Genomic DNA, 40,584 nt, shown 5'->3' with positions numbered 1-40,584 from the left:
CCCTCCGCTGCGCTCCAGGATCCGGTGGGGCCGGCCGCGTTGCGGCGCGGCGGGCGCGCGGTGCGCGCCTCGGGCTGAGGAGGTTTCAGGTGCGACTGGTTGGGTCTCCAGTATGGGAGTTGGGGAGTCCTTCGGACTCTGGGGCGGGTCCGCTGCGCTCCCCCGCCTGACGGTCCTTCGACTGCGCCTCCAGAGCCTTGGGGCCCGCTGGCGCGGGCGGGGCTGGTTACGGGGGTGGGGGTCGCTCGTTCGTGTCGGGTTCTAGTATAGCGCGTGCATCAGGTTGATGCAGCATGTACCGTTGGCGGAAATACGAGACACCCCCCAACCAACCGGGGCGAGGCTTCAAGCCGGGGAGACAACTTGAATTCGCTAAGTGTCGAAATGCGCCTCAAGGCGCGGGAGGAAATCCAACGTGAGGTTACCGGATTGACGGTGGGGCAGATCCACGAGCGGTATGTGGCTGCGGGTGGCCTGGAAAGCCGTGAGGGCCAACCGGGCCCGCTCAGCACAGAGGACCGGCTGACGGCGGTCCGTCGGAACGAGCTGCGGCGCATCTGGACCTTGATGGGCGGCACGAGCTGGGATGTCTACTCCCGCGAGGACGACGCTCAGGCCGACCGCTGGCACCAGTCCCTGCGGGAGCGTCAGGAAGGGGCGAGCGGTGGGGCGGTGGAGTCCGACTCCGGGCTGATCCGCTATCGGATCGTGGCGCAGCGGGCCGACCCTGCACACCCCGGGGCCTCAACCGTGACGAACTACACCTACGCGCATTCCGTTGAGGAGGCCGTGACGAAGGTACGCCACGCGAAGGAGAAGCCGGGCGGCCTGTACGGGGACCAGGGCCTGTACCGCGTGGTGGAGGCCGTCGAGGAAAGCCCGCAGAGCGAGGCCCGCCAACTACAGGGCGCCCGCGGGCGGTTCCTCACTGCGGTCATGGACGCCGCTGTTGCCGCCCTGCATGACGATCCGGCATCTGCGCGCCCGGAGCTGGTCGACGTCCTGTCCGAGTTCTTCTTCGACACCGTCTTCACTCGCGCCATCGTCTCCCCCGACAGCGAAGCCGACGGCAGCTCTCACCTGCACGATAGGGACGGCGCGGTCCTGTCCCGCCTGCTCCTGACTCACCTCGCCCACCACGGCCTGGACCTGGTGGAGGCGAGCACCCGCGCCGACGACCAGCACACGGACGTAGGCCGGCCTTCCGTTCGTGGCTCGGAGACCGGGGAGGAGAGCGAGGCGCCGGCGGAGCTTGTCGAGCGCGTCCTCGCCGTGTGCGAGCAGCACTACGCGGCCGTGACCGGCACCAGCTCCGGCCAGTGGGACCAGGAGTCGTCCCGGGAGCTCGTGGACATCGCCCTGCGGACCGTGCATCTGGCGGACCGCCAGGCGTACCCGCAGGCGCTGGAGGAGTACCTGGTCGCGAACCGGGCCCGGCTGGAGCAGCTGTGGCGCGTCTACGGACCCGCTGGCGTCTTCCCGCCGGGTGTCTACCACCTGGTCGAACTGCCCGGATCGTTCGTGCTCTGTGAGCGGCTCAAGACCGCCCCGATGTGGCTCGAAGCGATCTGGGCCAGGGAATGCGACTCGGAAACCCCCCTCGAAAGGCTTCGGGAAGCCTGGCTGTACGGCACTAACAAGGACGGCGGGCGATGAGCAGGATTCCTCTCAAGAAACACCAGATCGACCAGAAGTCGAGTTTCCGTAAGTGGATCGGATTCCCTGCAAGGTCATCCGTGCCCCCCGAGGGTGCCCGTGGCACGATCGTGTCAGCGACCGGCTCCGGCAAAACGATCATGGCTGCCGCGAGCGCCCTGGAGTGCTTCCCCGAAGGCCGGATCCTCGTGACCGTGCCGACCCTGGACCTGCTCGTGCAGACCGCCCAGGCGTGGCGGGCCGTCGGTCACCTCTCCCCCATGGTCGCGGTGTGCTCGCTGGAGAACGACCCGGTGCTGAACGCGCTGGGGGTGCGCACCACCACCAACCCGATCCAGCTCGCCCTGTGGGCCGCCCGCGGGCCGGTCATCGTGTTCGCCACGTACGCCTCTCTCGTGGACCGCGAGGACTTCGAGGACCCTTCGGGCCAGGGCAGCGTTCGCGGGCCGCTGGAGGCCGCTCTGGCGGGCGGAGACCGGCTCTACGGGCAGCGCATGGACGGTTTTTCGCTCGCCATCGTCGATGAGGCGCACGGAACCGCCGGTGATCTTGGGAGGCCGTGGGCCGCGATCCACGACAACGCGCGGATCCCCGCCGACTTCCGGCTCTACCTGACCGCGACCCCGCGCATCCTGGCTTCGCCCCGGCCGCAGCGCGGGAAGGACGGCCAGGAGTTGGAGATCGCATCGATGGGCCAGGACTCGCAGACCTACGGGCCGTGGCTGGCCGAACTCGGGCTGAGCGAGGCGATCGAGCGGGAGATCCTCGCCCCGTTCGAGATCGACGTCCTCGAGATCCGCGACCCCTCCCCCGTCCTCGGGCTGTCGGAGGAGGCACTGCGGGGCCGGCGCCTCGCGCTGCTGCAGACCGCCCTCCTGGAACACGCCGCCGCGTACAACCTGCGTACGGTCATGACGTTCCACCAGAAGGTGGAAGAGGCCGCGGCGTTCGCGGAGGCTCTACCGAAGACCGCTGCCGAGCTGTACGTCACCGAGACCGATGACGAGACCATGGTCAAGGCGGAGAAGTCGTTGCCCGCGTCGTCGATCGACGCGGAGTTCTACGGCCTGGAGGCCGGCCGCCACGTACCCCCGGACCGGGTGTGGGCGGCATGGCTGTGCGGCGACCACACCGTCGCCGAACGACGCGAGAAGATCCGCCAGTTCGCCAACGGCATCGACGCCAACAACCGGCGCGTACACAGGGCGTTCCTCGCGAGCGTTCGCGTTCTCGGGGAGGGCGTGGACATCACGGGCGAGCGTGGGGTGGAGGCGATCTGCTTCGCGGACACCCGCGGCTCGCAGGTGGAGATCGTGCAGAACATCGGACGCGCGCTGAGGTTGAACTGTGACGGCTCCACCAAGGTGGCCAGGATCATCGTGCCGATCTTCCTGGAGCCGAACGAGGACCCGAACAACATGGTCGCCAGCGCCAGTTTTCGCCCCCTTGTAGCCGTTTTGCAAGGGCTCCGCAGTCATGATGAACGACTCGTTGAGCAGCTCGCCTCCCGCGCCCTCACCAGCGGCAAGCGCAAGGTCCACGTCCAGCGCGACGAAAACGGCCAGATCATCGGCGCCGACGGCGCAGGTGACGGCGAGGACCAGGAGCACGACGACACCCAGGCCGCCGCCGAATCCGCTCTGCTCCACTTCAGCACTCCCCGGGACACCGCCACGATCGCCGCATTCCTGCGCACCCGCGTCTACCGGCCGGACAGCCTCGTCTGGCTGGAGGGCTACCAGGCCCTGCTCCGCTGGCGGGCCGAGCACGAGATCACCGGCCTCTACGCCGTTCCCTACGACACAGAGACCCCAGTCGGGGTCACGAAAGATTTTCCCCTTGGGCGCTGGGTCCACCAGCAGCGGAAGGCGCTGCGGGCCGGGGAGCTCGAGGAGCGGCGCAAGGAGCTGCTGGACGCCGAAGAGGCCGGGATGGTGTGGGAGCCGGGCGAGGAGGCGTGGGAGAACAAGCTCGCCGCGCTGCGCTCGTTCCACCGGGCCACCGGGCACCTCGCCCCCCGCCAGGACCAGGTGTGGGGAGAGGGCGAGGCGATGGTGCCCGTCGGGCAGCATGCGGCCAATCTCCGCCGCAAGGGCGGCCTCGGGAAGGACCCCGAGCGTGCGACGGTGCGGGCGGCACAGCTGGCGGCGATCGACCCGGACTGGGACTGTCCGTGGCCGCTCGACTGGCAGCGCCACTATCGCGTCCTCGCGGACCTGGTCGACGCCGACGGCGTCCTGCCGGCGATTCAGCCGGGTGTCCTGTTCGAGGGCGACGACCTGGGCAAGTGGCTCGCGCGGCAACGCGAGGCGAGCACCTGGGCGCAGTTGTCCACCGAGCAGCAGGAACGCCTCTCCCAGCTGGGCGTCACACCGCTTGAGGCTCCGTCTCCCGCCCCGGCGGCCACGCGTGCGACGAAGGGCCCGAGCAAGGCACAGCAGGCGTTCCAGCGGGGCGTACAGGCCCTCGCGCAATGGGTGGAACGGGAAGGCGCAGACCGTCCGGTGCCGCGCGGGGCCAGCGAAGAGATCGCGGTCGACGGCGAGGCGGAGCCGGTGACCGTGAAGCTGGGCGTATGGGTCTCGAACACCCGTGCCAGGCGGGACAAGCTCAGCTCAAAGCAGTTGGACGCTCTGCGGGATCTAGGTATCGAGTGGGCGTAGTGCCCTGGACGGGCGGTGCTCCCTCGTTACGGGCACCGTGTTCTGCCCGCTCACTTACGATCCACAGCATGAATGACGGTCCCGCTTACCTGTCGGTGAAGGTCAATTTCGACAACAGCGACTACGACAATGTGTGTGACACCTTCGGCGGTGGCTTCGAGCGTCTCCCTGCCTGGCGGGCGCTGGGAGACCTGCTCGCTCACCGGCCGGGATGGCATTTCGACGTCGTCAACCGCGGCGAAGCCCTGTGGTGTCTCGGTGTCCTGGGCGAATGCCGCCTGGCCATCCACGTGAGGGAAGACCTGCGCTTCCACTGCTACGACCACGACAAGGACTCGGACACCATCGCGGCGGACTCGACCGAGGTGGAATCCTGGCTCCAAGGCCGGGAGGAGACCGCCCAACAGCCGAGTGACACCCTCCTGGAGATGGCGAGCTCGAACTCCTGGGACTTGCTGAAGCGCTACACGTTCCGGCTCCGGGTGAGCTGGTCGGACGGCTATTACGCCGCGTCCGTCGCCGCCCTTGCAGAGGCAAGCTTCGGACCTACCATCCCCGAGGCCGTCAACGGCGCCGCAGAGATGATCTGTCACCTCTTCAAAGCGCCAGCGGAACTCGCGTCGGCCCTGACGCTGGCCGCCGAGCTCGATGAGACCGCGGTACGGCACATGCGAACCGAACGCTGACTTCCTGTCGCAGCGTCGCCGGGACGACCGTCTCGGGGACGGTCGAGGCATCCGTCGACGTACGGAAGACCGTCAGGCCCACACCTTGTGTTCCTCAGTGAAGTACGGCCAGGGCTGGCAGCGGCTTTCAGTCTTCTCCAGCAGCCGGTCGATGCCCTCTGCCCAGGTCTGCAGGTCGGTGAGCTCCAGCAGCAAGCGCTCGATCTCGGCACACGCCACTTGCAGCCGACGGCCGTGCCCGTTGATCTCCAAGAGGGACTGCGACGATTCGATCTCGGCGCCTTCGGGCAGGACCCACCGGACGTCCAGCCCAGCCCTTCGGAGTTCTTCGACGAAGTTGTCGGAGGACAGCGTCACGGTGAAGACGAGCACATCGGCGATGAGTCCGGCGCACTGCGCGGGCTGCAGCGGATAGATGCCCCACGGCGCGGTGAGGTAGTTGCGGGCAGCGCTGTCCCCGCTGCCGTAGCAGACGCGCTGTCCGGTCAGCCGGGTGCGGCGCAGCAGCGCTGCGTACTGCGCTTCAAACTGTCGTGTGGCTTCCAGGGACCCCCATTTGTTGCCAGCGGCGGAAATGTCGAGGGCGAGCAGGCCGCGCTGTCCAGGCACCCGCATCGTTTTCAGCCCGTCGCGGTGGGCGTGGGCGAAAGCGTCAGCGAGAGCAGAGAGGTGGGTGGCGTAAGGCACGCCCGTGTCGATGAGTCGGGCATTCTCATGCCCAGGGAGCGGACCACCCTCGTGGAGCGCTTCGGCTGCCATCCGGGTGCGATGGAATTGCGCTCCCTCCCGCCGGTTCGGGTTGGTCTTCAACTCGTACAGCAGGATGTCCTGCTCGTCGTTCTGGTCGGGCTTGCCGAAAACGGTGACGTCGCCAATGCGCAGGCAGTCGGTGAGGTCGTGCAGCATCGCGAACTGCCGATGCTCATTCCACTGCTGGTCCGCGAACTGGATCTCGTGGACAGTGCCGTCCTTGCTGAGGGTCATCGGCCCCGGTGACTCGTTGCGACGCAGGGCGAGTATGTGGCGGCGGTCGTAGTGGAAGGCCCGCCAGGCCATGGCATCACCGATCGAGCGCAGTTGTCGGCCTACGCGCTCCAAGACGTCCAGTTCCAGCCGCCAGTCGTCCAGGTCGTGTGGATCGCCGATCACGAGATCCGGGGCATCAGGCGGAAGCTTCTGCCCTCTCCTAAGCCTCTTGATCACCCGTGATCGCTCCGCCCGCGCGTCGTTCGCGGCAAGGGTGGCGTGCAGCAAGTCCTGCTGGAACGCTACATAGTCCTCCGGGGTCCGGCATTCGCGCAGATCGCGAATGAACGCGATCAGCCGCTCACCCGTCTCGCGGTGGAAGGGGTGCTTGATCAGCACGTCCAGACGGTCGGACGGCATGTCGGTCAGCATCGGAGGCACGTGGACATTCTCTTCGTTCGCTGGTTCCCTCTTCCACCGAATTGCCCGGACCGCCGACATCGATCGTCAACAGGCGTCGGCATCCGGCTCGTCGGCGACCAGCGGCAAGTTCGGCCGGGACCACCACGGCGTCCCCAAGGGCCACGCAGTCGAGGTCCGGTGGCGTGGCCGCGCGTTCTGCTCAGCCTCCCGCCGGCAGTTCCGGGAGTACGACCCCGAGGTAAGTGGCGAGAACGCTGCTCAGTGCTCCGCTGACGACCGGCGAGGCCAGGATGGCCACCGCCTGGGTACGCCACCGCTGGAGGCGGCTCGGATCAGGGTTGGTGCTGGTGGCTTCCTCTTCGATGCGCGTCGCCAGCTGAGTCACCTCAGCAGCATCGTCTTCGGGCAGGCCCAGAATGGGTACGGCTTGGCGGAGTGCGCGGGCGGCCATGACGACCTGGGCGAGGTCGACGCCACTGTGCGTGGTCGCGTTCAGTGTGAAGTCGCGGCTGTTCGCGGCGATGTTGCCGGTGTTCTGCCCGATGTGGAACGTGGTGTTCCCGCCGGTGTTGCGGCGTTCGTACGCGCCGATGTCGCCCTGGTAGTTGTCCACGCAGTCTTCTCCTTCGGCGGTGATCTCGGCTTGCACGGGCCCGTCTGAGCTCGCGTTCCGGTCTCCTTTGATCAGACCCTTAGCGCTGAGATAGGCGGAGGCCCGGTCGATGTCCCTGTCGGTGAGGCGTTCGCCCTCGAAGAGGGACAGCGGGTCGTGCAGCACGTCCGCGACAGCAGGCAGCAGGATGTCGTCGTGTTTGCGGTGCCACAGCCAGACCAGCAGGCCCTTGCGTGCGGCGGCGGCCCGCGCGGCCGGGTCGGCGCGCCGGCGCCTGCGCTCCTCCATCCACTCAAGGCCGCGCGGGGTCAGGTTGGCTTCGGGGCCGTCGTGGGTCGTGTGACGGTCGTCCAGGAGCCGTTGGCCCTTGCAGAACTGCAGGAGTTGGTACGTCTGGTTCTCGGTGAGGCTGTGCGACTGCCCGAACTCGGTGATCGGCACCCCGCCCAGTGGATCAGCTCTCGTGCGGTCGTAGACCCATTCCACGAGCGGTTCGTGCAGGGCGGAGAAGTCGGCGGACACAGGGTGCTCCCTTGCTCGGTACGACGGGCTTGCTGATGCTCATGGCTTTTCGATGAAGGGCAGTCCGACGGCGGCGAGTTTTGTCTGCAGATTGATGTCCCTGGTGGCCACATAGACGGCAGAGCCAGGGTGTCGGGACTGCAGCAGCAGGGTGGAGGCCACAAAGCGGTCGTCGGGCACATCGAGGTCGAGCCAGTTCGGCAACCCGTCGCCCTTGGGTTCGATGTGCTCGAAGATGGCGTGCACATCGCCAGCCACTCGTACGCCGCGCAGGACGTCGCCGTTGGTTCGCAGCCCTTTCAAGCGGCGGTCGGCCTTCTTCGCCGCATCGCGGATGTCGGGGTTGCGACCGGCGAGCTTGTGCTCATCCAGCTCCCGTAGAACAACGGGCAGCAGGTGGACCATGTACCGATTCCCGAGCAGCGGCGTGTAGATCGCCACGTCGGGGTCATCGAGGAGCATGTTCGTGTCGACCGCTACACGCACCGCCCAGGCGTCATCCGGCAGGAGCTCGCCCAGCTTCCGGAGCGTGGCCACGGCCGCCTTGACCTTGTCGACGGCCTTGTCAATGCTGGCCGGCACGGTGGTGTCCCGGGGGCGTACAAGCCAGCGCTGCAGGAGGGCAAGAGTCCCGTCGAGGCGCTTGGTGACCTCCGGCGTCGGATGCGGGAACAGCAGCCGGAACAACGGTTCCCATTCCCGTACGCGCCCCAGCAGTTCCATCCTTCGCGTCTCGAGCTCGGGGCCGCTGGGTACCCAGCCCCACTTCGCGGCACCGGCATACAAGATGCCTCTGGATGGGCGGTTCGGGTCGACGTTCCGGATCTGCGAGTCCGCAAGGACCTCCAGGAAATCCGCTTCGATCAGGTCCAGATCTGACCGAAGGCGTTCCAGGTACGTCGGCGGGGCTTGTGTGGCGGCCATCTGCCGATGATGCCGCACACCTCTGACAACCCATTCCCGTTCCGCCCGGGACCTCTTTACTACTTCCCCCCACGAGCCCACCGCTGTGTCGCGGGCTACCACGGGGCTCGCCAATGCACACGGTCGGGACGCCCCGAACTCCCGGCTGCGTCTGCATCACGCCCACGGCCGGGAGTTCGGTGTGCACCGAGCACCAGGTAAGACGCCCCACAGCATCACTGGGGGCGTCTTACCGCACACGCGTCAGGAGGTGAGTGCGAACCAGTCGTTGGCAGGCGGCCACCTCCGCGGCCGCATCACATCCCGGATCCGCAGGACGTCGGCGCACCGGCCCTCGATCGCGTCCACGGCCTCCGGCGGCGTGTGATCGGTGAGCCGCAGGACGCGGATCCGGGCGAATGCCCTGCGTTTCGCCGGGTTGTTGTCGTGCCTGTCCAGCCGTCCGAGCAGGCCGTCCGCACGGTTGGCCTGCCCCAGCCAGCGGAGACGGTGCTCCGTGTCTGAGATCAGGTAGATCGCGGTGGTGATGTCCAGTTCCTCGTACCGCCACCGCTCGGCCCAACGCACGGGCCGGAAGAGAACCTCGTCGAGGTACCGGCCGGCTGCTCGGGGCAGTGCGCCCAGGCGGCCGTCGGTCAGGACCGGGCCGGTCGGCAAGGCGCCACTCACAGGGCGTCACCCTCCTCCGTGAACTCTTCCTCGAACTCCGCCAGGTCGTCGTCCTCGTCGGAGTCGCTGGCCTCCGTGAGGAACTTCTCCGACGCGGACTCCTCGATGGTCGGGTTGCCGTACTGCATGTCGATGATGGCCGACTTCAGCATGCCCACGTCGGAGTGCACCACGGACAGAGCGCGGAGAAGAGCGGCGATTTCCTGCTCCACGGCTCCGTGCAGAGGCCGCTGACCGGCCTCCTGAGCGTCGGACAGAAGGGAACGCGCTGTTTTGAGCACCTCGACCAGGGCCGTGGGCAGATCGCCGGTGACGGCGTCGTAGAAGCGGCCACGGGTGTCGTTGAAGATCTCCAGGGGAGTGGGGTCTGGAGGCTGCGGGGTCGTCCCATCGGTGCTGCTGCCCCGGAGCGTGAACGTCGGCGGGCGCTTGGTCTGGGCCTTCGGGAAGACCGTGTCGAACCAGGACTTGTCCGCCTTGGTGTCTTCGATGGGAAGGCCTTCGGGGTCCACCTGCCGGGGTGTCGTGTTCTTGGCCGTTGCCCTGGCGAGCTCGTTCATCAGCCCGATCGTCCGGCGGGGCTGGCTAAGCATGGCCTTGCGGGCGTTGATCGTGCTCCGGCGGATCTTCTTGTCGGCGACGGTTTCGCCGTCCTCGAGCTCCCCGCTGCCGCTCTGTGCGCCGATCGACCCACGGTCCGCCTCGATGATCTTGCACTCGGCGAGCCAGTGAATGCCGCGGGTCGTCAGGAAGCGGTCAAGCGCGTCGAGGTCGAGCGGCTGATCGGCGGTACTGACGGCGCCGATCACCTTGTCCCACGCGGGTTCCTCGGCGAGGTGCCCCCGGAACTTGATGAAGGTGCTGCTCAGCAGGCCGTCCAGGACACGAGGATTCCAGCGGAAGCTGTATCCCTCACCGATCACCGAGGAGACCATGCGCAGGCGGTGCCAGACGTGGTCCTTGCTCGTGGCGTAGCGGGCCGGCTCGCCCAGCACCCGGCGCAGGGCCCTGGCCCGGGCGGGGTCCTTGGGGAAGACGACGGCGTACAGGGCGCGGTCGCGCCGGTCGCGGGCAGTGACGATGCCTTCGCCGGGACGGTGCTCGGGATCGGGGCCCTCCCCGGCGAGCCAGGCACGCTCCTCCTCGCTGATCCATCCGCGCTGCTTCGCATCCCGCAGAACGGCACGCAGGTCGGAGGCCGCCTTCTCGACCAGGGTGTAGCCCAGGGGCGGGCGCCGGTGGTCGGCCCGATTCGGGTCGAAGACGACGTTGTGGAAGTCCTCCGGGGCGGAGGTCCCCACGATGATCTGCATCCTGACCGTGGCGACCATGGCGGCCTGCTTCGCCTGGCCATGGAGGGAGTGCCGCTCGTCGTCGAAGGCGACGCGCAGCCTCTCCGCGAACGCCGGCACCCACACCGCGGGGTCGGCCACCTTCGCGGGAACGCCGTCGACACCGTCGAGTCCGAGGAGACCGCGATCGATGCCGAAGATGATGTCCTTCGGCACCAGGCCGTGAAGCGCGAGGCGGGCCCGGCTCCGGTTCGCGCCCTTGACGGCGGTCGCGTCGAGAACCCGGCGCACCTGGGCAGTGATGCCACCGTCCAGTTCCTTGACCGGTTCCCGGACCTGACGCAGCAGCAGGGCGTGCAGGGTGGTCTCGTTCTGCCCGTAGACCTGCATGTCGTCGATTAGCTTGTAGCCGCGGTCCCCATCAGCCTGGTCGAGGGCATCGGTCATGGTGCCGATCAGCCCGCTCAGCGTCTGGCTGTCCACCGGGGCCGCGGTCGTCAGGAATGCCGCTGGCAGCGCGCCCTCGTGTCGGCCGGTGACCAGACGCGGAAGCATGCGGGCCGGGTCAGAGTTGTGGCGCGCGGGAGAGTGGAAGAAGCGGCGGATGCGCTCGTTGTACTCGCCGGGAGTGCCGGCGAACCCATGGACGGTGACCTCCATGATGTCGAGGCCGGTGCTCGGGTCGCGGTTGATCACTCCGGGCTTGATCCGGTACTCGGCACCGTCTTCGCCGCGCTGCCTGAGGAGGTAGTCCTTGGGGTGGACGATGTAGGGGGCGAGACCGTCGGTGATTTCCAGAGGGAGCCCGGTGGTCTCGTGCAGCGCGACGGAGAAGGTGCGCGTCCACGTGACCTTGTCGGCGCCCGGGAATGGATTGCTCTGGGGGTGGTCCTCGTCGGACTCGTAGTCCTCGATGATGTCAGGATTCATGGCTGCCTCCCGAGATGGGGGTACGCGGCTGCCTGGGCCGGCTGGTCCGGGCAGAGCACGAAGGCGCCCGGACACCCGCACTTTCTCGGGGGTCATCAGTCTCAGCTGCCGCACGCATACGCGATATGAGCGCTGAACCCGTCCGCTCGTCGGCCCTCTGCCGCGACGCGGTGGTCATTCACGATCCGAAGATCGTGTCGCGATCCGGGGATCGCGTGACCAGACGGTCATTGCGGGCGCCCCCGACCCGGATGGGCCACTGGGGGTTCAGGAAGACTCACGGCATGGAGCCGAATGCTGTCGTCCAGAGTACCGGGGGCCACCGACAACGCCGCCCTCTTTCGGTGACGCCGCTTTGTGAAGGCGCCGTAACTACTGCAGCAAGTCGCCGCTGCGTGAGCAAGCTACAGGCCGAAGGCCCGGGGCTCGCCTCGTCACGGCCGTTCTCTACAGGTCGAACTCGAGGTGTTCAATGCCGGTGAGGCGGACCTCCTCCAGCTGGCCTGCGCGGCGGCCGCTGTCCTGGAAGTACACCTCCTTGAGGGCTTCGGCGGCGATCTGCTGGAGCTGCTGGTCGGTGGCGCCCTGCTCCTGGGCGTCGAAGAGGCGGGCGGCGTACTGGGGAGGCAGCGCGACCGTCAGGTGCCGCAGCCGGTCTTCGTCCGTCGTCCCGATCGGCGCGGTGTAGCCGATCCGGGCGCGGGTGTCGATGACGATGCCGCCGGTGGTCGCCGCCTTCTGCCGCGCCTGGGCGCGGATCTGCGGCTGCCACCGCTTCTTCACCTCCCGCTCCAGGCGGGCTGCGAGGTCCGGGCGGGGCTTCTTGATCTGGTCCTTCACGTACCGCTCGACCGTGCGCTGCGAGATCCGCAGCATCTGGGCGACCGCCTTGGTGCCCTTGAGCTGCCTGACCAGGTACCGCATCTGCGCGGGCGCGCTCTTGGGCACCGGGCGGGTGAACGCCTTCTGCACCGCGGCGTCCAGGCCGTCCCCGAACATGCTCATCGCCGTCTACTCCCCGGTGTCCTGAGCGGTAACGGTGCCGTCCTTGATGTACCGGGCGAGGTTGAGCTCCGGAGCGTTGAACTGCTCGCGCACCCCCTCGCCCCACAGCACGCTCTGGGTGCCCTCGTGCTTCACCAGCCCGGGGTTCACGCCGAGCTTGAAGCCGCCCGGCAGCGGCTTGCCGTCCCGGTAGGGCAGGAAGTCCAGCGGTGACGGCCCGTCGGAGGCGTAGACGGCGCAGTCCGAGAGGACCGCGACCGGGTACTGCCCGGTGAAGGCGGCGTGCTTGACGATCTTTCGGTGCATGTTGATCCGTGTGCGGGAGATGACGGCGGCGCGGATGTCCGGGCGCCAGGTGGGCCGAGCAAGGGCCCGCCACGGCTGCCCGGGCTTCCAGCCCTCCCCGCGCGGGCGCTCGCGCAGCTTGCCGATGCCGCCCTTCACGGTCGCCTTGATCGCGGACACCACGATCGCCAGCTGAGGGTCACGCTGCCGGTAGCCGTCCATCGCCTTCAGGAACTCCTCCGGCGACAGGTCGGCGCCCACCCCAAGATCGGCCATCGTGGCGAGGTACGCGTCGCGCAGCCGGTTGTACCAGCCGTCCAGGTAGCGGCCGTTGTCATGGCGGACGTACGCCTCGACCGGCGTGACGTCGTAGCCGAGCTCGACCGCGTACGCGACGGTGGGCGTGGCGTACCACGCCGGGCCCTCGGGCCTTTCACCCTTCGGTGTGAACGGGCTGGGCAGTAGCGAGCCGTCCAGGTCCACCCACGTGTCCTTGGCGACCTTCACCCTCGACAGGTCGATATGGGACAGATCGACCAGCCACGCGCCGGGCAGTTTCGCGTCGAAGACGGGGGTCTTGACGTGCGTCGGCGCGCCCAGGCCGACCGTGAGGCCGTTCGCGCCGGCGGCGAAGGCCATGTTCACGTCGATGCCCACCAGGTGTGGGCGAAGGCATTCGGCGTCAGTGAGCGGGCGCGCCCAGTCGTACGCCTCCTCCACCAGCACCTCTGCCGGAGTGCGGTGGTGGAAACGCGGCAGGTCTGCGAGCAGCGGGTGACCGTCGGGGGCCTCGCACGGTGCGCAGTCCACCAGGTCCTTGCCCAGCGAGCCGGGGTTGTGCTCGGAGTGACGCTTCCCCGTCTCATCGGGTTCGGAGGCGCGGGTCGGCGGGTGCAGGGCGGTCATCAGCTCCAGGCCTGTGACGGCAGTGGAGCCGCGCGGCGTCATCACCCGGGACGCATATGTGCCCAGCAGCCGGGCCAGGTCCGCCGGTGGCAGCTGCCCCGTGTTGGCCCAGTGCCGGGAGTCGAGCGCGTCCCACGACGGAATGCACAACTGCACGCACGCCCGCTCCGAACCCTGCGCGGGGCGGTAGATCCTCGCCCACGGCCCGAACCCGCGCTTCGTCAGCTTCCATTCCGCGCGGGCCAGTTGCTTGATGACCTTGTGGCCCTCCGGGATCCGCCCGGCCAGGCGCTCCTCTTGTGTGAGCGTGACCGGCAGACCGTAATGCTCCAGCGCAGCCTCCGTGAGTACAAGCAGCGGATCGCCGTCCTTGCCCGGCCCGGACAACTTCGGCTGACCGAGCCGCCCCTCGCTCAGCGTCCACTCCGCCAAGGCCGCAATCGACTTCGCCGGTACGTCCAGGACCAAGCCGCCGATGCAGTAGGCCAGCACCTGACCATCTGCGTCGACGTCGACGACCGCGAGCGGCCCGTTCTCGAACCGTGCATCGACACCACCGGCTGGGCTGCCGACGGGGGCGGCGTTACGCGCGGGCGGCCGCCGCGACGTCGGCCTGGTCGTGGCCACCGGATGCGGCACAGCGGCGGGGCGCAACGCGGTGTCCTCGGAAACAGGCTCCGGGATCCGGTCTGCGGTTAGTTTGGTGCGGGCTTTGGCCGGTTCAGCGACCGATGGCGCAGGAACGGCCGGGACGGCAGGCGTCTTGGGGACCGCCGTGTCCTGAGAGGGCACCGGGGCGTTGGCGGGGTAGAGCTGGGCGAGCTGCTTGAGCATGCGGGCGTAGGCATCGCGCTCCGGCGGCCTCGGCTCGGTCTTGCCGGCCTCCCAGCCGCTGACCGTCGCGCGCCGCACCTGCAGTGCGGCGGCCACCTCGTCCAGCGTCAGACCGTGCGCCTGGCGCAGCCGTTTGCGTTCCGCCGGGGGCGGCAACGGGGAGCGGGACGAGACCAGCGCGTCAACCGCGTCGAACAGCTCGGACATACAGAACCTCCTGCCCCAGACCCTAGCGTGAAGCGCACCTTTCGCGTACCAAACACGTACGGATAGCGTAAATGGCGGTTGAGAGTTCTCGGTTGCTTCGGGAACTGCATTCTCGGGCTTGGGTTGCTGCTGGCTCTTTAGCCGAGGGCCTTCGGTGGTGTCTTGGCTATGCCTGAACTGGCCGGGGAGAGCGGCTTGGTGTGAGAGATCTGGGAGCAGACGGCCGCCGTGCACCAGCCATCGCGGGGGCAGAACGCTCGGGGGCGGGCATGGGTGAGATCGTCAAAGGGCTCGAGCGGGCGTTGCTGACCCGTCCCGTGCCTACGAGGGATGCCGCTGTGCGTTTCCTGCTCAGGGCGGAGAAGGGCTCCACGAAGAACGTGGCTGTCCTCCTGGGGATCTCCCAGCGCACGGTACAGAGGTGGGTCACCACCCGGCCGGGAATGCGCCGCCGTCCCAGTGCTGTGCATGCAGGGCTGATCGATGAGGCCGTCAGGGCACGGTGGCAGCCCCTGGTGCGCGCCCGCCGACGGGCCCGGGCCGAGGCCGACGGGTTTGTCTTCCACACCAGGGCGCGGTTCGGTTTCGCCGCTCCGGCAGGCTCGTCGGACGATCCGCGGGTACGGCTGATCACTCAGTACCTGTCGGGAGAAGTGGCCCGCGAGCTGTTCGCTGCCCGGGACGCCGGCGGGGGTGAGCAGCAGCAGATGGTGATCCTCGCCCGCGCTTTGGGGCATGCCTACTTCCGGGACGGCGGCCTGCGCGCTCACGGTCTCGGGATCGCCTTCACCGACGTGGAGTTCGCCGATTTTTCCATCGACTGACCGTGCACGCGGGTTCGGACTCAGCGCGAGGACGGGGACTGGTGCCGTGTCAGCATCGCGTCGTAGCACCGTGCTTCCTTACGTTCGCGCCAGTCCCACTGGATACGGTCGGCAGGGCCGGTGCGCTGGCTGGCGGGCGGCTGCGGCGGGCAAAGCCTCGCTGCCTCCGCCACACGCAACAGGTGGGTGCGGTCGTGGGGGCCGGCCAGCAGGTGCTGGTCCTGGGCGGTTGCGAGCCGGGCGAAGCAGACGGCCGCCTTCAGGAAGACGCGCGCCCACGGCGGCACGCGGTGGGTGGCGCAGCCGTCGGTGTAGCGGGTGCGGTCGTGCAGGGCCAGGGTGGCCGCGGCGTCGTCGTAGTCGCCAGGGCGGGCGGTGGCGAGCTGCTGGAAGGAGACGCCGGTGAAGATCGCGGCGGCGAGAGCGGCGGCCAGGCGGGGATGAGCGGTCACGGCGGCCAGGCGCCGGGCAGCTTCCCGGGCTGTCTGCCCGGTGAGGGGTGCGGGTGGCGGGCGGTGCCGGAAGACGATCGGCGGCGGCGTGCACGGGGCGGTACACGGGGCGGGGCTGTCGTAGGAGACGAGGCGGTCCAGCACGGGCAGGGTGAGCCACCGGTTGGCCGGCCGGGCGGGCGCGTCAGCAAGCGGGGATACGGCGGCCGGTGTGCCGTAGTAGTGGCGGCGGGCGGCCTGGAAGTCGTCGGTGACGCAGTAGTCGGCCGTCTGCAGGGCCTGGTGCAGGGCGGCGGGCAGGTGGGGGCGGTGGCAGACCAGGGTCAGGTGGATGCCGGTGAGGGTGCGCAGTTGCAGGAGGCGCATCGTGCGGCGGGCGGTGAGGCGGTGGGCGCGCAGGACGGTCAGCCGGGTGACGGGTAGGGCCGTGATCCAGGCGGTGGCGGCTTCCCAGGCGGGCTGACGGCCGGCGGGAAAGCCGCCCGGGAGCAGGGGCGGTTTGCCCAGGGCGGCGAGAAGGTCGTGGGCGAGGCCGGTCTCGCTGGTGGTGCCCGGGCCCGGGTGGAGGGTGATCCGGCCGGACGGCACGTGGTGGGCGGCCAGGGCGGTGTGCGTGTGGAGCGCGTCGTCATGACGGTCGGTGACCACGGTGACGGGCGGTGGCGTGGCGGTCATGCGAGGCGGCTGAAGGCCCAGCGCAGCAGTTCCCGGTCGGCCCGGGGCCGGCCGGTGCGGGCTAGCCCGGTACGGGTGTGGGCGGTCAGCTGGGCCCAGGCGCGAAAATTTCCATGGGCGGCGTGGCTGTCGGCGAAAGCGATGTCGTCGGGGTCGGCGTCGGCCCACACCGGATGGAACAGGGGGATGACCTGCTGGACTTCGTCGGGGGTGAGGCGGGTGAAGTGCTGCCAGATGAAGATGCGGGAGGAGAGCATCGGTTCGCGGCGCAGCACGGTGTGGCAGCCCTCGCCGCCGACGAAGATGATCGCGAGCTGGGTTGAGGGTTCGTCCCACAGGTAGCGGAAGTACTCGAACGCCTCTCCGTTGAGCCACTGGGCCTCGTCGACGAGGAAGGTGCGGGGGTGTTCGGCCAGCGCGGTTTTCAGCAGGCGGTCGAACTCGCTGGGGTGGCGGGGCGGTTCGCCGGGCAGGTCGAGGGCGGTGAACAGCTCGTAGCGCACGGCCCGGGCGGTGGGGCGGGCGCGGAAGGTGACCCGTCGGACGTCCTCGCCCGGTTCGAGTTCGCGCAGGCAGGTGTTGACCGCGAGGGTCTTGCCGTGGCCGGCGCCGCCGTGGATGCACATCATGGCGCGGGCGGCGACGGTGTCGGTGATGTTCTCCCGCGCGGTGAGCAGGGCCCGGGTGGTGACGACGGCCGCGTCGGGCAGGTCTACGTACTGGTAGGCGTCCTCGGTCATCAGGCGTCTCCTGCGGGTCGGGAGCCGGGCTCCGGCGCAACGTCCGCCGACGGGTCGGCTGGATCGGGGGCGGGCGGGGGCGGCGCTGTGCCGGCCGCCAGGGCGGGCGGGGTGCGCCAGTGCGCCGGAGGCGGGGCGGGCGGGATCAGGTCGGGCAGTGCCAGCCGTGCGACATCGGTGTAGTCGGCGGCGGCGAGTTCACGCTCGGCCTGGGCGGCCGTGACGGCTCCCAGCCGCTGGGCGGGCTCCGCACGGGTGGTGGGGGCGAATCGCTGGCGGCGCAGGCGTTCGGCGGCCTTCGCATCGGCGCGCAGGCGCCGGGCGCGCTCCGCGCGTGCCTCGCGCAGCGCCTGCAGTTGCTCGGGGGTGGCCGCGTCCGCGAGGTGCGCCGGGCCGAGGTGACGGCCACGGGCGTCGCAGACCTCGATCTCGTGGTCGTGGTGCGGCATGTAGCGCACGCGGACCTGGCGGCCGGCCTGGCCGGTCATCCACGCGGCGGTGTAGGTGCGGCCGCGCCAGCTCACGCCGTGGCTGGTCAGTTTCCGGGGCCGGCCGTCGTCCTCGAGGGTGAAGGCCCACAGGTCGGCGGCGGGGATGTCGGTGACAGGGGTCGGATCGGCCTGCCACGCCTCCAGCGGCGTACGGCCCGACAGGGCTTTCGGGCGGTGCGCGGTGTTCCACCAGTTCGTCCACGCCAGGACCTCCGTGGTGAAGTCCTGGAACGACAGGGCGGACACCGCCCCCGCGGTGCGTCCGCGCCGCTCCGAGCGCGGCCCGGTGGGAGCGGCGGTGTAGCCGGGCAGGGCGGCGAACAGCATCCGGTCCGCAGCCCGGTTGAGGCTCTCCACCGTTCCTTTCAGATGCGGGCTGTAGGCGGGCAGGTCCTTGACCGTCACGCCCATCGCGCCGAGCGCGGTGGTGACGGCGGCCGACAGGAAGTCCTTGCCCCGGTCCATCCTCACCAGCTCCGGCACTCCCCCGGCCGGGCCGTAGGGCTCGTCCCGCACCACGGCGGCGCGCAAGGCGGCCAGTACCGACGCGCGGGAGGGATGGCCCGGAGTAACAGCGGTACCGGTGATGACCTTGGTGGCGGTGTCGATGAACCAGGTGATCCACGGACGCACCAGGTCGCCGTCGGCGTCGACCAGCAGCGGGGCCTGGACGTGGTCGGTCTCCCAGGCGTGGTTGCGCCATGCCGCCGGCCGCTTGCCGAACACGTCATGGGCGCGTGCCGCCTCCGGTCCGACGGCGAGACCGGCGCGCTCCCCCGCCGTCAGATCGCGGCGCAGCGCGCGCAGGAACGTCGACAGGGACGGGACCGGATCCAGCAGCGGCACCTGCGACAGGGCTGCCCCGCCCGGAACAGCCACCAGGTCCGGCGGGACGGGCCCAGCAGTGCCGGACGGCTGCGCGCGTACGCCCCCGGCCTCGGCCGCGGCGCGCTCCATGAGCTGGCGGTGGACTGCGGAGGCGTTGCCGTGCCAGTACGCCAGCAGCACCCGGATCTCCGCGGTGATCTCGAACCTGCTCGTGTGGCGGGCTCCGGGGTGCGCAGCCGCCGCCGGGCTCTGGGATGCCTCGGCCAGCCATCGCCACACCGTGCGCTCCGATGCCCCCAGGCACTCCCCCGCCAGCCGCACGTGCTGCCGCGAAAGACCGCCCCGGGCCCGCAGCGCCAGCAGGCGGCGCACCGCAGGCGCCCGCAGCGCAATCAGCGACTGCTTTCCGAGCACGCCGGCCGGATCCCCCGGCGGCGGCCACTGACCTCCCGCGTCAACGCCGTGGCCGCCGTTGGTGTCCTGCGGTCCGTTGTCCGTCATCGCGCCGTCTCTCCTCCTCGCCGAACGGGATGAGGCTCTCTGCCATCGGAACCGGTGCGTCCCGGGCGCGTGAGAGGGGCAGTCATGAGTACGGGCCGAGCCGGGCGCAGGCCTGGTCGATCGCGTCCCGATCCACACCCGCACCGGGGTCGCGGCCCCGGGCTGCGCAGACATGTGAGGTGATCTTCGCCCAGGTACGGAAGTTGCCGCGGGCGGTCTGCTCATCCGTCCGCCCCAGGTCGACCGGATCCGCGTCCTCCCACACCGGGTGGAACAGACCCAGCGTCTGCGGCACGTCCTCCGTGTCGAGGCGGCTGACCTGGTGCCAGGTCAGAACCCGGGAACGCATCGCCGCGGCCCGGGCCAGCGCCCGCTCGCTGCCCGCCCCGCAGAGCACCAGGGCAGCCGCACAGCCCGGCGAGTCCCACAGCTGCCGCAGGTAGTCCAGCACCGGCGGCGACAGACGCTGCGCGTCGTCGAGGAACAGCACACCCGGCTCAGCCAGCGCCTCCGCCAGCGCCTGGTCAGCCGGTCCGGCACGGTGGGTCAGCGACCCCGACGGCAGCCCCAGTGCCTCGCACAACGCGGCCCGCACCTGCGGCAGCCCGGGCCTGACTCCCACCACCGCCCGCCACACCGGCACCCGGGCAGGCAGCAGGTGCAGAGCCTGCTCGACCGCGACCGTCTTCCCCAGCCCCGTGTCCCCGTATACGCAGCCGATCCCCCGCGCGGCGACCGTGTGTCCCACCGCCTCCACCACCCCGGCCACCTGCCGCGTGGACACCAGCCGCGCTCCCGGCGCGTACAGGCGCACCCCACCCGACACCCGGGTACGCGAAGCGGTCTTCACCGCGCCGGGCCGCTGTTCACCGCCCGTGCCGGACGGCTCGGCATCCGGACCGTCCACGACCGGCGGACCGTTCGCACCCTCTGCGAAGCCGAGTTCGGCCAGCGCCCGGTCGTACCGGCTCGGCTCCACCCGGCCCGACGCCGCGCGGGCGGCCTGAAGCACCCGGCCCGCCCTCAGCTCGTCCTTGATCGCACGGTGCAGCGTCGCCAACGACGGCACCACCTCGACACCCCACCGCTGAAGCACGCCCTCGTCCTGCGCCCGGAGCATCCTGCGGCGCAGCTCGGCGACGTTTCCGCCCACCTGCGTGAGCACCTCCCACAAGGCGTCACCTACCACGAACCCGCCCTGCCGAGGCCGCGCTTCCATCCGCCCCTCGCGTCCCTCGGCCAGCCACCGCCACACCGTCCGCTCCGTCACCCCCGCCAAACCGGCCGCGATCCGCACGTGCAACGACGACAGACCGTCCTCACCCCGGTCCACCGCCAGCAGCCGCCGCACCACCACGGCCCGCTCCACCCGCCCGGCCACCGCCAAAACAGCCGGACCCGGCACCGCCGCCTCCCCCACCGGGGCCTGAGAAACCGTCACACGGTCAACCCCACCCGCCCCGGCCACCCATCCACACAAAAACCGGCAAACCCAACACAGCCGGACCGCGATCTGCTAGCCACACCGTGACAGCCACCTGGTCACCCCACGACAGCAACCAGTTCCACGCCCCCGCCCCGTGGACTGCCGTCAGCAGCCCACCCCGCCGACATCGCCCTGTACTGCCCCTGGCCCACCTACGAAGGCACCTGCACGCCAGCAGTAGCGGCAACTGCCATCCCGGCTCAGCGAACCCCACGCCCGACCGGCCAAACGGCACCTGCGACAAGAAGACGTGCCAACGCCTCTTCCCCAGTCACAGGTGAGGCGCCGGCAGTCAGCGACGCGCCCGGTGCAAGCGCCGGTCCAGTACTGGCCTATGACGTCCGGGCCGACTCTCCAAGATGTGCTCGCATGTTCGGGCTCCCGCCGCGAACTCGGCACCGGTACGTGCCGTCATCGCCCGGAAGAACGCCCGACCATCCGGCGACTGACTGCTGGTCGTCCAGCGATACCCAGGACCGTCCAGAAGCGCCCTGTCGACGAGCCGGGTGCCGAGACCTTGCCGCTGTACTTCCGGGGAGAGCGAGATCTTCGAAATGACGCCCCGCTCGCACTGATGACAGACCTTCCACACGAGCCGCGCATTGGATATCCCGTCACGGCCATAGACGCGAACATCCTGGAAACCAGCAGGCCGCGTCGCGGCGTGCAGCAGGAAGAACCACTCGGTCCTCGGACGGCGAAGAAGCATCCACCGCCAGCGAAACTCATCCAGCCCGTCAGGTGTCCTCACCGGAGCCCCCTCGCCAGTCCACTGCCGAATCCGAGTCTGGCGGGCATCCCTGCGGTTGTCCTTCAAACCACAGGAACAGCCACCCCACGCTGCCTGCAGGTTGAACTGGGAATGGGGGATCTCGTAACCAGCCGGCACGGACGACCCGCTCTGGCGAAGCAATCGGAACGGTCACGAGTTCCAGGGCAATGGAGTGCGTCAGATGCTCACAGCGCCAAGCAGCATGCCAGCCCGGTCGTTGTCGATCGTTTCAACCGAAGCGGTAAGCACCGTTCCCGGCCTGGGCGGCTGCGGAGTCGGAGACATCACCTCGGGGGCGGGTACGGGGGCGCCGAACAGGTCGTAGAGGTCAGGCATTTCTGTTCCTTTTCACCCGTGTTTTTCGTGCCGTGCTCGTTGAGTGCGATGCCCCCCAGCACGATGAAAAATGCAAGCGCGGCAGCGACTGCCAGAGTAACCGCGTCGCGGAACACCGTCAGAAACGTCCTGATCGTCTCCTCCCCGATGCTCACCGTTCCGACGTATGCCTCTGCAAGGCTTGCTCGCATCGGCCTGGTGCCTTGAGCGGCGAGCCGCGTATCGGTGCGGCCCAGGACAGCCCGCGCCGAAAGGATCGACGCGGCGCCGGCGACTGAGAGGACTGCCATCGCGCACGAGGTAGCCCACAGTGCGATGAGAGACCAGTGGAGGTCCAGCACGTCTGCGAGTTTCCCCATGACAGCTGCGATGAGCGCAAGAGCGACTGTGGCGAGGGCACCCGCTCGGTTACGGATACGGTCGAGGTCAGCCATCTGCCGATCAATCTGGCGACGGCCTTCCTCCATCAGAAGTCCAAGTTCCTCATCGCTCAGGGGTAGCACGTCCCTGGTATAGGGCTCGGGTTCAGCGAACGTGGGCATGGTGTGCCCGGGATGGAGCAGGGCTACGCAGTAGACGAGGTAGAGACGGGCTTCGGCGAATCGTCCGCTGATGACAGGCATTCAGGCTCCTCGCAGCCAGTCGGCCAAAGAGTCAGCGATCTGCGACGTCATGCTGTCGGGCAGGAAGAGCCACTGTCCACCGGGATTGAGGTCCACGAAAGCAGGTCCGGCGTCCTCAACGATCCAGTCCTGACAGGTGAAACCGGTCTGAAGGTGTTCGGCCAGGCATACGGCGTCTCGTTCGACGCTGTCCCAGCGGGCGGAGGGCACGAAGGACCCGTGGGCGCGGGCGGCCTGGCGCCAGTCCAGGGGCAACCCGCCGGCATCAAGTTCGGCAGTCCAGGCGCGTCCGCCGACGGTGACGATCCGCAGATGCGCTCGAGCGGTAAGCAACTTCTGCGCGAGGAAGGGAGCGCCCAGCAGGTCCACGCCAGCCAGATCACGAGCGGTCACCGCCTGCGTGTGCACGACCTGGTCGCGGCCGTCATCCGTCATGAAGTTGCCGGGACCGAGCGGCTTGATGACGAAGGGCTCACCGAGCTCAGCCGCCAGGTAGGCCGGGTCCGCGCAAATGAAGGTCTCCGGGACGCGCAGCCCAGCCCTCTGAGCAGCCCTGTACTGCACGATCTTGTTCTCGGCGGCGAACAATGCGTCCACTCCGCACACCCACGAGATACGGGCATCACGCAGCAGGGCAGCCAGCACTGTCATACGAGCGGCAAGTCGAGCCGCGGCCCTGCTGCCCAGGACGGTACCCGTATCCCATCCGGCGGGGGCCAAGCGCCTGATCCAACCCCGAGCCGCCACTTCCGGCGATAGACAGACCTGCTCACCGGCCAGGTCGACGAACGTGCCTTCCTCCGGGCTCAGGCGGTAGAACGCAGAGGGCAGCGTAGCCGCGTCGATGACCACGGTGCCTTCCTTCGGGAGCCGCGCGAGGACGGTGCTGACATGCTGATCTGTCGCGTCACCGATCAGAAACACCCTGGCAGGGTCACAGTCCTGGGAGAGCGCCATCGAACCTGCTCCAGCAGCACTTGGCGCCACAGGGTGAAATTCCATACACGGATCGTAGAAGAACAAAGAAGGGACGAACTGCCGTCACCTCACCGAACGGGGAGGAGCAGTGCGGCAGAGCCCACACAAGCGGGGCGCTCCCTCGGTTCGACGGGCTTGCTGGTCATCAGGGCTTTTCGATGAACAGCACTCGAGTCCAAGTCTCGCGGGCGCCCCCACCGTTGTCCTTCAAACCATAGGAACAGCCACCCTCACGACAGCCGACCCACCCCACACCAGTTGAAAAACAGCAGCCATTTGGTCACCCCGTGACAGCGGACCTGCCCGCAACTACCCCCATAACCAGGCACCCAGCACCCCCTCCCGCTGACACCCACCCAATGCCACCACCGCGCCCGCTCACACGCCCCTCGTTCTCCGCCCGATCTCCCGCCTTAAGACGCACCCAGTCCCGGGGAAAAAGCGGTCACACCAGCTGGCTACCCGGCCCCGAAGCAGCGTCGCAGATCTGCGGCGTACGTTCCGGTAACGTCCGCCGTGCCTGCCCGAGGCGAGCAAGCGCCGCAGGTCAGTGGTGAGTAAGGAGTGCAGGATGGCTGCGAGGCTGCCCGCGGAGGAAATCCGTCTCAGTGCGCTTGTCAGCCGGCGCAGTGAACTACCCCTCACCCCGCCCCTCTCTGCCCCCGATGCGCTGCCCTTCGGCGAGCTGTCCCCGCCTGTATTCGAACGCGTGGTCTGCGAGGTCATGTGGCTTGTCGATGGGATGAACGACATCCGCGGCTACGGCCGATCCGGACAGGACCAGGGCGGACTCGATCTCATTGGTAGGCGGAAAGGGAAGACGCACGTCTACCAAGTGCGCAGGATCGCCTCCCTGTCCGCGCCCGCGCTCCGTGCGGCAGTCACCGACTTCACCGGCCCATCCCGTACCACGACCCCCGAAGAGGGGTGGTCCGAGCGTCGGTTTGAGACGGTGCGTTTCGTCCTGGCAGCGGGGTGCATCGTCGATGACACGGCCGTGGAAGACGAACTCGTCGCCCTGCAGGAGCAGTACCAGGACGACATGGACATCGATCTGTACGACGCACGCGCCCTTTCGCGATTCCTGCGAGAACGCCCGTCCATTGTCGCTGGCGTCTTCGGTCCAGAGTGGGCCAAGGCATTCTGCGGGGTAGAGACGCCACCGGTGCCGTCCCTGCCGCATGGCTACGCGCTGTTGAACGACCCCCTCGAGCACCTGGGCCTGGCGGACGCCCTGCACCGCGCTCAGCAGCTCGCGGAGAGGGAACCTGGGCCAGCTGCCGAGCTCTTCGGCGAATTGGCGGATGTACTTGAACAGGCCTCGTTTACCGGGCATGCCCGCCAGCTACGCACTCGGCAGCGCGACCTGTTGGCATCCGCAGGACAGGCCGACGCAGCATTCACCGTCGCGGCTAAGTTGATGCTTGACCGGTACGAGTCCGGCGATCGTATGTTTGTGGATGAGCACCTGAAACGTCTGGCTCGCGACGCCGGCGGCACGGCATCCGACATCTACGTGGTCTTGAAGGCGCTGGCGGACTGGTTCGAGTACGGCTACGACCTTCCGCCGGTGACCTCCGCGCTCGAGACTGTGGTGCAGGCGTGCGATCCCCTGGCAGCCCGCTTGGTGCTGGCAGTCATCGAGCAGATCGTGGTCGACGAACACCCCGACGATCATCCGGCGAGGCTTTCTGACCTGGCTTTTGAGGTTGTCCCCTCCCAGACAGGGCTTTTGCGGATTCGGCTGGAGTGCTGTCTGGCAGACCTGGCCGTCCGCGCCGGACATGGCCCGGAAGAGTCTTATGCCGACCTCGACCGGCGCGCTCTGAGTGGCCGCATACCGGAACGGTTCGCGGTCCTGGTGCACATGCGCCGCGGACGCGCCCTCGCTCTGGCCGACCTCGGAAGCGAAGCCGTCGAGGCCTACCGGCGCGCTGTACTGGCCGCTACCCGAGAGGGCCTGGGAGGCGATGCCCGGCACGCCCTACGGTCCATTTCCTTCCTGGCCGACCAGTACAACGTCGGATTCAGGGAATCGTCCCAGGCCATGCTCTCGGCCCGCACGGTCGGCGCCAAGGGCGCGCGACTCATCGACCTCTCCTTCAACCCGGCCGTCAGCGCGCTGGAAGCCCTGGTCGACGACAGACTGCCGGACGCCTCACGAGCCGCGCACCAGTGGCTGTGGCAGGACCGGATCTCCGGTGCGTTGACCGACGAGAACCTCGCCCACCAGCGCTATGGCGAAGTCTTCAACCGCGCCGGAGAAACGAAACACGCCGTGCGTCACTTCGTCCTTGCCGGCCACAGAAAGGACGCACTCTCCGCCACCGAATCGGTCCCCGAGTTTCTCGACGTATGCGACCTCTTGGAGGTGCCTGCACGGTGGGTATGCAGCGCAGCCGCAGCGGTGATCGGCCAGCAAGCGGATCTCATTCCTGATGATGCTGTCACAGGCATCGCTGCCCGCCTGACGGACATCGTCATCACGGGCCTGCAGTCGGAGCTGGCGGGCCTTCATCCGGTCATGCAGGCTCTCGGAGCGCTGGGAGCGCTCGATGAGCGACTGCCAGCGGCGTCAGCGCAACTCGTGCTGCCCTTGTTGATTGAATGTATTCCCAGAGAGCCGAACACCTCCCGGCACATCGATGAACAGATGCTGGCTTTCCTCGGTGCCTGCATCAAGGCCGAACTGCCTGTAACGGACCGAGCCATCCGAGCCTTGATGGACACGTGGAAGCTCGATGTAAACGGCGCTGAGAGTCTGCTTGCCAGCCTCCATGCCCACGTGCCGTCGGCCGTGCCAGCGGTACGCGAACGGGCGCAGCAGGGACACCGCGGGGCCACCGCCGTCCTGGCCGACTGGCGGGTGGACGACCCCACTGTCGCTGAGACCGCGCGGGAACTGGCCGACACCGTGCTGGCCGAACCGGTCGGGACCGTCCGCCCCTTCTATGCCATGGGAACCGTCGCGCGGCAGTGCGCGGCCTTCCTCATAGCATGCGACGGCCAGAGCACCGTGGGCGCAGGTGAGCCGATCAGGCTCTTGCGTGAACGCGTCGCAGCACACCTGCTGTTGTGGGCCGAAGACCGCAACGACACAGCCGACCGGCGCTCCGAGGCCGTACGCGCACTGTCCATCCTCGCTGCAAACCTGCCGGCGCCTGTGCGAGACGACATGTTCGAACGGCTCATGGGTCTGTACCCAAATCCTGGAGAACACCCGGCCGACGCCTTCGACCGACGCACCCAGCACCCTCTGAGCCGATACAAGATCAATACTCAAGGAGACCTGCGTCTGCCCGCAGAGATCCTGTACGCGTCCGCCGTCTTCGCCACCACCACCGAGCAAGCCGTGCGCGTCCAACAGCGCCTGCTCCCGCACCTGAGCCATGCCGACCAAGAACGAGGCCACGGCTGGCTACAGGCACAGACCATGCTCGCACTCGACCGGTTGGCCCCCGTGCCGACGTCTCTGACGGTCAACCACCCCGCAAAGTTCGTGCGGCAGACGGCCGTAATCTGCTGGGGCCGCGCCGATCACCGGGATCCGTCTTTGGCACGCGTCTTCGCCGAGGACTCCAACACCAGCGTCCGCCACAATCTGGCCCGTATCCTCGCTGAACTCCCCCCAGGCGAACGCCTCAAGTACGAAGCCATCACCGAACGACTCCGCACCGACAACAGCGCACGCGTCCGCCAAGCCACCGCCCAGATCCCATGAGCCGGACGCTGGTTGCCACAGAGCTGGGCACGACAGAAGACACCTGTCCAGTCACACAGTGCGCATACTGCTGGCTGGTCTCTGACCGGATCTGAAGGCTGAGGCAACGACGGCAGAGGACACGTCGTCGGCACCTGCCAGTGTCACCTCAATCTATACGTTGCAAACATGGCCACGACGCATCGAAGCAGCTCAGGAACATGCCGATCACTTCTAGAGTCGGTAAAACGGACGAGGCCCACGGCACCGCAGGTGATCTTGGGAGGCCGTGGGCGGCGATCCACGACAACGCCCGTATCCCGGCGGCCTTCCGGCTCTACCTCACCGCCACCCCGCGCATCCTCGCCGCGGCCCGGCCGCAGAAGGGCGCGGACGGCCACGAGCTGGAAGTCGCGTCGATGGGCCAGGACTCGGAAACCTACGGGCCGTGGCTGGCCGAGCTCGGGCTCTCGGAGGCGATCGAGCGGGAGATCCTCGCCCCGTTCGAGATCGACGTGCTGGAGATCCGCGACCCCTCCCCCGTGCTCGGGCTCTCGGAAGAGGCGCTGCGGGGCCGGCGCCTGGCCCTGCTGCAGACCGCCCTCCTGGAGCACGCGGCGGCGTACAACCTGCGTACGGTCATGACCTTCCACCAGAAGGTGGAGGAAGCCGAGGCCTTCGCGGCGAAGCTGCCGGAGACCGCAGCCGAGCTGTACGTCACGGACGCCGATGACGAAACCATGGTCAAGGCGGAGAAGGAACTGCCCGCGTCGTCGATCGACGCGGAGTTCTACGGGCTGGAGGCCGACCGCCACGTGCCGCCGGACCGGGTGTGGTCGGCGTGGCTGTGCGGCGACCACCTGGTGGCCGAACGCCGGGAAGTGCTGCGGCAGTTCGCCAACGGCATCGACGCCAACAACCGACGCGTACACCGGGCGTTCCTCGCCTCCGTGCGAGTCCTCGGGGAAGGCGTCGACATCACCGGCGAGCGGGGCGTGGAGGCGATCTGCTTCGCCGACACCCGCGGCTCCCAGGTGGAGATTGTCCAGAACATCGGCCGCGCGCTCCGCCTGAACCGCGACGGCTCCACCAAGGTCGCACGGATCATCGTGCCGATCTTCTTGGAGCCCGGCGAGGACCCGACCGACATGGTCGCCAGCGCCAGCTTCCGCCCCCTTGTAGCCGTCCTCCAAGGTCTCCGCAGTCATGACGAACGACTCGTCGAGCAGCTCGCCTCCCGCGCCCTCACCAGCGGGAAGCGCAAGGTACACATCCAGCGCGATGAAGAAGGGCGGATCGTCGGGGCCGCCGGCGAAGTGGGCGAGGACCAGGAGCAGGACGACACCGACGCCGCTGCCGAGTCGGCCCTGCTCCACTTCTCCTCTCCCAGGGACGCGGCGACCATCGCGGCCTTCCTACGCACCCGCGTCTACCGGCCGGAATCCCTGGTATGGCTGGAGGGCTACCGAGCGCTGCTCCGGTGGCGGGCGGAGAACGAGATCACCGGCCTGTACGCCGTCCCGTACGACACCGAGACGACGGTGGGCGTGACCAAGAACTTCCCGCTGGGGAGGTGGGTGCACCAGCAGAGGAAAGCCCTGCGGGCCGGAGAACTGGAGGAACGGCGCAAAGAGCTGCTGGACGCGCCGCAGGCCGGGATGGTGTGGGAGCCCGGCGAGGAAGCCTGGGAGAGCAAGCTCGCCGCGCTGCGGTCCTACCGGCGGGCCACCGGGCACCTGGCCCCGCGTCAGGACGCCCTCTGGGGCGAGGGCGACGCGATGGTGCCGGTCGGGCAGCACATGGCCAACCTCCGCCGGAAGGGCGGCCTCGGTAAGGACGCTGAGCGGGCAGAGGAGCGTGCGGAGCAGCTGACGGCGGTCGACCCGGACTGGGACTGTCCCTGGCCGCTGGACTGGCAGCGGCACTACCGCGTGCTCGCCGACCTGGTCGACGCCGACGGCAGCCTGCCCGACATCGCACCCGGCGTACTGATGGACGGCGACGACATCGGCAAGTGGCTTCAGCGGCAGAAGCAGCCGGGCACCTGGGCGCAGCTGTCGACCGAGCAGCAGGAGCGGCTGACCAGGCTGGGTGTGCAGCCGCTTGAGGCTCCGTCACCCGCTCCGGCGGCCAAGCGCGCGGCGAAGGGGCCGAGCAAGGCACAGCAAGCGTTCCAGCGGGGCCTCGCGGCCCTCGCGCAGTGGGTCGAGCGGGAAGGCGCAGGCCGGCCGGTACCACGCGGCCACAGTGAGCACATCACGGTCGACGGCGAGGCCGAGCCGATGTTCGTGAAGCTGGGCGTGTGGGTCTCCAACACCAAGTCGAGGCGGGACAAACTCACTGCCGAACAGCGGGCCGCCCTCGCTGAGTTGGGGGTGGAGTGGGTGTAACAGCCAGCCCAGGGCGTTGGGCGTCAGTACAGCGCGATGGCGTCCACGACGATGGCCGGGCCCGTGATGTAGGCGTCGACGTCTTCGTCCGGCAGGACGATGCCCTGATTGGACATCACCTGGCGTAGTTCGACAAGGGCGTCGTTCATACGCGTCATCATTGTGCGCCTCAGCATCCACTCCCATCCTGAGAGGAGCCAGTCTTCCGCGCTCAGGAACCCGTCCGGGGAGTCATCGATCAGTCTCGACACGGTGCCGAGCACACGGATCTCGCCTTCGACCCGGTTGGTCGATGCGACGTCGATGAAGTGGTCCGGAGTGACGTTGACGTACACCTTCTGGGGGAGCCCCGAGCCTTCGAGCTCCAGCAGGATGGGGATGGGCGGGAGCTCGTTGCGGAGGTAGACCTCTTCAATCTGTTCCAGCAGGCGGGGATCGGTGGCACTGAGCGTGTCGGGTAGGTTCTCCAAGCTTCCGCCCTCGAGGAACCGGCGCAAGATAAAGAACATCTTGCCGAACAGGCTCGCGGCCGTGATCCTGGTCGTTCCCTCGACCTCTACCAGAGCGTCCCGGGTCAACACCGTGGTGGCATCCGGGCGGCTGATGACCGCATCCTTGCCGATCAGTCCGTCGATCACCTTGCTGACGGTGGCCTTCTCGCGAGGTTCGAGGCTGTAGGTCGCCTGGCGCTGCACATCGCTCCCGCCCGACGCGTCGACTCCAGCGGCTCCTAGATTGAATTTGCCGCCGCCCGAGCGCCGCTTAGTCGTCGTCTCCACGATCTCCTCACGCTGTGGCACGTCGATCTCGTGGTATTCCGCCTGCGCCAGCAGCGTGTCCGTGTCGAGATAAAGAGGTGATCGCAAAGCCATCCCATGAGTCTCTCACCGCCCACTGACACCAACAGGCGATAGACCCGCAGCGCAGTAAGCGCGCGCCGACCTGCCGACGACGTTGTCCGCCGGTGCTGCCCTCCCCCTTAGCCGTCGCCACCCGACGGTCGTTCAGTCCTGAAGAGGGTCACGCTATGCCCGGCCGGCGGCACCGCCTGGGGCATTCCCGGGCGCCGCCGACCCGCTCTGTCGGCGGCCGGGCGCGACGGCGTGGAGAAGGCCACGTGGTGGACGCACCAAGCCGCCCCGGTCAGATGCAGGTGACCTGGACGTCTGTCAGCAGAGGCGGCTGTGGTGCACGATGCGCGCGTGGACTTCCTGCCCAACCTCAAAATCGATACCAGGCTGAACGTATGGACTCTGGCCGCAGTCCTCACCGCCCTGTACACGCTGTCCGGACTCGTGCGGGGTTGGTGGCACGCCAGCCTGGGCAAGCGTCGGCGTCTGATCAAGGCGTACCGGAAACTCGCAACCTACGTACGGCACGACTACGTCGAGGGACTGTTCGGCGAGCCCGCATGGGAGCACAAGCAAAGCGTCAAGGCGTATGGCGCCGATGAGCGCGACGAGGCAGTCCTTCGCGAGGTTGAGCTGACGGTGCGGGCCTGGCCGTTGGGCATGCTGGGGTACTTGGTGACCTGGTGCAACGAGGACGGCGAGGTGCTGATGCACTCCCTGACCACCCGCAGCCGGCTGTTCCGCCCCCGGGTCGCGGTCGGGCCGTACCGGATCACGCTCGGCAGGACCCGGCTCACCGCTCTGCCCGCTACCGCACCCGAGGACTTCGGGCCCTGGCCAGCAGTCGGGGCACGACGGTTCAGCTACGCCGAGCAGCACTACTTCGGTAATCCGGGCGGCTATCTGCACTGGGTGGTCGGGGTCAGCGATGTGGGGTCGCCAGCCGCCGCGCCGGTCGGCTGCGATGAGTGGGAGGAGCCGCAGCTGACGGAGTACCGGGCGCAGGCCCGGATCAACTCAGTGCTCATCGTCGGCGCCACGATCGACCTCGACAGCGTCCTGCCGTACGGCATCGCACCCGACCACGACCGCGTCCGGCTCCTGGAACTACGCCATCCCTTCCGCGTCGCCCTCGCGCAACGCAGATGGGAAGCCCGGCGGTTCCTGCGGCGCTCGCGCACACAGCCCACGGGCGCCCCTCTGCCCGGTCGGAATCGCACCGCCGGCGCAGGGTCGGAGCCCGAGTCGGGCGGGCCGTAGCCCCACCACACGGTCCGGCGGCGCGTCAATGTGGTCGACGGGGCTCACTGTTCGGGGTCTACAGCTCGAAGTCGAGGTGTTCGATGTCGGTGAAGCGGACCTCTTCCAGACTGCCGGCACGGCGGCCACCGTCCTGGAAGTACACCTCCTTGAGCGCTTCGGCAGCGATCTCCCGCAACTGCTGGTCGCTGGCACCCTGTTCCTGGGCGTCGAAGAGGCGGGCGGCGTACTGCGGCGGCAGCGCGACCGTCAGGTGGCGGAGCCGGCCCTCGTCCGTTGTACCGATCGGCGCGGTGTAGCCGATCCGGGCCCGGGTGTCGATGACGATGCCGCCGGTCCTCGCCGCCCTCTGCCGCGCCTTCGCCCGGATCTGCGGCTGCCACCGCTTCTTCACCTCGCTCTCCAGCCGGGCGGCGAGGTCCGGGCGCGGCTTCTTGATCTGGTCCTTCACGTACCGCTCGACCGTGCGCTGGGACACTCGCAGCATCTGGGCGACGGCCTTGGTGCCCTTGAGCTGCTTGACCAGGTACCGCATCTGCGCACCGGCCGACTTCGGAACCGGGCGGGTGAACGCCCTCTGCACCGCGGCGTCCAGGCCGTTGCCGAACATGCTCATCGCGGTCTACCTACTCCCCGGTGTCCTGGTCGGTGACGGTGCCGTCCTTGATGTACCGGGCGAGGTTGAGCTCAGGGGCGTTGAACTGCTCGCGGACGCCCTCGCCCCACAGCACGCTCTGGGTGCCCTCCCACTTCACCAGGCCCGGGTTCACGCCGAGCTTGAAGCCGCCGGGCAGCGGCTTGCCGTCCCGGTAGGGCAGGAAGTCCAGCGGGGACGGTCCGTCGGAGGCGTAGACGGCGCAGTCCGAGAGGACCGCGACCGGGTACTGCCCGGTGAAGGCGGCGTGCTTGACGATCTTGCGGTGCATGTTGATCCGCGTGCGGGAGATGACGGCGGCGCGGATGTCGGGGCGCCACGTCGGCCGGGCAAGGGCCCGCCACGGCTGCCCGGGCTTCCAGCCCTCCCCGCGCGGGCGCTCGCGCAGCTTGCCCAGCCCACCCTTCACGGTCGCCTTGATCGCGGACACCACGACCGCCAGTTCGGGGTCGCGCTGCCGGTAGCCGTCCATCGCCTTCAGGAACTCCTCCGGCGAGAGGTCGGCACCCACCCCGAGGTCGGCCATCGTGGCGATGTACGCGTCGCGCAGCCGGTTGTACCAGCCGTCCAGGTAACGCCCGTTGTCGTAGCGCACCCACGCCTCGATCGGGCGCACCTCGTAGCCGAGCTCCACCGCGTAGGCCACGGTCGGCGTGGCGTACCACGCCGGCCCCGTCGGGCGCTCGCCCTTCGGCGTGAACGGGCTCGGCAGCAGACTGCCGTCCAGGTCCACCCACTTGTCCTTGCCGACCTTCACCCTCGACAGGTCCACATGGCTGAGGTCAACCAGCCAGGAGCCGGGCAGCTTCGGATCGAACACCGGCGCCTTGACGTGCGTCGGCGCACCGAGGCCGACGACCAGGCCGTTCGCGCCGGCGGCGAAGGCCATGTTCACGTCGATGCCCACCAGATGGGGGCGAAGGCATTCGGCGTCGGTGAGCGGGCGCGCCCAGTCGTACGCCTCCTCCACCAGGACCTCCGCCGGGGTGCGGTGGTGGAAGCGCGGCAGGTCCGCCAGGACCGGGTGCCCGTCGGGGGCCTCGCACGGCGCGCAGTCCACCGGATCCTTCCCCAGCGAGCCTGGGTTGTGCTCGGAGTGCCGCTTACCGTCGGCATCCGGCTCGGAGGCGCGGGTCGGCGGGTGCAGTGCGGTCATCAGCTCCAGGCCCGTGACGGCGGTGGAGCCGCGCGGCGTCATCACCCGGGCCGCATAGGTGACCAGGAGCCGGGCGAGGTCGGCTGGCGGAAGCTGGGCGGCGTCGGCCCAGTGGCGGGTGTCGAGCGCGTTCCACGACGGGATGCACAGCTGGACGCAGGCCCGCTCCGAGCCGGTCGCGGGACGGTAGATTCGCGCCCACGGCCCGAAGCCCCTCTTGGTCAGCTTCCAGTCCGCGCGGGTCAGTTGCTTGATGACCTTGTGGCCCTCCGGGATCCGCCCGGCGATCCGCTCCTCATCCGTGAGGGCGACAGGCAGGCCGTAGCGCTCCAGCGCGGCCTCGGTCAGCACGAGCAGCGGGTCGGCGTCCTTGCCCGGCCCGGACAGCTTCGGCTGCCCGAGCCTGGCCTCCTTGAGGGTCCATTCCACCAGGGAGGGGATGGACTTGGCGGGCACGTCCAGGACCAGGCCGCCGACGCAGTACGCGAACACTTGGCCATCGGCGTCGACGTCGACGACCGCGAGTGGCCCGTTCTCGAACCGCGGATCGGCACCGCCCGCCGGGGCGGCATTCCTCGCGCCCGGCCGGCGCGGCGTCGGCTTGGTCGTGGCCGCCGGAGGCGGTACAGCGGCGGGGCGGGGCGCGGTGTTCTGGGAAGCAGGCTCCGCAGTCGGGGCTGTGGGTCTGGTGCGGTCTTTGGCCGGTTCAGCTACCGATGGCGCAGGAGCGGCAGGGGCACGTGTCTCGGGACCCGCCGTGTCTTCAGGGGGCACCAGAGCGTTGGCAGGGTAGAGCTGGGCGAGCTGCTTCAGCATGCGGGCGTATGCATCGCGCTCCGGCGGCCGCGGCTCCGTCTTACCGGCCTCCCAGCCGCTGACCGTCGCGCGCCGCACCTGCAGTGCGGTGGCCACCTCGTCCAGCGTCAGGCCGTGCGCCTGGCGCAGCCGCTTGCGTTCCGCCGGCGCCGGCAGCGGGGAGCGGGACCCGACCAGCGCGTCGACCGCATCGAACAGCTCGGACATGAGCACCTCCTGCCCCGCAACCCTAGCGTGAAGCGCACATATCGCGTACCAAGTACGTACGGATAGCGTAAATGATGGTTGGGACTCCACGGTTGACCATCGGAAGGATGTCCCCGGGCCTGGGTTGCTGCAGGTCCTGTAGCCGAGGATCCGCAGTGGTGTCTTGGCTATGCCTGAACTGGCCGGAGGGCGCGGCTTGTTGTGAGAGATCTGGGAGAGGCAGACGGCCGCCGAGCAGCAGCCATCTCGGTGGCAAAACGCTCAGAGAGGGGGGCGGCATGGGCGAGATCGTCAAGGGGCTTGAGCGAGCGTTGCTGACCCGTCCCATGCCCACTGGTGACGCCGCTGTCCGTTTCCTGCTCAGGACGGCGAAGGGCTCCACGAAGAACGTGGCCGTCCTCCTGGGAGTCTCCCAGCGCACGGTGCAGCGGTGGGTCACCACCCGGCCGGGTATGCGCCGCCGTCCCGGTGCTGTGCATGCGGGGTTGATCTATGAGGCCGTCAAGGCACGGTGGCAGCCCCGGGTGCGTGCCCGCCAGCGGGCCCGGGCCGAGGCCGATGGCTTTGTCCTCCATACCAGGGCGCGGTTCGGATTCGCCGCTCCGGCGGGATCGTCGGACGACCCGCGGGTACGGCTGATCACCCAGTACCTGTCGGGAGAAGTAGCCCGCGAGCTGTTCGCAGCCCGGGATACCGGTGCGGGCGAACAGCAGCAGATGGTGATCCTCGCCCGAGCTTTGGGGCATGCCTACTTCCGGGACGGAGGCCGGCGTGCTCACGGTCTCGGGATCGCCTTCACCGACGTGGAGTTCGCCGAGTTCTCCATCGGCTGACCACGCCCCGGCCCCTGTACCGCGCGGCGCCGCCTCCCTTGCTGGCTCGGGGTTGTCGGGGTCCGGGATCAGGGCGAGGGCGGGGTCTGGCCCCGTGTCAGCATCGCGTCGTAGCGCTGTGCTTCCTAGCGTTCGCGCCAGTCCCACTGGACGCGGCCAACAGGGCCGGTGCGCTGGCCAGCAGGCGGCTGGGGCGGTCGGAGCCTGGCAGTCTCCGCCACACGCAGCAGATGCATGCGGTCGTGAGGACCGGCCAGCAGATACTCCTCCTCGCCGGGCGCGAGCCGGGCGAAGCAGACGGCGGCCTTCAGGAAGACGTGTGCCCATGGCGGTACGCGGTAGGTGGCGCAGCCGTCGGTGTAGCGGGCGCGGTCATGCAGGGCCACGGTGGCCGCGGCGTCGTCGTAGTCGCCGGGGCGTGCGGTGGCAAGCTGCTGGAAGGAGGCGCCGGTGAAGAGCGCGGCGGCGAGGGCGGCGGCCAGGCGGGGGTGGGCGGTCACGGTGGAGAGGCGTCGGGCGGCTTCCCGGGATGTCTGCTGGGTGAGCGGTGCGGGTGGCGGGCGGTGCCGGAAGGTGATCGGCGGCGGTGTGCACGGGGCAGCGCAGGCGGTGGGGCTGTCGTAGGAGACGAGGCGGTCCAGTGCGGGCAGGGTGAGCCACCGGTCTGCCGGCCGGGCGGACTCGTCAGCAGGCTGGGGTACGGGAGCGGTCGTGCCGTAGTAATGGCGCCGGGCGGCCTGGAAGTCGGCGGTGACGGCGTAGTCGGCCGCCTGCAGGGCCTGGTGCAAGGCGGCGGGCAGACGCGGGCGGTGGCAGACCAGGGTCAGGTGGATGCCGGTGAGGGCGCGCAGCTGCAGGAGACGCATCGTGCGGCGGGCGGTGAGGCGGTGGGCGCGCAGAACGGTCAGCCGGTTCACGGGAAGGGCCGTGAACCAGGCGGTGGCGGCTTCCCACGCGGGCTGACGGCCAGCGGGAAAGCCACCCGGGAGCAGGGGTGGTTTGCCCAGGGCGGCGAGAAGGTCGTGGGCGAGGCCGGTCTCGCTGGAGGTGCCCGGGCCGGGGTGCAGGGTGATCCGGCCGGACGGCAAGTGGTGGGCGGCCAGGGCGGTGTGCGTGTGGATCGCATCGTCGCCTGGGTCGATGACCACGGTGACGGGCGGCGGTGGCAAGGTGATCACGCAAGGCGGCTGAAGGCCCAGCGCAGCAGCTCCTGATCCACGCGGGGGCGACCGGTGCGGGCCAGGGCGGTGCGAGTGTGGGCGGTCAGCTGGGCCCAGGCACGAAAGTTGCCGTGCGCGGCGTGCTGGTCGGCGAAGGTGATGTCGTCGGGATCGGCGTCGGCCCAGATCGGGTGGAACAAAGGGATGGCCTCGAGGACCTCACTGGGGGTGAGGCGGGTGAAGTGCTGCCAGATGAAGATGCGGGAGGAGAGCATCGGTTCGCGGCGCAGCACGGTGTGGCAGCCCTCCCCGCCGACGAAGATGACCGCCAGCTGGGTTGAGGGTTCGTCCCACAGATAGCGGAAGTACTCGAACGCCTCCCCGTTGAGCCACTGGGCCTCGTCCACGAGGAAGGTGCGGGGGCGTTCAGCCAGGGCGGTCTTCAGCAGCCGGTCGAATTCGCTGGGGTGGCGCGGCGGTTCACCGGCCAGGTCGAGCGCGGTGAACAGCTCGTAGCGCACCGCGCGGGCGGTCGGGCGGGCACGGAAGGTGATTTTGCGGACGTCCTCGTGCGGTTCGAGTCCGCGCAGGCAGATGTTGACGGCGAGCGTCTTGCCGAAGCCGGCGCCGCCGTGGATGCACATCATGGCCCGCGCGGCGACCGTGTCGGAGATGTTCTCCCGGGCGGTGAGCAGGGCACGGGTGGTGACCACGGACGCATCGGGCAGATCGACGTACTGGTAGGTGGCCGCGGTCACAAGGCATCTCCGTCTTCAGCGGTCTGTGCGGCCGGGCCGGGCGGGCCGTCGGAGGCAGGTTCGGACGGGACAGGCCGGCCGGCCGCGGTCCGGGGGGCAAGGGAAGGCGGAGTGCGCCAGTCGGCCGGGGGCGCGGCGGGCGGGATGAGGTCCGGCAGCGCCAGCTTCGAGGCGTCGGTGTGCTCGACGGCGGCCAGTTCGCGCCCGGCTTGAGCGGAGGTGAGGGCTCCCAGCCGCTGGGCCGGCCCGGCCGTGGTGGCCGGGGCGAAGCGCTGTCGGCGCAGCGTCTCGGCGGCTTTCACCTCGGCGCGCAGACGTCGGGCACGCTCCGCACGGGCGGTGCGCAGGGCCTGGAGTTGTTCGGGGGTGGCCGCGTCCGCAAGGTGCGCGGGCCCGAGATACCCGCCACTCGCGTCACAGATGTCGATCTCGTGATCGTGGTGCGGCATATAGCGCACCGTGACAGTACGGCCGGCCTGGCCGGTCATCCAGGCGGCGATGTAGGTGCGCCCGCGCCACCGCACACCGTGGCTGGTCAGCTTCCGCGGGCGGCCGTCGTCCTCCAGGGTGAACGTCCACAGTTCGGCGGCGGGCACGTCCGTGACGGGAGTCGGATCGGCCTGCCATGCCTCAAGCGGCGTACGGCCGGACAGCGCCTGCGGCCTGTGCTCGGTGTTCCACCAGTGTGTCCAGGCCAGCACTTCCGCGGTGAAGTCCGGAAACGACATGGCACCGGACGTCTCCGGCTTGCGGCCCGCGCCTTTGCTTCGCCGGCCGGAGCGGGGCTTGGTGAGGGTGAGGGTGTAACCGGGCATGGCCGCGAACAGCATCCGGTCGACGGCCCGGTTGAGGTTTTCCACCGTGCCCTTGAGATGAGGGCTGTAGGCGGGCAGGTCCTTCACCGTCACGCCCATCGTGCCGAACGCCGTGGTGACGGTCCTCGACAGGAAGTCCTTGCCCCGGTCCACCCGCACCTGCTCCGGTGTCCCTCCCGCGGGGCCGTAGGGATCTTCACGCAGAACAGCGGCGCGCAGCGCGACCAGCACGGAAGCGCGGGAAGGGACGCCAGGGGTGACGGCGGTGCCGGTGATGACTTTGGTGGCGGTGTCGATGAACCACGTCACCCACGGGCGCACCAGGTCGCCGTCGGCATCGACCAGCAGCGGCGCCTGGACATGATCGGTCTCCCACACGTGATTGCGCCAGGAGGCCGCCCGTCTGCCGAAGACGTCGTGCGCGCGTGCCGCGTCCGGTCCCGCGGCAAGACCGGCCCGTTCCCCCGCGGTGAGATCGCGACGCACCGCGCGCAGGAACGTCGACAGCGAAGGCACCGGGTCCAGCAACGGCACCGCGGCCGGCGGGGCGCCCGCGGGAGAAGCCGCGGATTCAGTCGTGGTCGTCGGCTGACCGTCATGGCCGCCGGTCTCGGCCCGGGCCACCAACTGGCGGTGGACCGCGGAAGCGTTGCCGTGCCAGTACGCCAGCAGCACCCGGATCTCCCTGGTGATCTCGAACCGGTCACCGCTGCGTTCCCCGGGGCGGATCGCGGCCCGGGGCGAGAGGGAGGCCTCAGCCAGCCACCGCCACACCGTCCGCTCCGACACGCCCAGGCACTCCCCGGCCAGGCGCACATGCTCCCGCGACAGCCGCCGCTCGGCGCGCAGCGCCAGCAGACGGCGCACCGCCGGGGCCCGCAACGCCGTCAAGGACTCCTCCCCCAGAACACCGGCCGGATCCTTTGGCGGCGCCAGCGGCTGTCCGTCCACCCCATGCCCCTTCGTTCTCATCCGCTTCCGCGGAGCCCGCCTTCGTTCACCCCGTCGGAACAGGTGAAGGCCCGTACATAAGCCCTTCGAGCAGCCCGGACCGTTACGGATAGGGCCCAAGACGCGCGCAGGCCTGCTCGATCAGCTCCCGGTCCACATGCCTTGCGGGGGCGCGCTCGCGGGCCGCGTAGACATGCGACGTGATCTTCGCCCAGGTACGGAAATTGCCGCGTGCCATCTGCTCGTCCACCCGCGCAACGTCGTCCGCATCCGCCTGCGCCCACACCGGATGGAACAGGCTCAGCGTCTGCGGCACCCCAGACTCATCCAGCCGGCCGACCTGATGCCAGGTCAGCACCCGCGAGCGCAGCGCCGAAGCGCGGGCAAGAGCCCGTTCGCTTCCGGCCCCGCACAGCACCAGCGCCGCCGCACAGCCCGGCGCGTCCCACAACTGCCGCAGATAGTCCAGCAACGGCGGCGTCAGACGCTGGGCGTCATCGAGAAACAGCACACCCGGCTCGGCCAGTGCCCGCATCAGATCCTGGCTGGCCGGCCCGGCCCGATGCGGCAGCGCCCCCGACTGCAGCCCGAACGCCTCGCACAGCGAGGCCCGCAGCTGCGGCAGACCGGGCGCCACCCCGGCCACCGCCCGCCACACCGGTACCCGGCCGGGCAGAAGATGCAACGCCTGCTCGACAGCGACCGTCTTCCCCAGGCCCGTGTCCCCGTACACACAGCACATCCCGCGGGCCGCGACCGTATGCCCCACCGCCTCCACCACACCGGCCACCTGCCGGGTCGACACCAGCCGGGCCCCCGGCACATACAACCGCACACCACCGCCCCGCACCCCCGCATCCGCGCCGCCCTCCGCCACCGGCACGTCGGCAGGCGGGCCGTCGACAACAAGCGGACCACCCTCACCGTCCACGAGTCCCAAATCCGCCAGTGCCCGGTCATACCGGCTCGGCTGCAGCCCTGCCCGGGCCCCTGCCGGACGGGCCACCTCAAGAACCCGGCCCGCCCCCAGATCCCGCTTGATCACCCGATGCAGTGTCGGCAGCGAGGGCACACACTCCGCACCCCACTGCTCCAACACCCCCTCTTCCTGGGTCCGGAGCATCCTGCGCCGCAACTCCGCGACGTTCCCGCCCGCCTGAGCCAGGACCTCCCACAACGCGTCACTCAGCGAAAACCCGTCCTGCCGCGGCCGCGCCTCGACATCGCCCCGGCGTCCATCGGCCAGCCACCGCCACACCGTCCGCTCCGACACCCCCGCCAGCTCCGCCGCGATCCGCACATGCAGCGCCGACAGCGTCCCCTCCCCATCCACCGCAAGAAGCCGCCGCACCACCACACCCCGCGCCAACGGCGCACCCCCGGCCGACACAACACCAGCCGATCCCGCCTCGGCCCCACCCGCCGGACCCCCCTGAACCGTCATACGGCCCAGCCCACCCGACCCCGCCAGCCCCTCACATAGGAACAGCGAAAGCCATGACAGCCAGCAACCAACCTGCTAGCCACACCACAACAGCCGCTTGGTCACCCCATGACAGCAACCAAAAACCAGCCCCACGCCCACTACCAGGACATCCACACCGCAATTCCGCTGACGCCTACCCGCTGCAACCCCACCGCCCAATCACACGGCCCGACACCTTCTTGTTGGCGTCCAGTCCCGTCGTGGTCTTCGGGACACCCGCGGCCGCGCGGACGGACTGGGTGTCGATGATCACGAGGGA

28 protein-coding genes and 1 pseudogene are annotated in these 40,584 nt (G+C 69.3%); 8 read left to right on the top strand and 21 right to left on the bottom strand.

Going from position 1 to position 40,584, the window contains the following annotated elements; translation table 11 throughout:
• The first annotated feature begins 435 nt into the window (after positions 1 to 435).
• The 3 genes from ABZ281_RS01525 to ABZ281_RS01515 all read left to right on the top strand — a co-directional run bounded on the left by ABZ281_RS01525 (position 436) and on the right by ABZ281_RS01515 (position 5,005).
• Positions 436 to 1,656: a hypothetical protein gene (locus tag ABZ281_RS01525; RefSeq protein ID WP_356650956.1), complete on the top strand. Its 1,221-nt coding sequence runs from the start codon at positions 436 to 438 to the stop codon at positions 1,654 to 1,656.
• The gene (locus ABZ281_RS01520) at positions 1,653 to 4,319 is read left to right on the top strand and encodes a Helicase associated domain protein (protein WP_356650954.1); all 2,667 of its coding nucleotides are present in this window, start codon (positions 1,653 to 1,655) and stop codon (positions 4,317 to 4,319) included. The genes ABZ281_RS01525 and ABZ281_RS01520 overlap by 4 nt, the downstream gene beginning before the upstream one ends.
• A 68-nt stretch (positions 4,320 to 4,387) precedes the next feature.
• Positions 4,388 to 5,005: a hypothetical protein gene (locus tag ABZ281_RS01515; protein WP_215209591.1), complete on the top strand. Its 618-nt coding sequence runs from the start codon at positions 4,388 to 4,390 to the stop codon at positions 5,003 to 5,005.
• Positions 5,006 to 5,077: 72 nt separating this feature from the next.
• On the opposite strand, the gene ABZ281_RS01510 is transcribed toward ABZ281_RS01515, so the two are convergent.
• From ABZ281_RS01510 to ABZ281_RS01480, 7 genes are all read right to left on the bottom strand, one after another.
• On the bottom strand, positions 5,078 to 6,403 hold the full coding sequence (locus tag ABZ281_RS01510; protein WP_356650952.1) for a hypothetical protein: 1,326 nt from the start codon (positions 6,401 to 6,403) through the stop codon (positions 5,078 to 5,080).
• 190 nt (positions 6,404 to 6,593) lie between these two features.
• Complete coding sequence (locus tag ABZ281_RS01505; protein WP_356650950.1) at positions 6,594 to 7,529, bottom strand: hypothetical protein; 936 nt, start codon at positions 7,527 to 7,529, stop codon at positions 6,594 to 6,596.
• A 39-nt stretch (positions 7,530 to 7,568) separates the two neighbouring features.
• On the bottom strand, positions 7,569 to 8,453 hold the full coding sequence (locus ABZ281_RS01500; RefSeq protein WP_215209382.1) for a PIN domain-containing protein: 885 nt from the start codon (positions 8,451 to 8,453) through the stop codon (positions 7,569 to 7,571).
• A 243-nt stretch (positions 8,454 to 8,696) separates the two neighbouring features.
• Positions 8,697 to 9,122, bottom strand: a complete 426-nt coding sequence (locus tag ABZ281_RS01495) for a hypothetical protein (RefSeq protein WP_215209381.1) — start codon at positions 9,120 to 9,122, stop codon at positions 8,697 to 8,699.
• Positions 9,119 to 11,344, bottom strand: coding sequence for a hypothetical protein (locus ABZ281_RS01490; protein ID WP_356650947.1), 2,226 nt, complete (start codon positions 11,342 to 11,344; stop codon positions 9,119 to 9,121). The genes ABZ281_RS01495 and ABZ281_RS01490 overlap by 4 nt, the downstream gene beginning before the upstream one ends.
• Positions 11,345 to 11,791: 447 nt before the next feature.
• The gene (locus ABZ281_RS01485) at positions 11,792 to 12,349 is read right to left on the bottom strand and encodes an XRE family transcriptional regulator (RefSeq protein WP_215209379.1); all 558 of its coding nucleotides are present in this window, start codon (positions 12,347 to 12,349) and stop codon (positions 11,792 to 11,794) included.
• A gap of 6 nt (positions 12,350 to 12,355) precedes the next feature.
• A complete protein-coding gene (locus tag ABZ281_RS01480) occupies positions 12,356 to 14,581 on the bottom strand; it encodes a helix-turn-helix domain-containing protein (protein ID WP_356650945.1) in 2,226 nt (741 codons plus the stop codon).
• A 338-nt stretch (positions 14,582 to 14,919) separates the two neighbouring features.
• On the opposite strand from ABZ281_RS01480, the gene ABZ281_RS01475 reads away from it, so the two are divergent.
• Positions 14,920 to 15,405 carry an XRE family transcriptional regulator gene (locus ABZ281_RS01475; protein WP_308309805.1) on the top strand — a complete coding sequence of 162 codons (486 nt, stop codon included), beginning with the start codon at positions 14,920 to 14,922 and terminating at the stop codon, positions 15,403 to 15,405.
• A 20-nt stretch (positions 15,406 to 15,425) separates the two neighbouring features.
• Here ABZ281_RS01475 and ABZ281_RS01470 read toward each other — a convergent pair whose 3' ends face one another.
• The 6 genes from ABZ281_RS01470 to ABZ281_RS01445 form a co-directional block, all read right to left on the bottom strand.
• On the bottom strand, positions 15,426 to 16,532 hold the full coding sequence (locus ABZ281_RS01470; protein ID WP_356650942.1) for a hypothetical protein: 1,107 nt from the start codon (positions 16,530 to 16,532) through the stop codon (positions 15,426 to 15,428).
• The gene (locus ABZ281_RS01465; RefSeq protein ID WP_356650940.1) at positions 16,529 to 17,272 is read right to left on the bottom strand and encodes an ATP-binding protein; all 744 of its coding nucleotides are present in this window, start codon (positions 17,270 to 17,272) and stop codon (positions 16,529 to 16,531) included. Before ABZ281_RS01465 ends, ABZ281_RS01470 begins: the two co-directional genes overlap by 4 nt.
• Positions 17,272 to 19,092 carry a transposase family protein gene (locus ABZ281_RS01460; RefSeq protein WP_334448580.1) on the bottom strand — a complete coding sequence of 607 codons (1,821 nt, stop codon included), beginning with the start codon at positions 19,090 to 19,092 and terminating at the stop codon, positions 17,272 to 17,274. The genes ABZ281_RS01465 and ABZ281_RS01460 overlap by 1 nt, the downstream gene beginning before the upstream one ends.
• An 82-nt stretch (positions 19,093 to 19,174) precedes the next feature.
• Entirely contained in the window at positions 19,175 to 20,533 is a 1,359-nt protein-coding gene (locus ABZ281_RS01455; RefSeq protein ID WP_356650938.1) for an ATP-binding protein, read from the bottom strand.
• 1,101 nt (positions 20,534 to 21,634) lie between these two features.
• On the bottom strand, positions 21,635 to 22,309 hold the full coding sequence (locus ABZ281_RS01450) for a hypothetical protein (protein ID WP_356650936.1): 675 nt from the start codon (positions 22,307 to 22,309) through the stop codon (positions 21,635 to 21,637).
• A complete protein-coding gene (locus ABZ281_RS01445; RefSeq protein ID WP_356650934.1) occupies positions 22,310 to 23,266 on the bottom strand; it encodes a hypothetical protein in 957 nt (318 codons plus the stop codon).
• Between the two features lie 592 nt (positions 23,267 to 23,858).
• Between ABZ281_RS01445 and ABZ281_RS01440 the strand changes: the two genes are divergently transcribed.
• Positions 23,859 to 27,008 carry a hypothetical protein gene (locus ABZ281_RS01440; protein ID WP_356650932.1) on the top strand — a complete coding sequence of 1,050 codons (3,150 nt, stop codon included), beginning with the start codon at positions 23,859 to 23,861 and terminating at the stop codon, positions 27,006 to 27,008.
• 200 nt (positions 27,009 to 27,208) lie between these two features.
• Positions 27,209 to 29,377, top strand: coding sequence for a Helicase associated domain protein (locus ABZ281_RS01435; protein WP_356650930.1), 2,169 nt, complete (start codon positions 27,209 to 27,211; stop codon positions 29,375 to 29,377).
• Between the two features lie 23 nt (positions 29,378 to 29,400).
• Here ABZ281_RS01435 and ABZ281_RS01430 read toward each other — a convergent pair whose 3' ends face one another.
• Positions 29,401 to 30,249 (bottom strand): hypothetical protein, encoded by an 849-nt coding sequence (locus ABZ281_RS01430; RefSeq protein ID WP_356650928.1) that lies wholly within the window; start codon positions 30,247 to 30,249, stop codon positions 29,401 to 29,403.
• 330 nt (positions 30,250 to 30,579) lie between these two features.
• Between ABZ281_RS01430 and ABZ281_RS01425 the strand changes: the two genes are divergently transcribed.
• The gene (locus ABZ281_RS01425) at positions 30,580 to 31,488 is read left to right on the top strand and encodes an ETEC_3214 domain-containing protein (protein WP_356650926.1); all 909 of its coding nucleotides are present in this window, start codon (positions 30,580 to 30,582) and stop codon (positions 31,486 to 31,488) included.
• Between the two features lie 58 nt (positions 31,489 to 31,546).
• Here the strand turns inward: ABZ281_RS01425 and ABZ281_RS01420 are convergent, their stop codons facing one another.
• Both ABZ281_RS01420 and ABZ281_RS01415 read right to left on the bottom strand, forming a co-directional pair.
• The gene (locus ABZ281_RS01420) at positions 31,547 to 32,104 is read right to left on the bottom strand and encodes an XRE family transcriptional regulator (RefSeq protein ID WP_356650924.1); all 558 of its coding nucleotides are present in this window, start codon (positions 32,102 to 32,104) and stop codon (positions 31,547 to 31,549) included.
• Positions 32,105 to 32,114: 10 nt separating this feature from the next.
• Positions 32,115 to 34,322, bottom strand: a complete 2,208-nt coding sequence (locus tag ABZ281_RS01415; RefSeq protein WP_356650922.1) for a helix-turn-helix transcriptional regulator — start codon at positions 34,320 to 34,322, stop codon at positions 32,115 to 32,117.
• A gap of 278 nt (positions 34,323 to 34,600) precedes the next feature.
• Here ABZ281_RS01415 and ABZ281_RS01410 point away from each other — a divergent pair, with 278 nt between their 5' ends.
• Complete coding sequence (locus ABZ281_RS01410) at positions 34,601 to 35,155, top strand: XRE family transcriptional regulator (RefSeq protein ID WP_356650920.1); 555 nt, start codon at positions 34,601 to 34,603, stop codon at positions 35,153 to 35,155.
• Between the two features lie 125 nt (positions 35,156 to 35,280).
• Here the strand turns inward: ABZ281_RS01410 and ABZ281_RS01405 are convergent, their stop codons facing one another.
• The 5 genes and pseudogenes from ABZ281_RS01405 to ABZ281_RS01385 form a co-directional block, all read right to left on the bottom strand.
• A complete protein-coding gene (locus ABZ281_RS01405; RefSeq protein WP_356650918.1) occupies positions 35,281 to 36,333 on the bottom strand; it encodes a hypothetical protein in 1,053 nt (350 codons plus the stop codon).
• Positions 36,330 to 37,073 (bottom strand): ATP-binding protein, encoded by a 744-nt coding sequence (locus ABZ281_RS01400; RefSeq protein ID WP_356650916.1) that lies wholly within the window; start codon positions 37,071 to 37,073, stop codon positions 36,330 to 36,332. The genes ABZ281_RS01405 and ABZ281_RS01400 overlap by 4 nt, the downstream gene beginning before the upstream one ends.
• Positions 37,070 to 38,779 (bottom strand): Mu transposase C-terminal domain-containing protein, encoded by a 1,710-nt coding sequence (locus ABZ281_RS01395; protein ID WP_356650914.1) that lies wholly within the window; start codon positions 38,777 to 38,779, stop codon positions 37,070 to 37,072. Before ABZ281_RS01395 ends, ABZ281_RS01400 begins: the two co-directional genes overlap by 4 nt.
• A gap of 163 nt (positions 38,780 to 38,942) precedes the next feature.
• Entirely contained in the window at positions 38,943 to 40,208 is a 1,266-nt protein-coding gene (locus ABZ281_RS01390) for an ATP-binding protein (protein WP_356650912.1), read from the bottom strand.
• A gap of 280 nt (positions 40,209 to 40,488) precedes the next feature.
• Positions 40,489 to 40,584 (bottom strand): annotated as a pseudogene (locus ABZ281_RS01385) (IS5/IS1182 family transposase); the annotation flags it as partial.

This window comes from Streptomyces sp. NPDC006265, assembly GCF_040613555.1.
Taxonomy (GTDB): Bacteria; Actinomycetota; Actinomycetes; order Streptomycetales; family Streptomycetaceae; genus Streptomyces.
The sequence above is the reverse complement of the archived record's forward strand: the minus strand, read 5'-3'. Positions and strand labels throughout refer to the sequence as shown.

What these genes read in the sequence shown, in the direction of transcription:
- ABZ281_RS01410 (WP_356650920.1), top strand. Translation starts at nt 34,601, where the DNA reads ATGGGCGAGATCGTCAAGGGGCTTGAGCGAGCGTTGCTGACCCGTCCC.
- ABZ281_RS01490 (WP_356650947.1), bottom strand. Translation starts at nt 11,344, where the DNA reads ATGAATCCTGACATCATCGAGGACTACGAGTCCGACGAGGACCACCCC.
- ABZ281_RS01500 (WP_215209382.1), bottom strand. Translation starts at nt 8,453, where the DNA reads ATGGCCGCCACACAAGCCCCGCCGACGTACCTGGAACGCCTTCGGTCA.
- ABZ281_RS01430 (WP_356650928.1), bottom strand. Translation starts at nt 30,249, where the DNA reads ATGGCTTTGCGATCACCTCTTTATCTCGACACGGACACGCTGCTGGCG.
- ABZ281_RS01460 (WP_334448580.1), bottom strand. Translation starts at nt 19,092, where the DNA reads ATGACGGACAACGGACCGCAGGACACCAACGGCGGCCACGGCGTTGAC.
- ABZ281_RS01420 (WP_356650924.1), bottom strand. Translation starts at nt 32,104, where the DNA reads ATGAGCATGTTCGGCAACGGCCTGGACGCCGCGGTGCAGAGGGCGTTC.
- ABZ281_RS01415 (WP_356650922.1), bottom strand. Translation starts at nt 34,322, where the DNA reads ATGTCCGAGCTGTTCGATGCGGTCGACGCGCTGGTCGGGTCCCGCTCC.
- ABZ281_RS01450 (WP_356650936.1), bottom strand. Translation starts at nt 22,309, where the DNA reads ATGCCTGTCATCAGCGGACGATTCGCCGAAGCCCGTCTCTACCTCGTC.
- ABZ281_RS01470 (WP_356650942.1), bottom strand. Translation starts at nt 16,532, where the DNA reads ATGACCGCCACGCCACCGCCCGTCACCGTGGTCACCGACCGTCATGAC.
- ABZ281_RS01435 (WP_356650930.1), top strand. Translation starts at nt 27,209, where the DNA reads ATGCCGATCACTTCTAGAGTCGGTAAAACGGACGAGGCCCACGGCACC.
- ABZ281_RS01515 (WP_215209591.1), top strand. Translation starts at nt 4,388, where the DNA reads ATGAATGACGGTCCCGCTTACCTGTCGGTGAAGGTCAATTTCGACAAC.
- ABZ281_RS01520 (WP_356650954.1), top strand. Translation starts at nt 1,653, where the DNA reads ATGAGCAGGATTCCTCTCAAGAAACACCAGATCGACCAGAAGTCGAGT.
- ABZ281_RS01440 (WP_356650932.1), top strand. Translation starts at nt 23,859, where the DNA reads ATGGCTGCGAGGCTGCCCGCGGAGGAAATCCGTCTCAGTGCGCTTGTC.
- ABZ281_RS01465 (WP_356650940.1), bottom strand. Translation starts at nt 17,272, where the DNA reads ATGACCGAGGACGCCTACCAGTACGTAGACCTGCCCGACGCGGCCGTC.
- ABZ281_RS01485 (WP_215209379.1), bottom strand. Translation starts at nt 12,349, where the DNA reads ATGAGCATGTTCGGGGACGGCCTGGACGCCGCGGTGCAGAAGGCGTTC.
- ABZ281_RS01480 (WP_356650945.1), bottom strand. Translation starts at nt 14,581, where the DNA reads ATGTCCGAGCTGTTCGACGCGGTTGACGCGCTGGTCTCGTCCCGCTCC.
- ABZ281_RS01510 (WP_356650952.1), bottom strand. Translation starts at nt 6,403, where the DNA reads ATGCTGACCGACATGCCGTCCGACCGTCTGGACGTGCTGATCAAGCAC.
- ABZ281_RS01445 (WP_356650934.1), bottom strand. Translation starts at nt 23,266, where the DNA reads ATGGCGCTCTCCCAGGACTGTGACCCTGCCAGGGTGTTTCTGATCGGT.